General features: G+C 74.4%; 47 protein-coding genes, 7 tRNA genes and 1 pseudogene (1 of these 55 running past the window's edge). 25 read left to right on the forward strand and 30 right to left on the reverse strand.

Features of this window, described 5'->3' with window-relative positions:
* Positions 1-191: 191 nt before the first annotated feature.
* The 4 genes from RM844_RS27710 to RM844_RS27725 form a co-directional block, all read right to left on the reverse strand.
* Positions 192-267, reverse strand: a tRNA-Lys gene (locus tag RM844_RS27710).
* A gap of 131 nt (positions 268-398) precedes the next feature.
* Positions 399-2,378 carry a DEAD/DEAH box helicase gene (locus tag RM844_RS27715; protein ID WP_311670154.1) on the reverse strand — a complete coding sequence of 660 codons (1,980 nt, stop codon included), beginning with the start codon at positions 2,376-2,378 and terminating at the stop codon, positions 399-401.
* Between the two features lie 795 nt (positions 2,379-3,173).
* Positions 3,174-3,950, reverse strand: coding sequence for a thioesterase II family protein (locus RM844_RS27720; RefSeq protein WP_311670155.1), 777 nt, complete (start codon positions 3,948-3,950; stop codon positions 3,174-3,176).
* Between the two features lie 10 nt (positions 3,951-3,960).
* Positions 3,961-5,217: a cytochrome P450 gene (locus RM844_RS27725; RefSeq protein WP_311670156.1), complete on the reverse strand. Its 1,257-nt coding sequence runs from the start codon at positions 5,215-5,217 to the stop codon at positions 3,961-3,963.
* Positions 5,218-5,543: 326 nt separating this feature from the next.
* Between RM844_RS27725 and RM844_RS27730 the strand changes: the two genes are divergently transcribed.
* The 4 genes from RM844_RS27730 (at position 5,544) to RM844_RS27745 (ending at position 6,485) form a co-directional block, all read left to right on the forward strand.
* Entirely contained in the window at positions 5,544-5,894 is a 351-nt protein-coding gene (locus RM844_RS27730) for a metallopeptidase family protein (protein WP_311670157.1), read from the forward strand.
* Between the two features lie 81 nt (positions 5,895-5,975).
* Positions 5,976-6,048, forward strand: a tRNA-Glu gene (locus tag RM844_RS27735).
* A gap of 284 nt (positions 6,049-6,332) precedes the next feature.
* A tRNA-Asp gene (locus RM844_RS27740) sits at positions 6,333-6,407 on the forward strand.
* 4 nt (positions 6,408-6,411) lie between these two features.
* Positions 6,412-6,485: transfer RNA gene (locus RM844_RS27745), tRNA-Phe, on the forward strand.
* 102 nt (positions 6,486-6,587) lie between these two features.
* On the opposite strand, the gene RM844_RS27750 is transcribed toward RM844_RS27745, so the two are convergent.
* On the reverse strand, positions 6,588-7,601 hold the full coding sequence (locus RM844_RS27750) for an ABC-2 transporter permease (protein ID WP_311670158.1): 1,014 nt from the start codon (positions 7,599-7,601) through the stop codon (positions 6,588-6,590).
* Positions 7,602-7,712: 111 nt separating this feature from the next.
* On the opposite strand from RM844_RS27750, the gene hrpA reads away from it, so the two are divergent.
* Together hrpA and RM844_RS27760 are read left to right on the forward strand one after the other, a co-directional pair.
* Positions 7,713-11,744, forward strand: a complete 4,032-nt coding sequence (gene hrpA / locus RM844_RS27755; protein ID WP_311670159.1) for an ATP-dependent RNA helicase HrpA — start codon at positions 7,713-7,715, stop codon at positions 11,742-11,744.
* Between the two features lie 95 nt (positions 11,745-11,839).
* Positions 11,840-11,914 (forward strand) — tRNA-Asp (locus tag RM844_RS27760).
* 378 nt (positions 11,915-12,292) lie between these two features.
* On the opposite strand, the gene bldC is transcribed toward RM844_RS27760, so the two are convergent.
* Both bldC and RM844_RS27770 read right to left on the reverse strand, forming a co-directional pair.
* A complete protein-coding gene (bldC, locus tag RM844_RS27765) occupies positions 12,293-12,499 on the reverse strand; it encodes a developmental transcriptional regulator BldC (RefSeq protein WP_019431930.1) in 207 nt (68 codons plus the stop codon).
* Between the two features lie 441 nt (positions 12,500-12,940).
* Positions 12,941-13,780 (reverse strand): hypothetical protein, encoded by an 840-nt coding sequence (locus tag RM844_RS27770; protein WP_311670160.1) that lies wholly within the window; start codon positions 13,778-13,780, stop codon positions 12,941-12,943.
* A gap of 182 nt (positions 13,781-13,962) precedes the next feature.
* On the opposite strand from RM844_RS27770, the gene RM844_RS27775 reads away from it, so the two are divergent.
* Both RM844_RS27775 and RM844_RS27780 read left to right on the forward strand, forming a co-directional pair.
* On the forward strand, positions 13,963-15,102 hold the full coding sequence (locus RM844_RS27775) for a Leu/Phe/Val dehydrogenase (protein WP_311670161.1): 1,140 nt from the start codon (positions 13,963-13,965) through the stop codon (positions 15,100-15,102).
* Between the two features lie 247 nt (positions 15,103-15,349).
* Complete coding sequence (locus tag RM844_RS27780; RefSeq protein WP_311670162.1) at positions 15,350-15,616, forward strand: DUF3073 domain-containing protein; 267 nt, start codon at positions 15,350-15,352, stop codon at positions 15,614-15,616.
* Between the two features lie 171 nt (positions 15,617-15,787).
* Here the strand turns inward: RM844_RS27780 and purM are convergent, their stop codons facing one another.
* From purM to RM844_RS27795, 3 genes are all read right to left on the reverse strand, one after another.
* On the reverse strand, positions 15,788-16,858 hold the full coding sequence (gene purM, locus RM844_RS27785; protein ID WP_311670163.1) for a phosphoribosylformylglycinamidine cyclo-ligase: 1,071 nt from the start codon (positions 16,856-16,858) through the stop codon (positions 15,788-15,790).
* A gap of 46 nt (positions 16,859-16,904) precedes the next feature.
* Positions 16,905-18,458: an amidophosphoribosyltransferase gene (purF, locus tag RM844_RS27790; RefSeq protein WP_311670164.1), complete on the reverse strand. Its 1,554-nt coding sequence runs from the start codon at positions 18,456-18,458 to the stop codon at positions 16,905-16,907.
* Between the two features lie 100 nt (positions 18,459-18,558).
* Complete coding sequence (locus tag RM844_RS27795) at positions 18,559-19,365, reverse strand: sterol carrier family protein (protein WP_311670165.1); 807 nt, start codon at positions 19,363-19,365, stop codon at positions 18,559-18,561.
* A gap of 203 nt (positions 19,366-19,568) precedes the next feature.
* Here RM844_RS27795 and RM844_RS27800 point away from each other — a divergent pair, with 203 nt between their 5' ends.
* From RM844_RS27800 to RM844_RS27810, 3 genes are all read left to right on the forward strand, one after another.
* Positions 19,569-20,087 carry a PH domain-containing protein gene (locus tag RM844_RS27800; protein WP_311670166.1) on the forward strand — a complete coding sequence of 173 codons (519 nt, stop codon included), beginning with the start codon at positions 19,569-19,571 and terminating at the stop codon, positions 20,085-20,087.
* Positions 20,088-20,196: 109 nt separating this feature from the next.
* A complete protein-coding gene (locus RM844_RS27805; protein ID WP_311670167.1) occupies positions 20,197-20,649 on the forward strand; it encodes a YbhB/YbcL family Raf kinase inhibitor-like protein in 453 nt (150 codons plus the stop codon).
* 102 nt (positions 20,650-20,751) lie between these two features.
* Entirely contained in the window at positions 20,752-21,255 is a 504-nt protein-coding gene (locus tag RM844_RS27810; protein WP_311670168.1) for a hypothetical protein, read from the forward strand.
* A gap of 67 nt (positions 21,256-21,322) precedes the next feature.
* Here RM844_RS27810 and purL read toward each other — a convergent pair whose 3' ends face one another.
* From purL to purS, 3 genes are read right to left on the reverse strand one after another with little or no spacing between them, the layout of a single operon-like run.
* Entirely contained in the window at positions 21,323-23,590 is a 2,268-nt protein-coding gene (purL, locus tag RM844_RS27815) for a phosphoribosylformylglycinamidine synthase subunit PurL (RefSeq protein ID WP_311670169.1), read from the reverse strand.
* Entirely contained in the window at positions 23,590-24,264 is a 675-nt protein-coding gene (gene purQ / locus RM844_RS27820) for a phosphoribosylformylglycinamidine synthase subunit PurQ (protein WP_311670170.1), read from the reverse strand. Before purQ ends, purL begins: the two co-directional genes overlap by 1 nt.
* Positions 24,261-24,554, reverse strand: a complete 294-nt coding sequence (gene purS / locus RM844_RS27825; RefSeq protein WP_311670171.1) for a phosphoribosylformylglycinamidine synthase subunit PurS — start codon at positions 24,552-24,554, stop codon at positions 24,261-24,263. The genes purQ and purS overlap by 4 nt, the downstream gene beginning before the upstream one ends.
* 416 nt (positions 24,555-24,970) lie before the next feature.
* Between purS and RM844_RS27830 the strand changes: the two genes are divergently transcribed.
* From RM844_RS27830 to RM844_RS27855, 6 genes are all read left to right on the forward strand, one after another.
* Positions 24,971-25,300, forward strand: a complete 330-nt coding sequence (locus RM844_RS27830; protein WP_311670172.1) for a histone-like nucleoid-structuring protein Lsr2 — start codon at positions 24,971-24,973, stop codon at positions 25,298-25,300.
* A 119-nt stretch (positions 25,301-25,419) separates the two neighbouring features.
* Positions 25,420-25,494: transfer RNA gene (locus RM844_RS27835), tRNA-Gly, on the forward strand.
* A 65-nt stretch (positions 25,495-25,559) separates the two neighbouring features.
* Positions 25,560-25,632: transfer RNA gene (locus RM844_RS27840), tRNA-Gly, on the forward strand.
* 163 nt (positions 25,633-25,795) lie between these two features.
* Positions 25,796-26,119 (forward strand): hypothetical protein, encoded by a 324-nt coding sequence (locus RM844_RS27845; protein ID WP_311670173.1) that lies wholly within the window; start codon positions 25,796-25,798, stop codon positions 26,117-26,119.
* Between the two features lie 83 nt (positions 26,120-26,202).
* Positions 26,203-27,633 (forward strand): sensor histidine kinase, encoded by a 1,431-nt coding sequence (locus RM844_RS27850; RefSeq protein WP_311670174.1) that lies wholly within the window; start codon positions 26,203-26,205, stop codon positions 27,631-27,633.
* A gap of 17 nt (positions 27,634-27,650) precedes the next feature.
* The gene (locus RM844_RS27855) at positions 27,651-28,253 is read left to right on the forward strand and encodes a response regulator transcription factor (RefSeq protein ID WP_311670228.1); all 603 of its coding nucleotides are present in this window, start codon (positions 27,651-27,653) and stop codon (positions 28,251-28,253) included.
* Between the two features lie 457 nt (positions 28,254-28,710).
* Here the strand turns inward: RM844_RS27855 and RM844_RS27860 are convergent, their stop codons facing one another.
* The 6 genes from RM844_RS27860 to RM844_RS27885 all read right to left on the reverse strand — a co-directional run bounded on the left by RM844_RS27860 (position 28,711) and on the right by RM844_RS27885 (position 35,958).
* Positions 28,711-29,634 carry a phosphoribosylaminoimidazolesuccinocarboxamide synthase gene (locus RM844_RS27860; protein WP_311670175.1) on the reverse strand — a complete coding sequence of 308 codons (924 nt, stop codon included), beginning with the start codon at positions 29,632-29,634 and terminating at the stop codon, positions 28,711-28,713.
* A gap of 178 nt (positions 29,635-29,812) precedes the next feature.
* Positions 29,813-31,270, reverse strand: coding sequence for a N,N-dimethylformamidase beta subunit family domain-containing protein (locus RM844_RS27865; RefSeq protein ID WP_311670176.1), 1,458 nt, complete (start codon positions 31,268-31,270; stop codon positions 29,813-29,815).
* Positions 31,271-31,434: 164 nt separating this feature from the next.
* Positions 31,435-32,970 carry a M48 family metalloprotease gene (locus RM844_RS27870; protein ID WP_311670177.1) on the reverse strand — a complete coding sequence of 512 codons (1,536 nt, stop codon included), beginning with the start codon at positions 32,968-32,970 and terminating at the stop codon, positions 31,435-31,437.
* A 193-nt stretch (positions 32,971-33,163) separates the two neighbouring features.
* Positions 33,164-34,435, reverse strand: a complete 1,272-nt coding sequence (gene purD, locus RM844_RS27875) for a phosphoribosylamine--glycine ligase (protein WP_311670178.1) — start codon at positions 34,433-34,435, stop codon at positions 33,164-33,166.
* Positions 34,436-34,623: 188 nt separating this feature from the next.
* Entirely contained in the window at positions 34,624-35,277 is a 654-nt protein-coding gene (locus RM844_RS27880; protein ID WP_311670179.1) for a hypothetical protein, read from the reverse strand.
* A gap of 24 nt (positions 35,278-35,301) precedes the next feature.
* On the reverse strand, positions 35,302-35,958 hold the full coding sequence (locus RM844_RS27885) for a GntR family transcriptional regulator (RefSeq protein ID WP_311670229.1): 657 nt from the start codon (positions 35,956-35,958) through the stop codon (positions 35,302-35,304).
* A gap of 376 nt (positions 35,959-36,334) precedes the next feature.
* Here RM844_RS27885 and RM844_RS27890 point away from each other — a divergent pair, with 376 nt between their 5' ends.
* Complete coding sequence (locus RM844_RS27890) at positions 36,335-38,410, forward strand: serine/threonine-protein kinase (protein ID WP_311670180.1); 2,076 nt, start codon at positions 36,335-36,337, stop codon at positions 38,408-38,410.
* Positions 38,411-38,554: 144 nt separating this feature from the next.
* Entirely contained in the window at positions 38,555-40,744 is a 2,190-nt protein-coding gene (locus RM844_RS27895) for a protein kinase domain-containing protein (protein ID WP_311670181.1), read from the forward strand.
* Between the two features lie 143 nt (positions 40,745-40,887).
* Here the strand turns inward: RM844_RS27895 and RM844_RS27900 are convergent, their stop codons facing one another.
* The gene (locus RM844_RS27900; RefSeq protein ID WP_311670182.1) at positions 40,888-42,171 is read right to left on the reverse strand and encodes an adenylosuccinate synthase; all 1,284 of its coding nucleotides are present in this window, start codon (positions 42,169-42,171) and stop codon (positions 40,888-40,890) included.
* 130 nt (positions 42,172-42,301) lie between these two features.
* Here RM844_RS27900 and RM844_RS27905 point away from each other — a divergent pair, with 130 nt between their 5' ends.
* Positions 42,302-43,057: a diacylglycerol kinase family protein gene (locus RM844_RS27905; RefSeq protein WP_394814611.1), complete on the forward strand. Its 756-nt coding sequence runs from the start codon at positions 42,302-42,304 to the stop codon at positions 43,055-43,057.
* 30 nt (positions 43,058-43,087) lie between these two features.
* On the opposite strand, the gene RM844_RS27910 is transcribed toward RM844_RS27905, so the two are convergent.
* A complete protein-coding gene (locus tag RM844_RS27910) occupies positions 43,088-43,666 on the reverse strand; it encodes a GbsR/MarR family transcriptional regulator (RefSeq protein ID WP_394814612.1) in 579 nt (192 codons plus the stop codon).
* An 81-nt stretch (positions 43,667-43,747) separates the two neighbouring features.
* Between RM844_RS27910 and RM844_RS27915 the strand changes: the two genes are divergently transcribed.
* The 5 genes from RM844_RS27915 (at position 43,748) to RM844_RS27935 (ending at position 49,707) form a co-directional block, all read left to right on the forward strand.
* Positions 43,748-44,779, forward strand: coding sequence for an ABC transporter ATP-binding protein (locus tag RM844_RS27915; protein WP_311670183.1), 1,032 nt, complete (start codon positions 43,748-43,750; stop codon positions 44,777-44,779).
* On the forward strand, positions 44,776-46,446 hold the full coding sequence (locus tag RM844_RS27920) for an ABC transporter permease (RefSeq protein ID WP_311670184.1): 1,671 nt from the start codon (positions 44,776-44,778) through the stop codon (positions 46,444-46,446). The genes RM844_RS27915 and RM844_RS27920 overlap by 4 nt, the downstream gene beginning before the upstream one ends.
* A gap of 717 nt (positions 46,447-47,163) precedes the next feature.
* On the forward strand, positions 47,164-47,343 hold the full coding sequence (locus tag RM844_RS27925; RefSeq protein ID WP_311670185.1) for a hypothetical protein: 180 nt from the start codon (positions 47,164-47,166) through the stop codon (positions 47,341-47,343).
* 155 nt (positions 47,344-47,498) lie between these two features.
* Complete coding sequence (locus tag RM844_RS27930; protein ID WP_311670186.1) at positions 47,499-48,119, forward strand: hypothetical protein; 621 nt, start codon at positions 47,499-47,501, stop codon at positions 48,117-48,119.
* A 10-nt stretch (positions 48,120-48,129) separates the two neighbouring features.
* A complete protein-coding gene (locus RM844_RS27935; protein ID WP_311670187.1) occupies positions 48,130-49,707 on the forward strand; it encodes a class F sortase in 1,578 nt (525 codons plus the stop codon).
* 37 nt (positions 49,708-49,744) lie between these two features.
* On the opposite strand, the gene RM844_RS27940 is transcribed toward RM844_RS27935, so the two are convergent.
* The 9 genes and pseudogenes from RM844_RS27940 to RM844_RS27980 all read right to left on the reverse strand — a co-directional run.
* Positions 49,745-50,539 (reverse strand): alpha/beta fold hydrolase, encoded by a 795-nt coding sequence (locus RM844_RS27940; protein ID WP_311670188.1) that lies wholly within the window; start codon positions 50,537-50,539, stop codon positions 49,745-49,747.
* The gene (kynU, locus tag RM844_RS27945) at positions 50,536-51,726 is read right to left on the reverse strand and encodes a kynureninase (protein WP_311670232.1); all 1,191 of its coding nucleotides are present in this window, start codon (positions 51,724-51,726) and stop codon (positions 50,536-50,538) included. Before kynU ends, RM844_RS27940 begins: the two co-directional genes overlap by 4 nt.
* Before the next feature lie 342 nt (positions 51,727-52,068).
* Positions 52,069-52,482, reverse strand: coding sequence for a DUF3151 domain-containing protein (locus tag RM844_RS27950; protein ID WP_311670189.1), 414 nt, complete (start codon positions 52,480-52,482; stop codon positions 52,069-52,071).
* Between the two features lie 95 nt (positions 52,483-52,577).
* The gene (fbaA, locus tag RM844_RS27955; protein WP_311670190.1) at positions 52,578-53,600 is read right to left on the reverse strand and encodes a class II fructose-bisphosphate aldolase; all 1,023 of its coding nucleotides are present in this window, start codon (positions 53,598-53,600) and stop codon (positions 52,578-52,580) included.
* 172 nt (positions 53,601-53,772) lie between these two features.
* Positions 53,773-54,309, reverse strand: a complete 537-nt coding sequence (gene pyrE / locus RM844_RS27960) for an orotate phosphoribosyltransferase (protein ID WP_311670191.1) — start codon at positions 54,307-54,309, stop codon at positions 53,773-53,775.
* A 10-nt stretch (positions 54,310-54,319) separates the two neighbouring features.
* On the reverse strand, positions 54,320-55,132 hold the full coding sequence (locus RM844_RS27965) for an aldose epimerase family protein (protein ID WP_311670192.1): 813 nt from the start codon (positions 55,130-55,132) through the stop codon (positions 54,320-54,322).
* A 123-nt stretch (positions 55,133-55,255) separates the two neighbouring features.
* Positions 55,256-56,341: an SRPBCC family protein gene (locus RM844_RS27970; protein WP_311670193.1), complete on the reverse strand. Its 1,086-nt coding sequence runs from the start codon at positions 56,339-56,341 to the stop codon at positions 55,256-55,258.
* Between the two features lie 140 nt (positions 56,342-56,481).
* Positions 56,482-57,204: pseudogene (locus tag RM844_RS27975) on the reverse strand (spermidine synthase); the annotation flags it as partial.
* Positions 57,201-57,371, reverse strand: the 3' end of a protein-coding gene (locus RM844_RS27980; protein WP_311670194.1) for a DUF2617 family protein. It continues 414 nt past the right edge of the window; 171 of the gene's 585 nt are visible here — the last part of the coding sequence; its start codon lies beyond the right edge, outside the window — the gene reads right to left on this strand; it ends in the stop codon at positions 57,201-57,203. The gene RM844_RS27980 and the pseudogene RM844_RS27975, both read right to left, overlap by 4 nt.

Genomic DNA, 57,371 nt, shown 5'->3' on the forward strand with positions numbered 1-57,371 from the left:
GCGACTTCCTGCGCTGGCTCACCCACGAGACGGACCAGCTGCCCGAGCGGCCCGAGCGCCCAGGCGGAGAGTCGGCGGGCCCGCCTCTGTGATCGCCGACCGTTCGGCCGAGCATTGGCCGAGCAGATGATCTTGAAACGGGAAACGCCCCCTACCCGCCGCGCTCCGCAGCAGGTAGGGGGCTTGCATCCTGGTAGGCCGTGTGGGACTCGAACCCACAACCAATGGATTAAAAGTCCACTGCTCTGCCAATTGAGCTAACGGCCCGCACGAAGCAGCATAACCGCCCGGGCCCGGGGGCCGCCGGGCGGCGGGGCAAGGGTGCCGTGGATCGGGCGAACGCGGCGGGGGCCGGCGCGTGCGCGCCGGCCCCCGCCGGGTCGAGAACGGGCTACCGCTCAGTCGCCACGCTTCCAGCGGGGCTTCTCCGAGCGACGGTCGAAGGAGGACGAAGAAGAGGAAGAGGACGAGGAGGAACCGGCCGGTCGGTCGCCCCGGTAGCCGCCGCCGCGCGGGCGGTCGTCCCGGCGGAAGCCACCGCCACGGTGGTCGTCCCGGCGGTTGCCGCCCTCGCGGTCCCCGCCCCGGTAACCCTCGCGGTTGTCGCCGCCCCGGTAGCCGTCCCGGCGGAAGCCGCCGTCCTCGCGCCGCCCGTGCGGGCGGTCGTCGCGCCGGAAGCCGCCCCGGTCACCGCGCGGGCGGTCGTCCCGGCGGAAGCCGCCGCGCTCGCCGCCCCGGTGCCCGTCGCGGCGGAAGCCGCCCCGGTCACCGCGGTCGCCGCGGTCCCCGCCCCGGTCGCCGCGCTCGTTGCGCGCCGCGTCGGCACGGGCGGCCTTCTCGGCCCGCCTGGCCTCCCGGAGCGCCTCCCGCTCGGCCTCGCGCTCCGCCTCGGCGAGCGCCTCGGTCCGCGCCTCGGCGGCCCGGGCGATGGCCTCGGCCGGGTCGTCACCCCGCTCCCGCGCGGCCCGCGCGGTCAGCCGCTCGGCCTCCTCGACCAGCTCGCCGGAGCGGCCCTTGGCCTTCTCCAACTCCCTGGCCAGCCGGGCCACCTCACGCTCGGCGTGCTGCGCGGCGCCCATCGCGGACTCGGCCTGCACCTCGGTGAGCGAACGGGCGCCCACCAGGTCGGCGACCTCAGGCGCGAACAGGTCGCCACGGCCGATGATGTGCCGGGCGGCGTCCACGCCGGCGTCCTCCATCAGCCGGAAGATGGTCCGCCGCTGGTGCGGCAGGGCCAGCGAGACGACGGTGCCGGACCGGCCGGCGCGCGCGGTGCGGCCGGAGCGGTGCAGGTAGTCCTTGTGGTCGGCGGCCGGGTCCACGTTGAGGACGACGTCGACGCCGTCCACGTGGATGCCGCGGGCGGCCACGTCGGTGGCGACCAGCACGCTGGCCCGGCCGTCCTTGAAGTCGGCCAGGGTCCTGGTGCGGGCGCCCTGGGTCATGCCGCCGTGCAGCGCGTCGGCGCGCACCCCGGCCTCGCGCAGCTGGCCGGCCACCCGGTCGGCGCCCAGCTGGGTGCGGACGAAGACGATGGTCCGGCCCTCGCCGCTGGCGATGGCCGCGGTCAGCGGGGCCTTGTCGCGGGGCTTCACGATCAGCACGTGGTGGCTCATGGTGGTGACCGCGCCCTGGGCGGCGTCCACCTCGTGGCTGACCGGGTCCACCAGGTAGCGCTTGACCAGGGTGTCGATCTCGTTCTCCAGGGTGGCGGAGAAGAGCATCCGCTGGCCGCCCGGCGGCACCAGGTCGAGCAGCTCGGTGACCTCGGGCAGGAAGCCCAGGTCGGCCATCTGGTCGGCCTCGTCGAGCACCGCGACCTGGACGTCGTCCAGCGAGCAGGCACGGCGGCCGATCACGTCACGCAGCCGGCCGGGGGTGGCGACGAGGATGTCGACGCCGCGCTCCAGGGCGTAGATCTGGTTGCCCATGGAGGTGCCGCCGCAGACCACCTTGAGCCGCAGGCCGAGCACGTCGCCGTAGGGCTGGAGGGCGTCGGCGACCTGCATGGCCAGCTCGCGGGTCGGGGTGAGGATCACCGCGCGGGGGCGCTTGGGCTGGGTCCGCCCGCCGGCGAGCCGGGCCAGCAGCGGCAGGCCGAAGCTGAGCGTCTTGCCGGAGCCGGTGCGGCCACGGCCGAGGATGTCGTGGCCGGCCAGCGCGTCGGGGATGGTGGCGGCCTGGATGGGGAACGGGGTGGTGACGCCGCTCTCCGCGAGCCGGCGCACCACGGCGGCCGGCAGGCCGAGGTCGGCGAAGGTGGGGGTGGACGCCTCGGCCTCGGCGGCCGCTTCGGGCACCTCGGTGGCCTCGGTGGCCTCGTCGGACAGCGTCTCGCCGTCCAGGTCGAGGATGGCGTCAGGAGTGGTAACAGACATGCGTAACGAAACCTTCCGGAGTCATCGGCACGCGCCTTAGCTCCGCAGGTTGCTTCAGACCGCCTGAATGCGGTCAGCCACACGGTTTAGACGAGGAACGCGCCACACGGCACCGCATCGGACGGGGCGCCGGGCAAGATGGGCCAAACGATCTACAATCATACGCACGGCGCAACCGCAAGCACAAACGGGACCGGATTTCCTGGAACCTCCGGCACGGCGGTGGCCGGCACGTTTCCCCAGCCTACCCCGGGGGCCCTCGATCCGGACCCGCCGGGCCCGGGGCGCGGGGGAAAGGTCCGGGTCGGGTCGACGCTCCGACCGCCGCCCGCGGCGGCCCACGGCTCCCCGGGTGCCGCTTCCCTCCCGTTCCCCTCCCGGGACCGAGCCCAGCACCCCGTTGCACCCTTGTCCGCCTCGGGGCCACTCCTGGCCGCCTCCCGCCCCGGCTCCGACCACCGGCGACACCGTTCCCCGCGCTCCACGCCGGAGGCGCGGGGCGGGGCGCCCCGGCCGCGGCGGGGAGCGGAGCCGACGGGGAGAGCGCCGCCGCACACCCGTTCGTCGAGTGATCCACGGGCCCGCCGTCCACGGGGCTCGCGCCGGCGACGCCGGTCGCTCGCGATGCGGGACGCGGCACTGCCGGCAGGCCCGGTGCACGCTGACGCTGGGCGGCGGGCCGGCCCCCCTGATCGGCGGGGTGCTCGGCGGCACCGTGGCGATCGGCGGCTGCCGGCCGCGCCTCGGCCCGGCGTCGGGTCGGGTCGGGTCGGGTCGGGTCGGGTGGCCGAACGGTCAGCCGGGGGCCGGCAGTTCGGCCAGCCGCTCGCTGAGGTCGGCGAGCAGCGGGGCCGCCCCCGGGATCAGGTAGAAGTGGTTGCCGGGGAGGGTCCGGTGGTGGAACGGGCCGTCGGCGGTGGCCGCCGCCCACTCCCGCAGGCCGGCGGCCGGCACGTCCGGGTCGTCCGCCCCGGCGTAGGCGGCGACCGGCCCGCGCAACGGCGTGACCGGGCGCGGCTGGTAGCCGCCGATCAGCCGGAAGTCGGCCCGGATCGCCGGCAGTACCAGCTCCCGCAGGTCCGGGTCGGCCAGCACCGCCTCGGCCCCCGGGTCGCCCAACTGCCGCACCGCGGCCAGGATCGCGTCGTCGCCCTGGCGGTGCACGTCGCTCGGCACCACCCGGTGCGGCGGCAGCTGGCCGGAGACGAACAGCCCGGCCACCCCGGTGTCGGTGCGCTGTTGCAGGCGGAGCGCCACCTCGTAGGCGACGGAGGCGCCCATGCTGTGCCCGAAGAGCGCCAGCCGCGGCCCGTGGTAGGGCAGCAGCACGTCGGCGATGACCGTGCTGAGCACTCCCATGTCGTCCACGCACGGCTCGGCCAGCCGGTCCTGGCGCCCCGGGTAGCAGACCGCGACGACCTCCACGTCGGCCGGCAGCCCGGCCGACCAGTCCCGGAACAGGCTGGGCGCGCCGCCGGCGTGCGGCAGGCAGACCAGCCGCAGCCGGGGCGTCGCCACCCGTCGGTACCAGCGCAGCCAGCGGTCCGGCCGGGCGTCCGGTGTCCCGTTCACGGCGCGCCCCTCACACGTCGGCCGCGGCGGCCAGCCCGGCCTCGTCCGGGGTGAAGCGGATCGGCAGACTGCCCAGCCCGGACAGGAAGTTGGAGTGGATCGGGCGGACCTCGCCGTTGATCTCGAAGCCGCTGCTGAAGGTGCGCAGGGTGTCCAGCATGGCCCGGATCTCCAGCCGGCCGAGGAACGCGCCGAGGCAGAAGTGCGGGCCGTACCCGAACGCCAGCTGCTTGTTCTGCACCCGGCCCAGGTCGAAGGTGTACGGGTCGTCGAAGACCCGGTCGTCCCGGTTGGCCGAGGTCATCCAGAGGGTGACGATCTCGCCGGCGGATATCGTCCGGTCGTGCAGCTCGACGTCCGCCAGGGCGGTGCGGCCGAAGTGCATCGCGGGGGTGGACCAGCGCAGCACCTCCTCGACCGCGGTGTCGAGTTCGACCTCGCGGTTCCGCAACCGCCCCCACTGGTCCGGGTGTTGGGTGAACGCCCGGACCGCCTCGATCATCGAGAGCCGGCTGGTCTCGTCGCCGCCGAGGATCAGGCTGTAGCAGTTGAGGACGATGTCGTCCTCGGTCAACGGCTCGCCGTTCAGCTCCGAGTTGGCCAGGACGCTGATCACGTCCTCCTGCGGCTTGGCGCGCCGCTCGGCCACCAGGTCGTTGAAGTAGAGCAGGATCTCGTTGCGGGCCAGCCAGGCGTCCTCGTCGCTCTGCCCCTCGTCGTTGGAGCTGAGCGCCTGCTTGTTGAGCCGCAGCAGGAAGTCCTGGTCGCTGGGCGGCACGCCCAGCAGGTCCCCGATGGTGTTGATCGGGATGCGCTCGGCGACGTCCACCGCGAAGTCGGCCTCGCCGCGCCGCACGGCCTGGGCCACCAGCCGGCGGGTGTTCTGGATGACCCGCTCCTCGACGCGCCGCAGCGCGCGCGGCGAGAACGACTTCAGCAGCAGGTTCCGCAGGTCCTTGTGGCGGGGCCCGTCGGTGACGGCCAGCATCCTGCCGGCCGCCGAGTCGAAGCCGGCCAGCAGCGTGACCAGCACGTTGCCCTGCTCGGAGGTGAACCGCTTGTTGTCGCGGAACACCGTCAGCATGTCGGCGTAGCGGCTGACCACCCAGAAGCCCGGGTTGTCCCCGCGCGGGTCGTGCCAGAAGAGCGGGTGCTCGTCCCGCAACGTGCGCCAGTACGGCCGCAGATCGCGTTCTTCGAAGGTTCTCGGGTTCGTCAGGTCGACGGCCGACAACTCCTCGACGGCTGCCCCCGTTCGCACGCTCATGGTCGCTCGCCCCTCAGGTGACGTGGTGGTGGTGCCGGCCGGCCCACGTCCCCGGGGCCGGCCCCCGACGGCCGGCGGGGTCGTCCCGCGAGGCGCCCCACGGCCACCGGCGCGGCCGGCGAAGTGGTGGGTCGGGCCGACTTCATCGCCTCGGACAGACTCTTCGGTCGCATGTCTGTCCAGTTCTCGTTGATGTACTCCAGCCGGGCCCACCCGGGAGTCCCCGCCGAAGGCCACCCGCCGCCCCGCCCGCCGACCGCCGGAAGCCGCGAAGCCGACCGCCGCGACCCCACATCCGCCGCCCGGATTCGGGCAGGATGCCAGGCGTGATCGAGATGACCCGCGAGCGGTTCGAGGACCTGGTGAGCGACGCCCTGGACCTCATCCCGCCCGAGCTGACCCGCCTGATGGACAACGTCGTCGTCCTGGTCGAGGACGAGCCCCCGCCGGAGGACCCGGAGCTGCTCGGCCTCTACGAGGGCATCGCGCTCACCGACCGCGGCGACTGGTACGCGGGCGTGCTCCCCGACCGGATCACCGTCTTCATGGGCCCGACGCTGCGCTACTGCGCCGAGGAGGACGAGGTGGCCCACGAGGTCGCCACCACCGTGATCCACGAGATCGGCCACCACTACGGCATCGACGACGAGCGGCTGCACGAGCTGGGCTGGGGCTGACCTGGGCCGGATGGCTTTGCCCGGCGCCGCCGCGATGGCCTATGCTGCTTTGGCCCACGGCGGTGTTGGTGGGCTCGGTTGGCCCCTGTCGTCTAGTGGCCCAGGACGCCGCCCTTTCAAGGCGGTAGCGCGGGTTCGAATCCCGTCGGGGGTACCGCTTTCTTTTCCTTTCTTTCTCGTTTTTCCCGGCCGGCCGCCGACCTCGGCGGCCGTCGGCGGCCGCGTCCCACGGGGGCGCGGCTTCTTTCGTCCCCGCCCCCCATAACCCGCCCCTGACCTGGGCTTTCACCCCCTCCCCCACCCCTCGCCCGAGCCGCCCCACGCCCAGCGCGGCGACGGACGAGACCGCCCTCCACACCGTGATACGCTGATCCAGCGATGCCGGCCGGTGGCACACGGTGAACACACGTTCTCCGGTTCTCCGCCGGCGGACAGCCGGGTCCTGTGGAGCAGTTTGGAGTGCTCGCCACCCTGTCAAGGTGGAGGCCGCGGGTTCAAATCCCGTCAGGACCGCTTCGGCTGGGTAGCTCAGTTGGTACGAGCGTCCGCCTGAAAAGCGGAAGGTCGCCGGTTCGATCCCGGCCCCAGCCACATCCCGTCGCACCACAAAGAACAGCCCCGCGCCCACCAGCGCCGGGGCTGTTTCGTCGTCTCCCCATCACCACCAACGCCCCCGCCTCGGCGCTCCCCCGGTCAGCGGCCGCCCGGGTGGCGGTGGCGCCAGGTCCAGAAGACGACGCAGGAGAGGGCGGACCAGCCGGCGAGTACCAGGTAGGGGTGGAGGTGCTGGTGGCCGTGGAAGTAGACCGCGGTGTGCTGGGCGCTGACGGAGGCCCCCGGCGGGAGCCAGCGGCCGATGGTGCCGAAGGCCGAGGGCAGCAGCGGCCAGGAGACCGCGCCGCCCGATGAGGGGTTGCCGAGGAGCACCAGCAGCGCCCAGGTGGGCAGCACCGCCCAGCGGCCGAAAAGCGTGTTGAACATGGTGAAGACCATGCCGGCGGTGAACATGGTGGCCGCGAGGATGAGCCAGGACAGCGGGAACGGCAGCGGCACGGCGGCCAGCAGCCAGTCCACGGCCGCCACGATGCACAGTCCACCGAGCAGCGAGTAGCCGGCGATCACCACGATCCGCTCCCCCGGGCGCAGCCGCCTGGCGTTCACGCTCAGTTGGATGGCCCCGAGGAAGCCGCAGATGACCGCGGCCAGGTTCATGTAGAAGAGGGCGAGCCCGCGGGGGTCGCCGGAGTGCAGCGGCTTGATGTCCCGGACGGTGATCTCGTTGCCGGTGGCCTCGGCCGCCCTGGGGGCGGCCCGTTCGAGCAGCTCGGCGACCGAGGCGCCGGCGGCGCCGGCGAGGTCGAGGCCGAGCCGGCCGTCCGGCGCGAGGCCGACCACGGCGAAGACCCGCTGCTCCTCGATCTCGTCCACAGCCTGTTGATAAGTGTCGGCGGCCCGGGCCTCGATCGTGGTGTCCAGCTCCCACTCCAGGGCGCGCAGGAAGTCGTCGAGCCGCGGCCCGGCGTCGGCCGGGCGGGCCAGGACGGCCACCTGGAGGGTGTGCGGCGTGGGGTTGGCCATGGCGTAGCTGTAGGAGCCGGCGAAGAGTCCGGCGGCGACGGCGAGAACGAGGCTGATCACCAGGGCGGGCAGGTACGGCGAGTCACGCGACGTCACGCGGCGCCCACGCGCCGTCTCCTGGCTCTCCACAGGGCGCACCCTAGCCAGCCAAAGCCGCGAACACCCCTAAACCCGACAGAACGCGCCTGATCCGATATCGGCTCGCCGGTCGCGGCGCGAAGGTGAGATTCTGGACCCCGTATGTCTACCGACGCCTCCCCCCTTTCCTTCTCGGCCCTGGCCGAGCGTCTCTCCGCGCTGGCGCTCGGCGACGAGCTGCGGCTCGGCCGCCGCCTCGAAGGCGCCCGCCGGATCAGGAAGCCGGCCGCCCAGCAGGCCGTGCTCGCCGAGATCGGCCAGGCCGTGGACGCCGCCGAGCAGCGGGTCGAGCGGCGCCGGGCCGCCGTCCCGCGCATCGTCTATCCCGAGCAGCTGCCGGTCAGCCAGAAGAAGGACGAGATCCTGGCGGCCATCCGCGACCACCAGGTGGTGATCGTGGCCGGCGAGACCGGCTCCGGCAAGACCACCCAGATCCCCAAGATCTGCCTGGAGCTGGGCCGCGGCGTGCGCGGCCTGATCGGCCACACCCAGCCGCGCCGGATCGCCGCCCGCACGGTGGCCCAGCGGGTCGCCGAGGAGCTGGGCGGCTCGGTCGGCGAGGTGGTCGGCTTCAAGGTGCGCTTCACCGACCAGGGCAGCGACCGGACGCTGGTCAAGCTGATGACCGACGGCATCCTGCTCGCCGAGCTGCAGCAGGACCGCGAGCTGCGGCAGTACGACACGATCATCATCGACGAGGCGCACGAGCGCAGCCTCAACATCGACTTCCTGCTGGGTTACCTCGCCCAGCTGCTGCCGCGCCGCCCGGACCTGAAGGTGATCATCACCTCGGCGACCATCGACCCGGAGCGGTTCGCCGACCACTTCAGGGACGCCGCCGGCGCGCCGGCGCCGATCGTCTCGGTCTCCGGCCGCACGTACCCGGTCGAGGTCCGCTACCGCCCGCTGCTGGAGGAGACGGCGGGGGACGAGAGCGGCGACGTCGACCGGGACCAGGTGACCGCGATCGGCGACGCGGTGGACGAGCTGCTGGCCGAGGGCCCGGGCGACATCCTGGTCTTCCTCTCCGGCGAGCGGGAGATCCGGGACACCGCCGACGCGCTCGGCAAGCGCGGCCTGCGGCACACCGAGGTGCTCCCGCTCTACGCCCGGCTCTCGCACGCGGAGCAGCAGCGGGTCTTCCAGCGGCACACCGGGCGGCGGATCGTGCTGGCCACCAACGTGGCCGAGACCTCGCTCACGGTGCCCGGCATCCGCTACGTGATCGACCCGGGCACCGCCCGGATCTCCCGTTACAGCCATCGCACCAAGGTGCAGCGGCTGCCGATCGAGCCCATCTCGCAGGCCAGCGCCAACCAGCGGAAGGGCCGCTGCGGACGGACCAGCGACGGCGTCTGCATCCGGCTCTACTCGGAGGAGGACTTCCTCTCCCGGCCGGAGTTCACCGACGCCGAGATCCTGCGCACCAACCTGGCCTCGGTGATCCTGCAGATGAACGCGGCGGGGCTCGGCGAGGTGGCGCGGTTCCCGTTCATCGACCCGCCGGACCACCGGAGCATCAAGGCGGGCGTGCAGCTGCTGGAGGAGCTGGGCGCCCTGGTGGGGGACCGGCTCACCGAGACCGGCCGCAAGCTGTCCCGGCTGCCGGTGGACCCGCGGCTGGCCCGGATGGTGCTGGAGGCGCACCGCAACGGCTGTGTCCGGGAGGTGATGGTGATCGTCGCCGCGCTCTCCATCCAGGACCCGCGGGAGCGGCCGGCGGAGAAGCAGCAGCAGGCGGACGCGCAGCACGCCAGGTTCCGGCAGGGGCCGGCCGAGGAGTCCGACTTCCTGGCGCTGCTGGCGCTCTGGGAGTACGTGCGGGAGCGGCAACGGGCGCTGTCCTCCTCGGCGTTCCGCCGGATGTGCCGCAACGAGTTCCTCAACTACCTGCGGATACGCGAATGGCAGGACATCTTCAGCCAGCTGCGGCAGGTCGGCAGGAGCCTGGACGTGGAGCCGGCGGGGGAGGACGTGCCGGCCGCCGCGCCGGCGCTGGTGCACCAGTCGCTGCTGGCCGGGCTGCTCTCCCAGGTGGGGCTGAAGGACACCGAGAAGCACGAGTACCTGGGCGCGCGGGGCGCCAAGTTCGCGGTCTTCCCCGGCTCCGCCCTGTTCCGGAAGCCGCCGCGCTGGGTGATGTCGGCCGAGCTGGTGGAGACCTCCCGGCTGTGGGCGCGGATCAACGCCAGGATCGACCCGGAGTGGATCGAGCCGCTGGCCGGCCACCTGGTGAAGCGCACCTACAGCGAGCCGCACTGGGAGCAGAAGCAGGCGGCGGTGATGGCCTACGAGCGGGTGACGCTCTACGGGGTGCCCGTGGTGGCCCGCCGCAAGGTCAACTACGGCCGGATCGACGCCGAGGTGTCCCGGGAGCTGTTCCTGCGGCACGCCCTGGTGGAGGGGGACTGGAAGACCAACCACCGGTTCTTCCAGGACAACCGCCGACTGCTCGCCGAGGTCGAGGAGTTGGAGCACCGGGCCCGCCGCCGGGACATCCTGGTGGACGACGAGACCCTGTTCGACTTCTACGACCAGCGCATCCCGGACGACGTGGTGTCCGGGGCGCACTTCGACTCCTGGTGGAAGAAGAAGCGCCGCGAGGACCCGGACCTGCTCAACTTCGAGAAGTCCATGCTCATCAACGAGCGGGCCGGGCAGGTCACCGAGCGGGACTATCCGGACGTCTGGCCACAGGGCCGGCTCTCGCTGACCGTCACGTACCAGTTCGAGCCGGGGGCCGACGCGGACGGGGTCACCGTCCATCTGCCCCTTCAGGTGTTGAACCAGGTGACCTCGGCCGGCTTCGACTGGCAGATCCCTGGGCTGCGCGAGCAGTTGGTGACCGAGTTGATCAGGTCGCTGCCCAAGCCGCTGCGCCGGAACTGCGTGCCGGCGCCCGACTTCGCGCGGCGTTTCCTCGCGGGAACGCCGGCGCCGACCGAGGCGCCGCTGCGGGTGGCGCTGGCGGCCGGGCTCACCCGGCTGACCGGCACCCGGATCGCGCCGGAGGACTTCGACCCGGAGAAGGTCCCGGCCCACCTGCGGATCACCTTCCGGGTGGTGGACGAGCGTGGTCGCCGGGCGACCGAGGGGCCGGGCGCCGAGGACAAGGACCTGGAGGCGCTGAAAGTGCGCTTCAAGCCCCGCGCGCAGGCCGCGCTTGACCGGGCCTTCACGGGCGGCCGGAAGGCCGCCAAGGCGGCGCCTGGCGGCGCGCCACAGGGCGGCGGCGACGCGGGCGTACCGGAGCGGCGCACGGGTCTCACCAGTTGGACGGTGGGCACGCTGCCGCGGGTGCTGGAGACCCGGCGCGGTGGTCAACCTGTGAAGGCGTACCCGGCGTTGGTGGACGAGGGCCGGTCGGTCGGGGTCCGGCTGTTCGACAGCGAGGCGGACCAGGCGGCGGCGATGGCCCGCGGCACCCGGCGGCTGGTGCTGCTCAACCTGCCGTCCGACCCGGGCAAGTTCGCCCAGCGGAAGCTCGACAACGCGGGCAAGCTGGCGCTGGCCAGCAACCCGCACGGCGGGGTGCCGGCGCTCTTCGACGACCTGGTGACGGCCGCCACCGACCAGCTGATCGCCGCGCACGGCGGGCCGGCCTGGGACGAGGCGGGTTTCCGGCGGCTCTTCGACGCGGTGCGCGCCGACGTGGTGGAGCTGACCCTGCGGCTGACCGGGCAGCTGCGCGAGGTGCTGGCCGCCTGGGGTGCCTGTGAGCGGCGGCTGGCGGGGCTGCGCAGTCCGACGCTGCGGCCCGCGCTGGAGGACGTCAGGGCACAGCTGGACGGGCTGGTGCACGCGGGCTTCGTGACCGAGCACGGCGCCCGCCGGCTGCCCGACCTGCTGCGGTACCTGCGGGCCGTGGACCGCCGGCTGCAACAGCTGCCGCACCAGGCGCAGAAGGACCTGGCCAGGACCGCGAAGGTGCGGGAGATGCAGGACGAACACGCCTGGCTGCTCGAGCAGTTCCCGCCGGGCACCCCGGTGCCGGCGCGGGCCAGGGAGATCCGCTGGATGATCGAGGAGCTGCGGGTGAGCTTCTTCGCGCACGCCCTGGGGACGGCCTACCCGGTCTCGGAGAAGCGGATCGTCAAAGCGGTGGACGCGCTGGCCCCGGCACAGCCCTCCTGACCTGCCCAGGACCGGTCCGGGCCCGGCCCCGCGGCCGGTCCTGGGGCCGATTGGCCGAGGGGTGCCCGACTGGGGTAGAGTCACCGACGCAGCTTGGTCCTGTGGAGCAGTTTGGAGTGCTCGCCACCCTGTCAAGGTGGAGGCCGCGGGTTCAAATCCCGTCAGGACCGCTTTAGTTGAAATTTAGTTCAATTCTTTACCATGAGCCCGGACCCCACATGTGGGGTCCGGGCTTTCGTCGTGGCGGGAGTGGGAAGGAGCAGGGCAGGCCCGGCGGCGCGTACTACCCTGCCGGCCGGGCGCCGGGCAAGTGAGGACGTGTGTGACGGGAGTCACTCAACTTGATTGCACGCTGGACTCGTTCGACCCCGTAGAGACACCCGCCAATTTTATATGTGCAATTGCACCAGGTGTCGAGGGTGTCTCACGACCCCTCAGAAACCGCCCCCGGAACGCAAAAAGATCGCGCCGGACCCGGCGGAGTCCGGCGCGATCGAAGCCAAGCGGGCCGGAGTGGGGGCTCCGGGGCCTGGGGTGTGCGGTGTTGCTCAGGCCTCGCCACGCTGCTGCGGGATGCCCGCCAACAGTGCGCGCACCTCCGCTTCGCGATAGCGGCGATGCCCACCGAGCGTGCGGATAGACGTAAGCTTGCCCGCCTTTGCCCAGCGTGTGACCGTTTTCGGGTCAACGCGGAACATCGTGGCAACCTCAGCCGGGGTCAGCAGCGGCTCGGCATCAGGGGTGCGAGCGGTCATGAGCGGCCTCCTCGGGAGAACCGAACCATCACGGTTCTTTCCTCTAAATTCTGCACCTTGACCCGCGTTGCCCGAAATGACAGACGCGAGTCGAGTCGGTTATAGGACGAACGGCTTGTCCTCGGCACTACAACTACACCATCCGTCCAGCCGGGTCGGCCAAACCGATGGAATTGCCCTCTCAGGTGTTCAACCTCGGCGGAAGCCGATGGACCATGCCATAGCGGACAGTCACTCGACCGTGACGATCAGTCACAACGTGAATGAGTCGCCACCAGCCCTACCAAGGAGGTGCAATACCGATCCATCCGCCCGCGACGGACGGAAAGGGGCTCCTCCGAACTCCTTGTCCTATTTTGACACGAGGGGAGTACTTGAAGGCAAGAGTCCGTACAGTGCCTTCCATCACGCTTGGGGCTTTAGTCCCCAAGCGCCCCCCGGTCAGTTGGCGAACTGGCGTTCCCGCACCGCCATCCACCGGTCGGTCAGCACCTCGTAGCTGCGCTGGGCCCGGTCCAGGTCGCCGGCCGCCAGGGCGGCCAGCCCCTCGGCCACCTCGGCCGCCGAGTGGTCGGCCGCCAGCTGGTCCTCGAAGATCGTATAGACCAGCCCGCCGTAGTCCAGTTCGACCAGCGACCGCGGGTGGAACTCCTCCAGCCACCGCCCCACGTCCGCGAGCGCCACCGCCAGCGGCCCCTCAGCCGTCGCCTCGCGCACCGTCCGCAGCCCCCTGGCCACCCGCCGTCGCGCCTGCACCATCGGCGTCCGGTAGCGCAGCCGGGGCGCCTCGCCGCCGGGCCGGTCGCCGGACTCGCGGAACTCCCGCTCGTCGTCGGCGAAGAGCGTGAACCAGCGCACCGGCACGTGCCAGAGCGCCGACCGTATCCACGGCCTGGCGTCCGGGTTGCCCTCCCGCCACCGCGCGTAGTCGGCCGCCGCGCGTTCCCGCGCCTCGGGCGGCAGCGCCGCGTCCACCACCGACTGCGGCATCAGCCACTGCCCCACCTCGGACAGCGCCTGCCAGGAGCGCAGCCTGGTCCGCCAGGGGCAGACGCAGAGCACCCCGTCCAACCAGGTCACGAACGCGTCCGCGCTCTCCCCGGCCGGGGCCACCCGCGGCGGCGCGCCGACCACCCCGGCGAGGGCCCAGCCCAGCTCGTCCTGCGCCCCCGGCAGCTCGGGCCGCTTGGCATACGCGGCCCAGTACGAGCGCTCCGGCTCGGGGAAGGCCGCCAACGGCTCGTACACCCTCAGATACGCCGCATACGGAACCTTCGGCACGCCACCCTCCCAGCTCTCTCCCGGCCCGACGGCCGCCCCCGCGCCCACCACCGGGCGCTCCGACCGATCGTGTCACTACCGCGCACCCACGGCATCCCGGCCGCCCAGGTGGTCGTACCCTCGTCTCACCCGAGTCCTCACCATCGACGAGGGCTCCCGCTTCGACTACAGGAGTCACCACCGTGACCGACGTACGTCCCGCTGTCACCACGGACAGCAACCCGGCGGCCGAGGTGCTCGACGCGCTGTTCCACTCCGACCAGGGCGGGCACGAGCAGGTCGTGCTCTGCCAGGACCGACCCACCGGACTGCGGGCGGTGATCGCCGTGCACTCCACCGCACTCGGGCCGGCGCTGGGCGGCACCCGCTTCCACGCCTACCAGGAGGCGGACCACCCCGAGTCGGCCGCGCTCGCCGACGCGCTCCGCCTGGCCCGGGGCATGACCTACAAGAACGCGCTGGCCGGCCTGCCGCACGGCGGCGGCAAGGCCGTGATCATCGGCGATCCCGAGAAGATCAAGACCGAGGAACTCCTGCTGGCCTACGGTCGCTGCGTAGCCGCGCTCGGTGGACGCTACGTCACCGCCTGCGATGTCGGCACCTACGTCCAGGACATGGACGTGATCGCCCGGAGCAACCGCTGGACCACCGGCCGCTCCCCGGAGCAGGGCGGCGCCGGCGACTCCTCGGTGCTCACCTCCTACGGCGTCTTCCAGGCCATGCTGGCCTCGGCCGAGCACCGCTGGGGCTCCCCCGAGCTGACCGGCCGGACGGTCGGCGTCGCCGGCGTCGGCAAGGTCGGGCACCTGCTCGTCGACCAGCTGGTCGAGGCCGGCGCCCGGGTGCTGGTCAACGACGTCAACCCGGCCGCGGTCGCGCGGGTGCGGGCGGCACACCCCGAGGTGACCGCGGTGCCGTCGGTGGACGAGCTGGTCGCCGACCCGGCACTGGACATCTACGCACCGTGCGCGCTGGGCGGGGTGCTCAACGACCGGACCGTCCCGCTGCTGCGGGCCGCCATCGTCTGCGGCGCGGCCAACAACCAGCTGGACCACCCGGGCGTCGAGAAGGACCTGGCCGACCGGGGCGTCCTCTACGCCCCCGACTACGTGGTGAACTCCGGCGGGGTGATCCAGGTCGCGGACGAGCTCTCGGGTTTCAACTTCGCTCGCGCAAAGGAAAAGGCGGCCGAGATCCGGCTGACCACGCGGGAGATCTTCCAACGCGCCGACGCGGACGGCGTGCCCCCGGCGGTGGCCGCCGACCGGATCGCGGAACAGCGGATCGCGCAGGCCAGGGGCGTGGATCGCCCGTTTGCGTAAGACATGTCACCCCCCCGCGGACGAGTCGTACCGGGAAAGAAGGTAAAATCGCCGTTGACCAGCAGAGAGGTTCATCGGGCGCCGGCCGTGGCGGCTCGGGTCCTGCGGACGGCGTACCGCGGGCTCCCGGAAGCAGGTACGGTTGAAAGCCGATGGACTGGGCGCTTCGCGAAGGGCCCACTCTCAATCATGAACGGATGTCAACACTCCGGGGCCGTCGAGCCCCGTCGTTGAGGGGGTCGAGCCAATGGGGCGCGGCCGGGCCAAGGCCAAGCAGACGAAGGTCGCCCGCCAGCTGAAGTACAACAGCGGCCGGACGGACCTTTCTCGCCTGGCCGAAGAGCTGGGTGCTTCACCGACGCCGGATCAGCAGCCGTCCAACGGCGAGCGGTTCGAGGGCGACGATGAGCTGGACGACGACCTGTACGCGCGGTACGCGGAGATGTACAACGAAGAGGACGAGGAGGACGACCACGAGTCGTCTCCCGACTCCTCCAAACGGCGAGGCGGCTGACCCGCTTCGCCGCACGTCTTCCTCGACTCGCGCGGTTGACTGGCCCGGTCCGGGACTCTCCCGGACCGGTCTCAGTGTTGTCTCCGGCGCGGTCAGACCGGGAGCCGACCGTCATCATCCCGCCACCCGGGGGCCGCGCGGCCCCCGCGCCTCGTCGTCGGGTCAGCCGGGTCAGCTCGCATAGTTCCCGCTGAGGGTGACCGTGCCACCCGCCTCGTCGGCACCGTGGATCTCACCGGCCACCCAGGCCGGGACGGACCGCTCGGCCAGCAGGGCCAGCGCCGGCTCCACCGCCGCCGGCGGCAGCACCGCGACCATGCCGACCCCCATGTTGAGGGTCCGCTCCAGCTCGTCCCTGGCCACCCCGCCGACCGCGCCGACCACGTCGAACACGGGTGCCGGTCGCCAGCTGCCCCGGTCGATCTCGGCCCGCACGGTCCCGGGCAGCACCCGGGCCAGGTTGTTGGCCAGCCCACCGCCGGTGACGTGTGCGAAGGCGTGCACCTCGACGGCCTCGATCAGGGCCAGGCAGTCCAGCGAGTAGATCCTGGTCGGCTCCAGCAGCTCCTCGCCCAGCGTCCGGCCGAACTCCGGCACCTCGCGCTCCAGCCCCCACCCCGCGTGGTTGAGCAGCACGTGGCGGACCAGGGAGTAGCCGTTGGAGTGCAGTCCGCTGGCGCCCAGGGCCAGCACCACGTCGCCCGGCCTGACCCGGTCGGCGCCCAGCAGCTGGTCCGCCTCGACCACGCCGGTGGCGGCGCCCGCGATGTCGTACTCCTCGGGGCCGAGCAGGCCGGGGTGCTCGGCGGTCTCGCCGCCCACCAGGGCGCAGCCGGCCAGGGCGCAGCCCTCGGCGATGCCCTTCACCAGCGCGGCGACCCGCTCCGGGTAGACCTTGCCGACGCACACGTAGTCGGTCATGAAGAGCGGCTCGGCGCCGCAGACCACCAGGTCGTCGACGACCATCGCGACCAGGTCGCGGCCCACCGTGTCGTGGATGTCCAGCCGCTGGGCGATGGCGACCTTGGTGCCCACCCCGTCGGTGGCGGAGGCCAGCAGCGGACGACGGTAGCGGGTCAGCGCCGAGGCGTCGAAGAGGCCGGCGAAGCCGCCGAGGCCGCCGACGCTCTCCGGGCGCTGGGCCTTGGCCACCCACTCCTTCATCAGCCGGACGGCGGTCTCCCCCGCCTCGATATCGACACCGGCCGCCGCGTAGCTGGCACCGGGCGCGTTCGTCGTCATCAGGTCTTCCTCGTGTGGTCGTGCGGCACCGTGTCGAGCCCGTGGGTCACGGACGGCGCAGCGCGTCGGCGGCGCCGGGACCGGTGAGCAGCGGCAGGCCGGGGCCGGCCGGCGGGCCGTCCCCGGCCGGCTGCTCCAGGATGTCCTTGCCCAGCAGCTCCGGGTCGGGCAGCTCCACCGGGTACTCCCCGTCGAAGCAGGCCCGGCAGAGGTTGGGCCGGGCGATGGTGGTGGCCGCGACCATGCCGTCCAGCGAGATGTAGGAGAGCGAGTCGGCGCCGAGCGAGGCCCCGATCTCCGCCACCGAGAGCCCGTTGGCGATCAGCTCGGCGCGGTTGGCGAAGTCGATGCCGAAGAAGCACGGCCACTTGATCGGTGGCGAGCTGATCCGGACGTGCACCTCGGCGGCGCCCGCCTCGCGGAGCATCCGGACCAGGGCGCGCTGGGTGTTGCCCCGGACGATGGAGTCGTCCACGACCACCAGGCGCTTGCCCCGGATGACCTCCTTGAGCGGGTTCAGCTTGAGCCGGATGCCGAGCTGCCGGATGGTCTGGCTCGGCTGGATGAAGGTCCGGCCGACGTAGGAGTTCTTCACCAGGCCGGAGCCGTAGGGGATGCCGCTGGCCTCCGCGTAGCCGATGGCGGCCGGCGTGCCGGACTCCGGGGTGGATATCACCAGGTCGGCGTCGACCGGGGCCTCGGCGGCCAGCCGGCGGCCCATCTCCACCCGGGAGAGGTAGACGTTGCGGCCGGCGATGTCGGTGTCCGGCCGGGCCAGGTAGACGTACTCGAAGACACAGCCCCGAGGCTTCGCTTCCGCGAAGCGTGTGGAACGCAACCCGTCCTGGTCGATCGCGATCAGCTCGCCCGGCTCCACCTCGCGGACCACCGAGGCGCCCACGATGTCCAGCGCCGCCGTCTCGGAGGCGACCACCCAGCCGCGCTCCGACCGGCCCAGCACCAGCGGGCGGAAGCCCTGCGGGTCGCGGGCGGCGTAGAGGGTGTTCTCGTCCATGAAGACGAAGGAGAAGGCGCCCCGCACCAGGGGCAGCACCCGGGGGGCCGCCTCCTCCACGGTCAGCGGCTCGCCGTTCTCGTCCACCTGGCCGGCCAGCAGCACCGTCACCAGGTCGGTGTCGTTGGTGGTGGCCACCCGCTGGCGCGAGCCGCGGCCCGTCGGCAGCTCGGCGACCAGCCGGGCCAGCTCGGCGGTGTTGACCAGGTTCCCGTTGTGGGCCAGGGCGATGGAGCCGTGGCCGGTCGCCCGGAAGGTTGGTTGGGCGTTCTCCCAGGTCGGGGCCCCGGTCGTGGAGTAGCGCGTGTGACCGACCGCCATATGGCCGGTCAGCGAGCCGAGAGAGGTCTCGTCGAAGACCTGCGAGACCAGCCCCATGTCCTTGAAGACCAGGATCTTGGCCCCATCGCTCACCGCGATCCCCGCGGATTCCTGTCCGCGGTGCTGTAGCGCGTAGAGCCCGAAGAAGGTGAGTTTGGCGACCTCTTCGCCGGGGGCCCAGACACCGAAGACGCCGCAGGCGTCCCTCGGGCCTTTCTCGCCGGGGTCGAGGTCGTGGTTGATTCGTCCGTCACCACGTGGCACACCATGAGTTTAGGCCAGAACGGTGGGTCGGGGAGAACCCGGGATTGTGAGACATGCCCCATGCGCCGCCGGGATTCGGGTGCTTTGGGACGCTGGGCGGTCAGCCGAGCACGGGCAGTTCGTCCGCCAGCGCCGCGGCCCGCTCCCCGCTCGGCCGCAGCCGGCCGCTGGCGACCGCGGCCGGCCAGTCGAGCCGGCCGGTGGCCAGCCGCAGCCAGGTGATCGGATCGCTCTCCACCACGTTGGGCGGGGTCCCCCTGGTGTGCCGGGGGCCGGCCAGGCACTGCACGGCGACGAACGGGGGCACCCGCAGCTCGGTCGAGGCGCCCGGCGCCCGGGTGGCCAGGGCGTCCGCCAGCATCCGGACCGTGATGGCCAGCGCCTGCCGGTCCAGCCGCACCGGGGCCCCGGTGGCCCGGGTCAGGTCGTCGCTGTGCACCACCAGCTCGACCACCCGGGTCACCGCGAAGTCCAGCGCCCGCATCGCGCCGAAGGGGTGCGGCAGCAGCAGGTCCTCCCGGACCCCGGTCTCCACCACCGCCTCCAGCTCCTCGGCCGCGCCGTCGATCGCCGCCCGGCAGTCGGGCCGCCGCTCGGCCGCGTCCCGGGTCTCCCGGTCCAGCTCGGCGGCGCTGCCCGCGGTGCGCGCGGCCCAGCCGTCGAGGCCGATCTCCGGGCGGGCGGCCCGCGGCGCGGGGCCGGCGAGCAGCCGGGGCAGCGCGTCGATCTCCTGGGCCAGGTGCGTCAGCAGCAGCCCGACGTCCCAGCCGGCCAGCCCGGACGGCCGGGTCAGCCGCTCGGCCGGCAGCTCGTGGGCGGCCAGCCGGACGAACTCCACCTGGGCGAGCAGGGCGTCCCGCACGCGCTCCGCGTGGTAGCCCCGGGGTTTGCGACGGACGGCAGACATGTCAGGGAGCTTACGACGGGGCCCGGGAAACGGCCGGTGGCCGGGCGGGACGTCACGCGCCCGGGGTGACCCGGGTGCCGTGCGTGACGTGGACGCCGCGGGGGCGGTGCCGAGCCGGGCGACGCCGCTGCCGTTGATGACAAGGTCGTACCGGACCCGGCCAATCCGGCCATCCGGGCGGCCGGCCCACCTAGGATGCGCGCATGGCTTACGCGGAGCGGTACCTGGCGGACGACGAGGAGCTTCTCTACGAGACCAGGCAGCACTGGACCACGTTGGTCAGCGAGTTCCTGCTGCTGTGCCTGATCGTCGTGGTGGCCGGCGCGGCCGTCTGGGCGCTGCCGACCGACGAGGACTGGGGCCGCACGGCGACCTGGGTGGTGCTCGGCGTCGCCGCGGTGGCGGCGGTCTGGCTGTGGCTGGTGCCGCTGCTCCAGTGGCGGGCCACCGTGTACTTCCTCACCACCAAGCGGCTGCACAAGCGTTCCGGCTTCCTCTCCAAGTCGGGCCGGAGCATCCCGCTGGCCCGGGTCAACGACGTCGCCTTCTCCGCCTCGCTCTGGGAGCGGCTGATGCGCTACGGCACGGTCCGCGTCCAGTCGGCGTCCGAGCAGGGCATGATGACGCTGCGGCACGTGCCGGACCCGGAGGGCCTCAAGCAGCTGGTGTACCAGGCGATCGACGGGTTGCGCGACGAGCCGCCGACGCGGCCGCCGTACTGACCTCGCCGCGCTCCGGGGAACGGCGGCGATCCGGACGTTTGGTCCGGGAAATCCCGAAAAGCCGGCCGTTCCCCCGAATGCCTCACGCCAGGCCGGGTACCCCGGCGGCATGGCTGGTATCGAACTGCACAGCACGGCATTCAACGACCGCACGCCGATCCCCGGCCGCTACGCCCTGGACGGCGAGAACATCTCCCCGCCCCTGACCTGGTCGGCGCCGCCCAAGGGGACGACGGAGCTGGTGCTGCTCTGCGAGGACCCGGACGCGCCGTCCGGGACCTTCGTGCACTGGCTGGTCACCGGGATCGAGCCGGAGAGCCGCGGGGTGGCCGCGGGCGAGCTGCCCGACGGCGGGACCGCGCACCTCAACGGCTTCGGCGACCGCGGCTGGGACGGCCCACAGCCCCCGGTCGGCGACCGCCCGCACCGCTACCGGTTCCGGCTGTACGCGGTGCCGGAGCCGGTGCCGCTGCCGGAGGCGGCGACCGCCGGGCAGGTGCACCGCACGATGAGCCAGCACGGCCTGGCCAGCGGCCTGCTGACCGGTCTCCACCAGCGCTGACGCCGCGTTCGGCCGGCAGCGGCCGGAAGCGGATCGGCGGCCCTTCGAGAGACGAGCCGGCGGCCGGCGACGCTCGGCGGCCGGCGGAAAGAGAGCGCGGCAATGGTTCGCAAGAAGGTTGAGGGCGACGAGGTCCAGCGGCGCGCGGCGGCCCGGGCCGCCCGGGAGGCGGGCGAGTCGCCCAGCGCCAGGAACGCCACCACCGGCGGCTCCAAGCAGCGCACCCACGTGCCCGGCCGGAACTCGCTCGACCACGAGGAGCGCATCGAGCCCCTGGACCGCGGCAAGCAGTGGTTCGAGGCGGCCGAACGGGCGGCGGAACGCGCCGAGCCACCCCCGGCGCCGCCGCCCGGCCGTTCGTTCACCGGCCGGACCGACCCGGGCTACGGGCGGGAGCACCAGGCGGTCTTCCAGGCGGTGGCCAAGGCGGAGCAGCGGCACGGCGGGAACGCGGTCTACGCCCACGAGGTGGCCCGCACCGCCGGCATCCCGCACGACCGGGCCAAGGTGCTGCTGCACGACCTGGTGACCTCGCAGCGGCTGGTCACCAAGCTGGAACGCACCGACGACCCGGACCTCGGTCCCCGCTACGAGACCCGCCCCTGAGCCGACCGAGCCGCGGTGGCCGCCCCCGGCGCGGGGGCGGCCACCGGTCGGCGCCGAGCCCGACGGCTCAGCCGAACAGCTCGCGCAGCGGACGCTCGTGCGCCTCGCGCAGCTCGCTGAGCGGCAGCGTGAACTGGCCCTGCACCTCGATGTCCGCGCCGTCCAGCACGCCGATCCTGGCGACCGGCAGCCCGCGCGCCGCGCACATGTCGGTGAAGCGCACCTCCTCGCTCCGCGGCAGCGCCACCACCGCGCGGGCGGTGGACTCGGAGAACAGGAAGGTGAACGGCGTCAGCCCCTCGGGCACCACCAGCCGGGCGCCCACCCCGCCCCGCAGGCAGGACTCCACGACCGCCTGGACCAGGCCGCCGTCGGAGATGTCGTGCGCGGCGTCGATCATGCCGTCCCGGCTGGCGGCGATCAGGATCTCCGCCAGCAGCCGCTCCCGCTCCAGGTCGACCCGGGGCGGCAGCCCGCCCAGGTGGCCGTGGACCACGTCCGTCCAGGCCGAGCCGCCGAACTCGTCGGCCGTCTCGCCCAGCAGGTAGAGCAGCTGGCCCTCGGTGCGGAAGGCCATCGGGGTGCGCCGGGTGACGTCGTCGATCACGCCCAGCACGCCGACCACCGGCGTCGGGTGGATGGCGGTCTCGCCGGTCTGGTTGTACAGCGAGACGTTGCCGCCGGTGACCGGCAGGCCGAGGGTGAGGCAGGCGTCGGCCAGGCCGCGGGTCGCCTCGGCGAACTGCCACATGACCGCCGGGTCCTCGGGCGAGCCGAAGTTCAGGCAGTCGGTGACGGCCAGCGGCCGGGCGCCGCCGGCGGCGACGTTCCGGTAGGCCTCGACCAGCGCCAGCTGGGCGCCGGTGTACGGGTCCAGTTTGGCGTAGCGGCCGTTGCCGTCGGTGGCCAGCGCGACGCCGAGGTTGGTCTCCTCGTCGATCCGCAGCATGCCGCTGTCCTCGGGCTGGGCGAGCACCGTGTTGCCCAGCACGTAGCGGTCGTACTGGTCGGTGATCCAGGAGACGCTCGCCTGGTTCGGCGAGCCGACCAGCCGGAGCACCTGGGCGCGCAGCTCGGCGGCGTCGGCCGGGCGGGGCAGCCGCGCCGGGTCGTCGGCCTGGAGGGTGTCCTGCCAGTCGGGGCGGGCGTAGGGCCGCTGGTAGACCGGGCCCTCGTGGGCGACGGTGCGCGGCGGGACGTCCACCACCTGCTCGCCGTGCCAGTAGATCTCCAGCCGCTCGCCGTCGGTGACCTCACCGATGACCGTGGCGATCACGTCCCACTTGGCGCAGATCTCCAGGAAGCGCTCGACCTTCGCCGGCTCGACGACCGCGCACATCCGCTCCTGCGACTCGCTCATCAGGATCTCCTCGGGGGAGAGCGAGGAGTCGCGCAGCGGCACCGTGTCCAGCTCGACGCGCATCCCGCCGGAGCCGGCCGAGGCCAGCTCGGAGGTGGCGCAGGAGAGCCCGGCGCCGCCCAGGTCCTGGATGCCGGTGACCAGCTTCTCGGCGAAGATCTCCAGGGTGCACTCGATGAGCAGCTTCTCCTGGAACGGGTCACCCACCTGCACCGCGGGGCGCTTGGTGGGACCGGTCGCGTCGAAGGTCTCGGAGGCCAGCACGGAGACGCCGCCGATGCCGTCGCCGCCGGTGCGGGCGCCGTAGAGGATGACCTTGTTGCCCGCGCCGGCGGCCTTGGCGAGGTGGATGTCCTCGTGCCGCATCACGCCCACGCAGAGCGCGTTGACCAGCGGGTTGCCCTGGTAGCAGGAGTCGAAGACGACCTCGCCGCCGATGTTGGGCAGGCCCAGGCAGTTGCCGTAGCCGCCGATGCCGGCGACCACGCCGGGCAGCACCCGGCGGGTGTCCGGGTGGTCGGCGGCGCCGAAGCGCAGCGGGTCCATCACGCCGATCGGCCGGGCGCCCATGGCGAGGATGTCCCGCACGATGCCGCCGACGCCGGTCGCCGCGCCCTGGTAGGGCTCGATGTAGGAGGGGTGGTTGTGCGACTCGACCTTGAAGGTGACGGCGTAGCCCTGGCCGACGTCCACCACGCCGGCGTTCTCGCCGATGCCGACCAGCAGCGCGTCGCTGGGCGGGGCCTTCTCACCGAACTGCCGCAGGTGCACCTTGCTGGACTTGTAGCTGCAGTGCTCCGACCACATCACGGAGTACATGGCCAGCTCGGCCCCGGTCGGGCGGCGGCCCAGGATCTCCCGGATCCGCTGGTACTCGTCCTCCTTGAGGCCCAGCTCCGCCCAGGGCTGGGCGGCGTCCGGGGTGTCGGCGGCGTGCTTGACGGTGTCCAGGACGGGCTTGGACTGTGCGGACATCAGGCGACCAGCTTCTTGAGTACCGAGGTGAAGAACGGGATGCCGTCGGTGGTCGGCCCGGTGAGGGCCTCGACGGCGTGCTCCGGGTGCGGCATCAGGCCGACGACGTTGCCGGCCGCGTTGCTGACCCCGGCGATGTCGCGGCGCGAGCCGTTGGGGTTGACCTCCAGGTAGCGGAAGACGACCCGGCCCTCCGCCTCCAGCTCGTCCAGGGTGCGCTCGTCGGCGACGTAGCCGCCCTCGCCGTTCTTCAGCGGGACGACGATCTCGGCGCCGGTCTCGAAGTCCCGCGTCCAGGCGGTGTCCGCGTTCTCCACGCGGAGCCGCTGGTCCCGGCAGACGAAGTGCAGATGGTCATTGCGGGTCAGCGCGCCGGGCAGCAGATGCGATTCGCAGAGCACCTGGAAACCGTTGCAGATACCCAGGACGGGCAGTCCGTCGCGGGCGCCGGCAATGATCGTTTCCAGTACCGGGGAGAAACGCGCGATGGCGCCGCAACGCAGATAGTCCCCATAGGAGAATCCGCCGGGCAGGATCACGGCGTCGACTTGGCGCAGGTCTTTGTCGCCGTGCCAGAGCGCGACGGGCTCGGCGCCGGCCAGCTTTACCGCCCGGGCCGCGTCCCGGTCATCGAGAGAGCCGGGAAATGTGACGACTCCCACACGAGTGGTCACCGGGCCACCTCTTCTTCGGCCGCTTCCCCGGCCGCCGCGCCTTCCGGCTCCTCGACGCGGACCCGGAAGTCCTCGATCACGGTGTTCGCCAGAAACTCGCCGGCCATCTCCCGGATCCGGGCGAGTGCCGCCTCGTCAACCGGCCCGTCCAGGTCGAGTTCGAAGCGCTTGCCCTGGCGGACGTCCGTGATCCCCTCGAACCCGAGGCGGGGTAGCGCGCGTTGCACGGCCTGCCCCTGTGGGTCGAGAATCTCCGGCTTGAGCATGACGTCAACTACGACGCGGGCCACTGGTTACTCCCGGTGGTGGTGCGGTGATGATGATGCGGGACGACGCGGCCTGACCCGGTGGTCACACGATGCTTGGCGCCGCACGGATCAGCGTACCCGGCACAGAAATCTACTCGGGTAGACGTGGGCTAGTGGTCACGTTAAGGTATCGGGCCAACAAACCCCTGCAAGAAACGTCGCCGAAAAAGTAGGGTCCGAGTACGTGGTGACGCTCGGCACGAGATGACGAGATCTCCACCCGATGACACGCGCCGGCAATTCCGCCGTCCACATTGCGCGGTCCAGCAGTACAAATTAAATGAAGACGCCCACAGACGAGGGGAGCGCCGAGTCGGTGGCCGCCGGGATACCGGTGGGACCACCCCCCGGAAGGCCGGGGAGATACGGCGAAGACACTCCCGAAAGGACCGATTTCCGTGGCACAACGCGTAGTGGTCACTCTCTCCGACGACATCGACGGCGGGGAGGCGTCGGAGACGGTCGCCTTCGGCCTCGACGGCAAGGCGTACGAGATCGACCTCAGCTCCCACCACGCTGAGCAGCTGCGCACCGCACTCGCCCCGTTCATGGAGGCGGGCCGCAAGCAGAGCCGGTCCGGCCGGGCCTTCCACCGCACCGCGGTCGCCCCCGACCCGAAGGCGGTGCGCGCCTGGGCGGAGTCCAACGGGCTCGGGGTGCCGGCCAGGGGCCGCATCCCCCGCAAGGTCTACGACGCGTTCAACGAGGCGCACGCCTCCGTTCGTTGACCGGACCGGCCGCCAAGCCGGCCGCCGTCTGAGCCGACTTGCCATGCCCCCCGGGTGATCCGCTAGAGTTTGGAACACGCCGAGGGGCAAGGGCCGGAAGGCCAGGGCCCCGAGGACACGCGGGTGTAGTTCAGTAGCAGAACACCCTCTTTCCAAGAGGGAGGCGCAGTGTGCAATTCCTGTCACCCGCTCCAACCACTGCACCGGTCTTCGGATCGGGTACAGTAGGTCAGGCATCACCCGTTCGCGGGTGACCCGTGCGGACGTGGCTCAGTTGGTAGAGCATCACCTTGCCAAGGTGAGGGTCGCGAGTTCGAATCTCGTCGTCCGCTCAGTGGAAGGGCCCGACACCGGTTCCGGTGTCGGGCCCTTCGTCGTGTCCGGCGGTCCCGGCCCCTCCCCGACCGATGGCCGCCGGCCGACCTGACATCTGTCACACGGGGCGGTGACAGCGCGCACTGCCGACCCGCCGGGCCGGGCGGGAGCCTGGAAGGCATGGGAACGGCGATCGAGGTGCGCGGGCCGCGCCGGAGCTACGCCGACCGAGGAGATGTCGCCCTGCCGGGCGCGCCGTTGGTGCTGGTGGGTGGGAGCGCCCTGGCCGTGGTGCTCCTGGTGCCCCTGGAGGTGTTGCCGGAGACGGTGGCCCAGGTCTGTGGGCTGCTGCCGCTGACGCCCTCGGTGGATCTGATCGGGCACGGCTGGCTCGGTGGGCTCGACGGCGCCGAGCTGACCCGCGCCTGGCTGCTCGCCCTGGCCTGGGTGGCCGCCGGGGTGTTTGCTGTGAGGCGTTGGTTCCGCTGGGACCCGAGGCAGTGAGACAAGCGGCGCCGGCCGCGCTCGGGCGCTTCCGCGCCCGGGTGGGGCCCGTGCCGGCCGTGGTTCGGAAGGGGACAGGCTCGATGTGGTTCTCCGGCTGGTGGGCCGAGTGGCGGCGGGCCAGCCACCGGCGACGGGTGCACGTCTACACCCGGTACTCGCTCTACTTCATCGGGCTGATGGAGCTGCTGACGGTCGGCGCCGCGCTGGCCAACGACCGGGCTGACTCGGCCTGGCGGGCGCTGGTCGTGGTGGGGGTGCTGACCGGCGGGCACACCGTGCTGATGCTGCTGACCCTGCGGGACGCACTCACCCACTACCTGGGCACCGGGCCGGAGCCGCGCCGACTGCTGGTCGGGGGCGTGGCGCTGACCTGTGCCATCTCGCTCTCCGTCGCGGCGGGCATGGCGCTGGACCTGCTGGCACCCTCGACGATGCCGGTGGCGGTCTTCGTCACCGCGTACCTCGCGGTGCCGCTGTCCCTGCTGCGACCGCGCCGGGCGGCGGTGTTGGTCGCCGCGCCCGTCGGCTGCTCGCTGGTGGCCCAAGCCAGCTACCAGCTGTCCGCGACCTCCGTGATGATCCAGCTGTCGGTGCTGGTGGCGATGGTCGTCTTCCTAGCCGGCACGACCCGGGCGACCGGTTGGACGCTGCGGGTGCTGGACCGGGTGGACGCGGCGCGGGAGGTGGAGGCCCGGCTGGCGGTGGCCGAGGAGCGGCTCAGGTTCGGCCGTGACCTGCACGACGTGCTGGGCCGGAACCTGTCGGTGATCGCGCTGAAGAGCGAGCTGGCCGCCCAGTTGGTGCGGCGGGGCTCGACGGAGGCGATCGGCCAGCTGGCCGAGGTGCAGGACATCGCCCGGCAGTCGCAGCGGGAGATCAGGGAGGTCGTCAGGGGCTACCGGGAGGCCGACCTGCGGGCCGAGGTGGCGGGCGCCCGCGGGGTGCTGGAGGCGGCGGACATCCGCTGTTCGGTGACCGGGGTGACGGCCCTGGAGGGCGCGCTGCCGCCCCGGGTCGCGGCCACCCTGGGCTGGGTGGTGCGGGAGGGCGCCACCAACGTGCTGCGGCACGCCTCGGCGAGCCGCTGTGAGATCTGGCTGACCAGGTCGGACGACCGGCGGCTGGCCGAACTGACGCTGGAGAACGACGGGGTGCCGGCCGGCGGGTCGCGCGCCGGCGGGGCGGGGGCGGGTCTGGTGGGGCTGCGGGAGCGGCTGGCCGCCCTGGACGGCTCGCTGACCACGCAGCTGACCCCGGACGGGATCTTCCGGCTGACCGCCCGGGTGCCGCTGCGCACGCCGGCCGCGGGCCGGGCGGCGGACGTCGCGGGGGGCGCCGGTGGCGCGTCGGGGGTGGGGTCGGGCGATGACGCGGACGGCGTCGGGGGCGGGGCCGTCGCCGGTGGGGTGGCGGCTGGCGAGGCCCGACCGGGGGCACGGGGACCGGAACCGGAGAACGGACCGGGGGCCGCACGGCGGCCGGGGTCCGAGGCGAGAGAGGCACGGCATTGACCGGGGAACGTTCGGTGATCCGAGTGCTGTTGGCCGACGACGAGCATCTGATCCGCGGGGCGCTGGCCGCGCTGCTGGCGCTGGAGGACGACCTGCTGGTGGTGGCCCAGGCCGCCTCCGGCCCCGAGGCGCTGGCCATGGCGCGCGCGCACCAGCCCGATGTCGCGGTCCTCGACCTCCAGATGCCCGGCTCGGACGGGATCGCGGTGGTGACCGCGCTGCGCGCCGAACTGCCCGGGTGCGCCGCGATGATCGTCACCGGGCACGGCCGACCCGGCCACCTGAAACGGGCGCTGACCGCCGGGGCCAGGGGTTTCCTGCCCAAGACGGTGTCGGCCCAGCGGCTGGCCGAGATCATCCGCACGGTGCACGCCGGCAACCGCTACGTCGACCCGGAGCTGGCCGCCGACGCGATCAGCGCGGGCGACTCCCCGTTGACCGACCGGGAGGCGGAGTTGCTGGAACTGGCGGCGGACGGGGCGCCGATCGCCGAGGTCGCGGAGCGCGCGGCGCTGGCCCCCGGCACGGTCCGCAACTACCTCTCCTCGGCGGTGGCCAAGCTGCACGCGGAGAACCGTCACACGGCGGTCCGCCGGGCCAGGGAACGCGGCTGGCTCTGACCACCGCCGGCACCGCTGGTCGCTGACGCCGGCCGGACACGGGCAGGCCGCCCGCAGGAGCCGCCAACAGCCGCGCGGCCAGCCGCCACCACTGGCTGGACACGGCGGTAATCGCCGGCCCGAGACCGGTCACCGGCGCCGGCTGGCGGCTGGCGGCCCGCCACCGGGCCGGGGTCCGGGCAGCGGGCTCGGCAAGCGTCGCCACCGGCCGCCCGCCGCGAGCGTGCCCACCGGCACCGGCCACCGCTCACGCGCTGACCGCCGGCCCAAAAGCCGGCCGGCCGGCTCGGCGAGCGGCGGAAGCGGGGCCGTGCGCCGCCGGCTCGGGGCGGGGCCCGTCAACCGGCGTTGCGGGGGGTGGGGGACGGGACAACCGTGGGGGACGTCGGGGCCCGCCGCCCGGCCCCGGGGGGCGGGCGGCGAAGTCACCCGGACGAGTGAGCGGGCAACAGCCGGTTCAGTCCCAGGGGTTGCCGGTCAGGAGCTGGTAGACCTCCGTGTAGCGCTGCCTGGTCTGCTCGACCACCTGGGCGGGCAGCGGCGGCGGGGGCGTCTCGCCGCGGTGGTCCCAGCCGGCGGCCGGCGAGGTCAGCCAGTCCCGGATGTACTGCTTGTCGTAGGGCCGCTGGGGCTGGCCCGGCTGCCACTCGTCCTTGCGCCAGAAGCGCGAGGAGTCCGGGGTCAGCACCTCGTCGGCCAGCACCAGCGCCCCTTCGGGGCTCTCCGGATCCGCGCCGGCCGGCCGGCCGAACTCGAACTTGGTGTCCGCGAGGATCACCCCCCGGTCCCTGGCCACGTCCCTGGCGCGCAGGTAGATCGCCAGCGTGGTCTGCCGCAGCTGGGCCGCCGTCTCGGCGCCGACCCGGCGGGCGACCTCCTCGTAGGAGACGTTCTCGTCGTGCTCGCCGACCTCGGCCTTGGTGGCCGGCGTGAAGATCGGCGCCGGCAGTTCGGAGCCGTCCTCCAGGCCCTCGGGCAGGGCCAGCCCGCAGACCGTGCGGTGCTCCCGGTACTCGGCGAGCCCGGAGCCGGTGAGGTAGCCGCGGGCGACCGCCTCGACCGGCACCATGTCCAGGGACCGGCAGACCATCGTCCGGCCGGCCCAGTCGGCGGGGGCGCCGGCCGGCGGCTCGGTGCTGATCACGTGGCCGGGCACCAGGTCGGCCAGCTGGTCGAACCACCAGAGCGAGAGCCGGGTGAGGATGCGGCCCTTGTCCGGGATCTCGCCGCCGAGCACCCAGTCGTAGGCGGAGACCCGGTCGCTGGCGACCATGACCAGCTCGCCGGCCTCGTTCCGGTAGAGGTCCCGCACCTTGCCGGTGTGCAGGTGGGTCAGCCCCGGCACCTGGACGGGCTCGGGCTTCTCGACGAATCCTGGCACTGCGCCTCCTGGCGACTCGGGGTGGCTGCTGCCGTGGGCTCGGCGGCCCGCCTGGTCTTCGCGTCACGCGCTTGCTCTCGTGACGCATTGTCCCGTAGCGCGCACCCGCCCCGGCGCCCGGGGCGGCGCGGGGGCGCGCGGCCGGGCGCGGGCGCACCACCCCGCCGCGTGGCGGCCGTCAGTCCCGCTTGCAGATACGGTCCAGCAGGTTGGCCGTCGCGCGCTGCACCCGGCCGTCGATGTGCCCCGGCCTGGCCAGCGCCGGCGACCAGGCGAAGGTGCCGGAGGCGAACACCCAGGCGCCGCTGGGTGCCTGGTAGAGCGAGGTCTGCTGGTGCCGCTGGGTGTCGGACTCGTCCTGGTAGGGGGAGTGCGCCAGCAGCACCCGGCTGAGGTTCTCCGGCAGCGGGGTGCGCGGGTAGTAGCGGTCCGCCTCGCCCGCCACCAGCCCGGGCAGCTCGTCGCCCTCGCCGGCGCCCGTCGCCTCCCACAGCCAGTGGTCGGCGTTCCGCACCACCAGCGGGTGCGGGCGGGGCACCCGGCCGCCGTACTGGATGCCGAGCAGCTGCTGCTCCGGGTTGCCCTGGTCGCGCCAGAGGACCGCGCGGCCCGGGCCCTGCCGCTTGCGGCAGTGCAGCAGCCGGTCGGGGTCGCCGGACGGCAGCGGACCGAGCGAGACCTGCCAGTACATCGAGTTGGCGGCGAGGAAGACCAGCGAGGTGCCGATCTCCCTGGCCTCCTCCACGGCCCGCCGCATCGGCACCGACCAGTACTCGTCGTGCCCCGAGAAGACCAGGCCGCGGTACCTGGCCGCGTCCACCCGGCCGGCGTGCAGGTCGCGGGCGGTGGCGTAGGAGAGGTCGTAGCCGTACCCCTCGGCCCAGCGGATGAAGTCGTAGGCGTGCCCCGCGTGCAGGGGCAGCCCCGCGCCCGCGTAGGGGCGGTCGAAGGAGACGGTGACCGAGGCGTCCTGCTCGCCGAGGAGCCGGCCGGTGGCGTCCCAGCCGTGGTAGAGGCTGGCGCCGGCCCGGCCGTCCTCGGGGAAGAGGTTGTACGCCTGCCAGGTCACGTCGGGCAGCACCAGCAGCAGGTCGGCCGGCCGGTCGTCGCGGACCGCGAACGGCACGTGGGACCGGAACGCGCCGTCCGCCGTGGTCAGCACCGCGACATGGGCGCCCGGCTGCCAGTCGGGCGGGACCTGGAGCCGCCAGGAGAGCCACCAGTGGTGGCAGGAGGCGGTGCGCCCGGCGACCAGCGGCTGCGGCTGTCTGATCCCCATCAGCTTGGGGCTGCGCAGGAGTAACTGCGCGCCGTCGCCGGCGAAGTTGCCGATCCGGTAGATGTCGATGGTGAACTCCCGCGGCGGGTCGACCGTCACCCGGAAGTCCAGCGCCTGCCCCGGCTCCACCGCCCCCTCGGAGACAAAGCCCTTGATCTGACAACCCACGTCGTCGGCGGTCCTCGGCCCCGAGGGGAGCGTCTCCACGCGCTGGGCCGGCAGCGCGTACCCCGCGTCGTAGAAGTGCCCCTCGCTGGACCGCAGCCACGGCAGCGGGCCCTGGCCGTAGGGATCGGACACCGCGTGTGAGAGCGTGCCCGCCTCCCAGCGGCGAATACGCTCGGTGGTTTCTCTCAAGCTCCCCTCCCTGCACCTCCGTGCCGTCGTGCCGCCAACAGCACATCACATATGGCGAGCGCGCGGTCACCGTTCGTCGCGGGATTGACCGGAGGTGGTCGCCTGATACTGGCGCCGCGGGCGAAGGGTGTCGACCCCTCGCGCGGGCACCCCGGCGGCCCGGCTCACACCAGCCGCACGGGCTTGTCGGAACGCACGCCGGCGGTGGCCAGCCAGTCGCGCAGCGGGCCCTGGTCGCCTTCCTCGACCAGGCGGTGCACCGTGGTGCTCAACTCCTGCGGGCGGCCGGCCGCGGTGCGCAGCACCGGGCCGTCCAGCCAGTCCAGCCCGGGACTGGCCCCCGCGGTGTCCGCGGCGGCGCAGCAGACCGCCGCCGCCACGTGGTCGATCAGCGTCTCCCGCCGGCCGCGCGGCGGCCCGGGCGGGAACGGCAGCGGCCCGGGCCGGCCGTCGGCCGGCACCCACGGCCGGGGCGCGTGCGCCGCCTCCGCCCTGGCCGCCTCGGCGGCCAGCCGGGCGGCCAGCGCGTCCGTGCCGCCGTCCGCCTCGGCGGCCTCGGCCAGGCCGTGCAGCACCCGGGCCAGCGTCGGCGTCTCGGCCGCGTCCAGCGCGGTGAAGAGGCGGGCGGCGCGGTCCCGCCAGACGCGGTCCACCACCTCGTCCGGGTAGGCCGGCCACTCCACCGGGGCCCAGGCCGCCGTCGCGTCCGCCGGCTGGCCGTGGAAGAGCTGCGCGGCCAGCAGCGAGACCTGCCGGTCCACCTCGCCCGGCCGCTCCAGCAGGTCACAGGCCGGGCGCTGGCCGAGCCGGGCGGAGAAACCATCCGCCAGCCGGTCCCGGCCGGACAGCTCGGTGAGCGCGGCCGCCACCCCGGCGTCCAGCCCGCTGGGCCAGCGGCCGGTGCGCCAGGCGGGCAGCGCGACCCGCGTCAACAGCCGGTCCCACCCGGCGTAGGCGAGGCCGACCTGCTCCTGGGCGAGGGTGCGCAGCCCCTGGTCCACTCCCCTGGCCCGGGCCGCCGAGGCGGCGGCCACCCCGCGCTCCAGCTCCGCCGAGTGCCAGGCGGCCGACCGCAGCAGCCGGCGGGCCAGCCAGCCGGCGGCCGCCACCAGCGGCCGGGCCGCCGCCCTGGCGCCCTCGGCCCGGCCGGCCGCCGCGTCCCAGGCCCGCAGACAGCGGCGGGCCGAGGCGACGTCCGGGTGTGCGGCCGGGCCGGTGCCGGCGACCACCGGGGCGAGCAGCGCCCGCAGCTCGCCCACCCGCAGCCACCACAGGAACGGCGAGCCGATGACCAGCGTCGGCGGCTGCCCGGCCACCGGCCGCCTGGGCTCCTCCAGCCAGCTGTCGCAGTCCGGGGTGAGCGCGATCCCGCCGGGCGGCGGCACGTCGAGCTGGTCGGCCAGCTCGCGTATCAGCCGGTGCAGCGCGGGCGCCGCCGGCTCGGGCAGCGGCACCGCCGGGGTCGGCTCCTGGCGGGACGAGGCGATCAGCGCGGCGAGCGCGCCGGCGACCGCCAGCACCACGGCGGCCACCCCGGCCGCCGCCCAGCCGACCGGCGCCGGGGCGCCCACCACCAGCAGCACCACGGCGAGCGCCGCCGGGGCCAGGGCGAGGGCCAGCGCGGTGTTCCGCACCCGGAGCACGGCCAGCGCGTGCTCCCGCGCGGAGTAAGTGGGGTTACGCGCTTCGCGCTGCACCATGCCGGCCCTCCGCTGTCCGTCCGCCCTCACGTCCGTCTCCACTGTGACACCGGGGACCGACAGTGCAAGGCGCGCTGCGCCGAACGCCTGAGGGCCCGCCGGGTGGGGACGACGAGGCTGCGCCGCCCGGTAGTTGGGCGTGCGCCGCACCCTAGTTGGGCGCGGCTGGCGCGTCAGCCGGACCGGGGATCGGTCACTCGATGGTGGGGCTTTGGTGAGAGGCTGCCCGCTGGGCGATGTCCGTGCGGTGGTGGGCGCCGGCCAGCTCGACCCGGCCCACCGCCCGGTAGGCGCGCTCCCTGGCCTCGGTGAGGTCGGCGCCCAGCGCGGTCACCGAGAGCACCCGGCCGCCGGCCGAGACGATCCGGCCGTCCGTGTCCCGTCGGGTGCCGGCGTGCAGCACGTAGGCGTCCGGCCCGTCCAGCTCGGCGATCCGGTCCAGGCCGCCGATCGGGTCCCCGCCGCGCGGCGCCGCCGGATAGCCTTCGGCGGCCACCACCACGGTCACCGCCGCGCCGTCCGACCAGCTCAGCGGCGGGAACGCGGCCAGTTCGCCGGTGGCGGCGGCCAGCAGCAGGCCGGCCAGCGGCGTCTGGAGCCTGGCCAGCACCACCTGGGTCTCCGGGTCGCCGAAGCGGGCGTTGAACTCCACCACCCGCACGCCCCGCGAGGTGAGCGCCAGGCCCGCGTAGAGCAGCCCGGAGAAGGGGGTGCCGCGCCGGCGCAGCTCGGCCACGGTGGGCCGCAGCACCGTTTCGAGCACCTCGTCGGTGAGCCGCGGGTCGGCCCAGGGCAGCGGGGAGTAGGCGCCCATGCCGCCGGTGTTGGGGCCGCGGTCGTCGTCGAAAGCGCGCTTGAAGTCCTGCGCGGGGGTGAGCGGAACCACGGTCTCGCCGTCGGTGACCGCGAAGAGCGACACCTCGGGGCCGTCCAGGTACTCCTCGATGACCACCCGGTCGCAGCCACGGGCGTGCGCCCTGGCCACGGCGAGGTCCTCGGTGACCACCACGCCCTTGCCGGCGGCCAGCCCGTCGTCCTTCACCACGTAGGGCGGGCCGAACTCGGCCAGCGCGGCGTCCGCCTCGGCCGGCGTGACGCAGACGTGGGAGCGGGCCGTCGGCACCCCGGCCGCGGCCATCACCTCCTTGGCGAACGCCTTGCTCCCCTCCAGCCTGGCCGCCTCGACGCCGGGCCCGAAGGCCGGCACGCCCGTCGCGCGCACCGCGTCCGCGACCCCGGCCACCAGCGGCGCCTCCGGGCCGACCACCACCAGCTCGGCCGCCAGCCGCCGGGTCAGCGCGGCGACCGCCTCGCCGTCGAGCGGGTCGACCTGGTGGCAGCTGGCCAGCTCGGCGATGCCGGCGTTGCCCGGGGCGCAGTGCAGCTCGGTGACGGCCGGGTCGCGGGAGAGGGCGTGACACAGGGCGTGTTCGCGGGCGCCGCCGCCGATGACGAGGATTCTCACGCCGAGCAGCCTAACCGCGGCCCCCCACACCCCGACGGCCCCGTCCACGGGCCGACCAACGGCCCCCCGCCGCCCGGCCAACGGCCGCCCGGCCGGGCGCGGGACCGGCGGCGGCCCAGCCGCGCCAGGACCGGCGCCGCCCAGGGGCCGCCGGCCTGGGGCCGTTCCTGCCGTGGCCCCGGCAGGGGTCAGCTGAAGACGATCATCGAGCCCTGGGCGAGGCTGCGGGTGGCCGCCGCGTGCAGACCGAGCCAGACGTGGCGTTCCCGGACGAACGGCCCGGCCTCGCCCGCCGCCGGGCCGCCGGCCGGCTCGTCCAGCCGGGTCGGGCGGGTCGGCGGGGCGGGCGGCGCCGGCGGGTTGGCCGGGTCGAGGTCGAGCGCGGGGGCCACCAACTCCAGCTCCCGCAGCAGCCCGTGGCTGGAGCCGAGCGGCCCGCCACCGGCCATCAGGGCGTCGTTGACCAGCGGGTGCGGGAAGTCCACCGGGACGTAGCCGCCGGCGTGGTCGAAGTGCCAGACCAGGTGGGACTCCTGGGCGCCGCTCTCGAACATCTCCAGCAGCTGCTGGTAGTCGCCGTCCAGGGCGCCGGCCGGGGTCACCGGCAGGCCGCTGCGCTGGAGCAGGTAGGCGCGGCGCAGCAGGTGCAGCGCGGTGTAGTCGAACCCGGCGACCGGCGCGACCTCGCCGACCATGCCCGGCACGTAGCCGAAGACCGGCACCGGGGGCAGTCCCGCCGCCGTCAACGCCCGGTCGTACTCGGCGATCTCCTCGGCGAACGGGTTGTCTGGGCTGTGGCAGAGCACGTCGACGAGGGGGACCAACCAAAGGTCACAGGCCACACGGGGCTCACTTCCGGTCCGGCGTCAGGGCGCGCCGAGTTCGGCGGCCAGTGCCAGGATGTGTGACCGGTACTCGCTGAGCAACTGTGCGGTCTCCGCGAGATCCCCGCTCTCCACGGCGTCGGCGAGCGGCAGGTGCCCGGCCCACAGCCGGCCGGCGAGCCGTTCCCCCTGGCGCAGCCGGGGCACCAGGAACGCCCAGCAGCGCACCCGCAGCCGGTCCAGGAAGTCGGCGATCGGCGGGTTGTCCAGCAGCGCGTCCAACTCGCGCCAGTAGCGCAGGTCGTAGCCGATCAGTATGTCCAGGTCACCGGCGAGGGCGGCCTGCCGGGCTGCGACCGCGCGCCGGCGGATCGAGGTGAACGCCTCCGGCGTGCCGAGGTTCCGGGCTAACGTCGGATTGCGGTGCAGCACCCCGTCCCCGACCAACGCCTGGGCCTCGACCATCTGGTGGAAGTCGGTGAGCGTGAGCTGTCTGATCCGGTAGCCCCGGTGTTGCTCCACCTCCAGCAGCCCCTGCGCGGACAGGTCGACCAGCGCCTCCCGGACCGGGGTCGCCGAGACGCCGTACTGCTCGGCGATCTCACGCACGGTGAACTCGGCGTCGGGCGCGAGCCGACCCGCCAGGATCTCCTCGCGCAGGGCCTCCGCCAACTGCTCCCGCAGTGTGCTGCGTTGAATCACGGCAGCCCAGACTACAGACACCCCGTTGACAACGGCCTGACCTGCTGATCAGCGCGTCTCCCCCGGCCCTTCGGCGGCGGGGGCCGGCGGCGCGGGCCGTGGCGCGCGGTCGGCGGTCCGGCGGGGGGCGCCACGTTCACCTCCAGGCGTGCTTCCACGCGCCCCCGTTCACCTCAACACGGGCCGTCTCGCGACGCGTTGCGCTGGTGCCCGCGCGCCGGGCTCCGCCCCGCCGGGGAACGGGATCGCGGCGCAGGCCAGCGGCCGGACGGCGGGCCCCGTCCAGGTGGCGAACCAGGATGAGTCGGCCCCGGCCGCGCCTCTATCCTCGGGGGAGGGAACCAATATCGTCAGCGGGGGAGTCTGTTTCCACATGGATCGCCTGAGGCCGCAGGACCCGCACCGGATCGGTGAGTACCGACTGCTCGGCAGGCTCGGCGAGGGCGGCATGGGCCAGGTCTACCTGGCCCGCTCGGAGCGGGGCAGGACGGTCGCGGTCAAGACGATCAAGGGCGAGCTGGCCGCCGAGCCGGACTTCCGGCGGCGGTTCGCGGACGAGATCGCCGCCGCCCAGCGGGTCGGCGACCGGTGGACCGCCCCGGTGCTGGACGCGGACACCGACGCGGCGACGCCCTGGGTGGCGACCGGCTACATCGCCGGCCCCTCGCTGCACGAGGTGGTCGGCCGGGACTACGGCCCGCTGCCCGAGCGCAGCGTGGCGCTGCTGGCCAACGGCCTCGGGCACGCGCTGCGCGCGATCCACGGCGCCGGCCTGGTGCACCGCGACCTCAAGCCGTCCAACGTGCTGATGACCATCGACGGCCCGCGGGTGATCGACTTCGGCATCGCCCGCGCCCTGGAGCCGGGCCCGGGCGGCGGGGTGACCAGGACCGGCGCGACCGTCGGCTCGCCCGGCTTCATGGCGCCCGAGCAGGTGCGCGGCCAGCAGGTCACGCCGGCCAGCGACATCTTCTGCCTGGGGTCGCTGCTGGCCTACGCGGCCACCGGGCGGACCCCGTTCGGCGCGCTGGACTCGGGCGTGCACATCCTGATGTTCCGGATCGCCGAGGAGGAGCCCGACCTCGACGGACTGCCCGAGGCGCTGCGCCCGTTGATAGCGAGCTGCCTGGCCAAGGAGCCGGAGCGGCGGATCGGTGTGGACGAGCTGCTGGCCAGGACCCAGCCGGACGTCACCTCGCGCGATCCCTGGCTGCCCGGCGCGCTGGTGGCGCAGCTGGGCCGGCACGCGGTCGCGCTGCTGGACTCGGAGAGCCCGGTCAGCCGGGTGGACATCCCGGTGCTGCCGGGGCAGCCGCGCACCGATCCGGCGCCGCCGCCGCCCGCGGTGCCCACCGCGGACCCGACGCCGCGACCCGCCGCCCAGCCGGGCGGTGGCTCGGTGCCCCCGCCGCCGGGCCCGCCCGGCGCTCCGTCCCAGGCGGCTCAGGCGGCTCAGGCGGCCCAGCCGTCCTGGCCCGGTGCCCGGCCGGCGCCGCGGCCGACCCCGCTGCCCTCGCCTTACTCGATGCCCAGCGGCTCCTACCTGCCGCCGAGCGGGGTCGGCCAGCCGGGCACCGGCGGCTGGCAGGCCGGCCCCGCCGGCCAGGGCGCGGCCAAGGGCGGTGGCTGGCGGGACCGGAAGGCGCCGCTGGCCGCGCTGGTCGCCTCCGGGCTGGTGCTGGTGGTGCTGGCCGTGGTGTTGGTCACGCGGCTGGGCGGCTCGGACGGCAACGCGGTGGACGAGGCGTACCTGGGGGTCTGGCAGGGCGAGTACAGCACCGCCGGCGACGAGGCGCGGGAGCTGCGGTTCGAGATCGCCGAGGGCGGTGAGGGCGAGCTGGTCGGGAACGCCCTGACCCTGACCCCGGAGATCCTGTGCGCCTATGATGTGCGGCTCGACTCGTTCGACGACGGCCTGCACTTCACCGAGGAGTCGAACTGGAGCGTCCCCGAGGGTCAGGTCACCGAGGCGTGCCGGGACAACAGCACGGTGCAGACGCTGCGGTTGGCCGAGGGCGGTGAGGAGATGGTGTGGACGTACGGGGAGCAGGAGGCCACTCTCAGCCGCGGCCCGGACCGCTCGGACGAGGCGGTGCCCGAGGCACTGCTCGCCGAGTGGGAACATGAGTTCACCGACCGGGACGGCAACGACTGGCGGGACGTGATCACCATCGAGCAGGGCGCGGTCGGCGACAAGCTGCTGCGCTACGTGCGGACCGAGCAGGACGACGACGAGGTCGAGTGTGTCTGGGAGAACCGCCTGGTCAGGGTGGCCGGTGAGCAGCTCACCTTCGGCCCCGACCAGTTGGCGGAGACCGGGCGGGACGCCACCTGCGGGGTCTATGCCAGCATTCGGGTCAGGCTCAAGGAAGGCGATCAGGACACCCTCCAGATCAACTGGCTCGACGCGCTCGACGACGACCCGGCCGAGCACCAGCGCAACGATTAGGCAAGTGCCAGGTCACGAATTGACACGAGTGCGGATCAAAACGGATGACGGGGAACCGATCACGGTTCGGCTTCTGTCCTCCTTCCTGTGTGGAGGCGACCGTATTCTCATGAGGCTTAACGGACCGAAGAGGAGTAGGACAGCATGAAACCGCTCGGGCCGACAGATCCCCAACGCGTAGGCCACTACCGGCTGCTTGGGAAGTTGGGCGCCGGCGGAATGGGCAGCGTCTATCTCGCCCGCTCCGACCGCGGGCGCACGGTGGCCGTCAAGGTGGTGCAGCCGGAGCTGGCCCGCCAGCCGGAGTTCCGGCAGCGCTTCCAGCAGGAGGTGGACGCCGCCCGCCGGGTCGGCGGTGAGTGGACCGCGCCCGTGCTGGACGGCGACACCGAGGCCGCGACGCCGTGGGTCGCCACCGGCTACGTGGCCGGGCCCTCGCTGCACGAGGTGGTGGCCAGCACCTACGGCCGGCTGCCGGAGCGCACGCTCCGCATCCTGGCCAACGGCCTGGTCCGGGCGCTGCGTGACATCCACGCGGCCGGCCTGGTGCACCGCGACCTCAAGCCGTCGAACGTGATGATCACGATCGACGGCCCGCGGGTGATCGACTTCGGCATCGCCCGCGCCCTGGAGGCCACCAGTGAGGGCCTGACCAGGACGGGCGCGGCCGTCGGCTCGCCCGGCTTCATGTCGCCCGAGCAGTGCCGGGGGGAGACCCTCTCGGCCGCCAGCGACATCTTCTGCCTCGGCTCCGTGCTGACCTTCGCGGCCACCGGGCGGACCCCGTTCGGCGACGCCAACAGCGCGATGACCGCGCTGATGCTGCGCATCGTGCAGGGCCAGCAGGACCTGACCGAGGTGCCCGAGAGCCTCCGGCCGCTGATCGAGGCGTGCCTGTCCGGGCACCCGGCCGAGCGGCCGACGCTGGAGCAGCTGCTGGAGGCGACGGACACCCCGGAGGACGACGAGGAGCCGTGGCTGCCCGGCGCGCTGGTCGCCAAGCTGGGCCGGCACGCGGTCGAGCTGCTCGACTCCGAGGACCCGTTGCAGGCACCGCCGCTGCCGGCCGGTTCCCCGCCGCCGGCGATGCCGACCGCGCCGCCCACCCCGGCCCCGCCGTCGGCGGCGCCGGGTCACCCGGCCGCCGCCCCGCCCACGCCGACCGCGCTGAGCGTGCCGGCCACGCCGCCGCCGAGCCCGCACCCGAACGCGCCGGTCGACAACATGGCGACGATGACCTCGGCCGTGCCGCCGCCCGGCTACGGCCCGCCGCAGCAGGGTGGTTACGGCTACCCGCAGCAGGGCCAGGGCACCCCCGGCTACGGCCACCCGGCGGTCGGCGCGGACCCGAACAACCCGTACGGCGGCTACGGCCCCGGCGGCCCTGGCGGCTACGGACCGCCAGGACCCGGCGGCCCCGGTGGCCCCGGCGGCCGGAAGAACAACAACACGCTGTGGATCGTGGTCGCCTCCGTGGTGGCGCTGGCCCTGGTCGCCGGTGTCGCGATCTTCGCCTTCAGCGGCGGTGACGACAACGACAACGCCGGCGGCAACGACCCGACCGTGGAGCCGACCGGGGACCCGACGGGGGAGCCGACCGAGCGACCGACCGAGGACCCCACCGAGGACCCCGTGCCGACGGAGGACCCGGGCCTCGGCGGGGGCACCGGCGCCATACCCTCGGAGCTGGTGGGCGCCTGGGAGGGCGAGATGACCAGCAACACGGGCGAGACCTGGTTCCAGCGGATCGAGGTCTCCGAGGGCGTCGCCGGGGACACCGTCACCACCCAGTACACGGCGCTGCCCGGCACCCTGTGTGTGGAGTCCTCGGTGCTGACGGACTTCAACGGCACCGCCACGCTCACCAGCGACACCATCGACGAGCAGTTCCCGAGCACCGCGAACTGCAACGCGTGGGGCGAGCAGACCCTCACCTTCAACGGTGGCACGGCGACCTGGGCGGCGCCCGGCTTCGGCGTGGAGTCGGAGATGACCCTCTCGGAGACGGAGAGCGGCCGCGACGCGATGCCGTTCGACATCCACAGCGAGACCTGGTCCGGCTCCGGCCTCACCATCGACATGGAGACCACCAGCTACGCCGGTCAGCTGGCGATGACGGTCACCGACGGCTCCTGCACCTGGGAGTCGATGATGGTGGCGGGTGGCCTGCAGGCCAGCGAGATCGTGGTCGGCCCGGGCGAGGCGACGCTGGGCAGCTGTGACCCGCTGCCCAGCTACCGGGTGCACTGGACGGCGTCCGACGCGGACCCGGAGGCCATCACCCTGACCCCGCTGAGCGGCGAGGGCGAGTTCACCGCCAACATCGTGCAGTAGCCGGGTCGGCTCCCGCCGGTCGCCCGGCGGGAGCCCTCCGGAGAACGCCCGTGGGCCGGGCGGTGGTCGCGTACCACCGCCCGGCCCACGGGCGTTGCCGGCCGTCTCCCGCGCCGGTCGGCGCGGGTCGGAGTCGGCGCGGGTCAGAGCAGGTCGTGGACCTGGATGGTCTCGTCCCGGCCGGGGCCGACGCCGACGGCGGAGATCCGGGCCCCGGACATCTCCTCCAGCGCCGCCACGTACGCCTGCGCGTTCTTCGGCAGGTCGGACAGCGAGCGGGCCGACGAGATCGGCTCCTGCCAGCCGGGGAAGTACTCGTAGACCGGCTCGGCGTGGTGGAAGTCGCTCTGGTTGTAGGGCAGTTCGCTGACCTCGCGGCCGTCGACCCGGTAGCCGACGCAGACCGGGATGCGCTCCCAGCCGCTGAGCACGTCCAGCTTGGTGAGGAAGAAGTCGGTGACGCCGTTGACCCGCACCGCGTAGCGGGCGATCACCGCGTCGAACCAGCCGCAGCGGCGGTCCCGGCCGGTGGTGACCCCGTACTCGTGGCCCTCCCGGCGCAGCCGCTCGCCGTCCTCGTCAAGCAGCTCGGTGGGGAACGGGCCGGCGCCGACCCGGGTGGTGTAGGCCTTGAGGATGCCGATCACCCGGTCGATCCTGGTCGGCCCGACCCCGGTGCCGGTGCAGGCGCCGCCGGCGGTCGGGTTGGACGAGGTGACGAACGGATAGGTGCCGTGGTCGACGTCGAGCAGGGTGCCCTGGCCGCCCTCGAAGAGCACCACCTTGCCGTCGTCCAGCGCCTGGTTGAGCACCAGCGTGGTGTCGCGGACATAGGGCCGCAGCGCGTCCGCGTAGCCCAGCAGCTCCTCGACGGCCTGGTCGATGTCGATGGCCCGCCGGTTGTAGATCTTGGCCAGCAGCTGGTTCTTGTGGTCCAGCGCGGCCTCGACCTTCTGCCGAAGAATCGATTCGTCGAACAGGTCCTGGACCCGGACGCCCTGCCGGTTGATCTTGTCGGCGTAGGCCGGGCCGATGCCGCGCCCGGTGGTGCCGATCTTCCGCTTGCCCAGGAAGCGCTCGGAGACCTTGTCCTGGGTCTGGTGGTACGAGGTGATCAGGTGTGCGTTGCCGCTGATCAGCAGCCGGGAGGTGTCGATCCCTCGCTCGTTCAGCTCCGCCACCTCGGAGAGCAGCACGCGCGGGTCCACCACCACGCCGTTGCCGATGACCGGGGTGCAGTCCGGGCTGAGGATGCCGGAGGGCAGCAGGTGCAGCGCGTACTTCTGGTCGCCGACGACCACCGTGTGGCCGGCGTTGTTGCCACCCTGGTAGCGCACCACGAAGTCGACGGAACCGCCGAGCAGGTCCGTGGCCTTGCCCTTGCCTTCGTCACCCCACTGAGCGCCGAGCAGCACAAGTGCGGGCACAGGCGTACACCCCTTTCGAGCGGGGCATCTACGCTTTGCTGCCCCGGATCGACGAAACCCCTGCGCAATCGCGACAGGGGCTCTTGCACAGAGAGCTTACGGGAGACGCAGCCGGGAGGCGAACAGTCAGGTGCTCATCGTCATCGACCCGACGGCCCGGCGCGTGGACGGGGAGTCGGTGCGCATCGCCAGGGACGTGCTGTGCGCGGGGGCCAGCGACGACGTGAAGGTCTGCGTGCTCGACCAGCCGCAGGCCATGCCCCGGGCGCTGGCCCGGCGGAAGGGCCGCCAGGTGGTGGTGGTCGGCGACGACCGGGCGCTGCTCCGCGCCGTCCGGCTGCTGCACCGCGAAGGGGCCCTGGGTGCCCGCCCGTTGGGGCTGGTGCCGGTAGGCGCGCCGGTCGCGGTGGCCCGGGCGCTCGGGGTGCCGACCGACGCGGTCGCCGCCTCCCGCGCGGTGCTGGCCGGGCACACCCGACGGCTCGACGTGCTGACCGACGACGCGGGCGGGGTGGTGCTCGGCGGCCTGGGCATCCCGGCGCCGGCGGCCGGGCCGCCGATCGCCGCCTGGCGCCGGGCGGTGCCGTTCCCCCGGCCGCGCGCCCGGGCCGGCGAGCGGCTGCGGGTGGAGGCGGACGGCCGGGTGCTGGCCGACCTGGACCGGCCGGTGGCCGAGGTCTCGGTGCGGCCGGCGGACGGGCTGGCCGACGTGGTGGTGCGCTCGGGCCGGCCGGAGCGGGAGGTGCGGGCCAGGGCCAGCTCGGTCACGGTCTTCGGCAGCACCGGGTTCAGCTACCGGGCCAACGCGGTGAACCTGGGCCCGACCAGGGCCAGGACGTGGACGGTCCGTCCGGGGGCGCTGCGGCTGACCGTTCCGATCGGCTGACCGGCGCCCGGCGCCGGCGGCCGGCGCCGGTCAGCCACCCCGCTCGTCGTCGCGCTCCAGGGGGGTGGCGGCCACCGCGCGGTGCGCGTGCCAGCGCTCCATGATCTCGTCCAGCTGTTCCTCCAGGAAGACCATGAACGCGGCCGTCTCCAGCAGCCGGCGGCCGGCCGGAGTGTCGCGGCCGACCACGTCGGCGCCGGTCAGCGCGGTCAGCTCCCACCGCTTGAGCGTCTGGTCGCGCTGGGTCATCGCCTCGTACCAGACGCTCTGGTGCAGCCGGTACCGCTCCCGGCGGGAACCGGGCTCCCGCTCCCGGCTGATCAGGTGGATCTGGCCCAGGTAGCGCACGGCGCCGGAGATCGCGGCCGGCGAGATCCGCAGCCGCTCGGCCAGCTCGGCCGAGCTGAGCGCGCCGTCCCTGGAGACCACCAGGCAGGCGAAGACCCGGGCGGCCATCCGCTGGAAGCCGGCCGCCGTCAGGTCGGCGGCGAAGCGCTCCACGAACTCCGCGACCTCGCTGGGGTAGTCGGCCGGGAGGTCGGCCGCGCCCCGCCCGGCACCCTCGGTCACTTCCTCGGGCGCCTCGCTCCCGGGCTGGTCCATGGTCATCCCGCCATCCTGCCAGCCGGCTCCGGAGTTTTGACACTTCCATAACTTCACAAATTTATGAAAGAAGCGTAGCGTGTTCGCATGACGCCCTCAAGCAACGCGATCGAGATCTCCGATCTGGTCAAGACCTTCGGCTCCACCCGAGCCCTCGACGGGCTCGACCTCACCGTGCGCGCGGGCGAGGTGCACGGCTTCCTCGGGCCCAACGGGGCGGGCAAGTCGACCACCATCCGGGTGCTGCTGGGCCTGCTGCGGGCCGACGCGGGTGACGTGCGGCTGCTGGGGGGCGACCCGTGGGCGGCGGCGGTGGCGTTGCACCGCCGGCTGGCCTACGTGCCGGGGGACGTGGAGCTGTGGCCCAACCTGACCGGCGGGGAGGCCATCGACCTGCTGGCCAGGCTGCGCGGCGGGCTCGACCAGCGGCGCCGCGCCGAGCTGTTGGAGCGCTTCGAGCTCGACCCGACCAAGCGGGGCCGCACCTACTCCAAGGGCAACCGGCAGAAGGTCGCCCTGGTCGCCGCGCTCGCCTCGCGCGCCGAGCTGCTGCTGCTCGACGAGCCGACGTCCGGGCTCGACCCACTGATGGAGGCGGTCTTCCAGGACCTCATCGGGGAGGCCCGGGCGAACGGCCAGACGGTGCTGCTCTCCAGCCACATCATGGCCCAGGTGGAGAAGCTCTGTGACCGGGTGAGCATCGTCCGGCAGGGCCGGGTGGTCCAGTCCGGCTCGCTGGACGACCTGCGTCAGCTCACCCGCACCAGCGTCGAGGCGACCACCCGCCGGCCGGTCACCGGCCTGGCGGAGCTGCCCGGCGTGCACGACCTGCGCGCCGAGCCGGCCCCCGCCGGCCCCGCGGGCGCGGACGGGCACCGGGTGCGGTTCTCGGTGGACGGGCCGGACCTGGAGCGGGCCATCAGCCGGCTCGCCGAGTTCGGGATACGCGGCCTGCTCAGCCACCCGCCCACCCTGGAGGAGCTGATGCTGCGGCACTACGGCGACGGGCGGCACCGGCCGGAGGAGGGGCCCGGCGAGTCCTCGGGCGCCGACGGGTCCGACGGCTCGGAGGGCCCCGGCCGGGCCGGCGGCTCCGCGCGGCAGGCGGCCGGCCGATGAGCGACACCCTCGCCCCCCGGGCCGGCCGGCCCGCGCCCGACCCCCGGGCCACCCGGGCCGGCGGCGTCGGCCCGCTCGCCGGCACCGCCACCATGACCCGCTTCGCGCTCCGCCGGGACCGGGTCCGACTCCCGCTCTGGCTCGGCGGGTTGACCCTGAGCACGGCCGCCGCCGTCAGCAGTCTGCGGACCAACTACGCCGACCCGGCCGACCGGGCCGGCGCCGCCGAGACGCTCCGCTCCCCCGCCGGCATCGCCATGTCGGGCCCGGAGCACTACCTCGACCGGGGCTACGACATCGGCGCCATGACGGCCCACCAGCTGCTGGGCTTCTTCGCCCTGGCGGTCGGCCTGCTGGCGGTGCTGACCGTGGTCCGGCACACCCGGATCGAGGAGGAGACCGGCCGCGCCGAGCTGGTCCGCTCCGGGGTGCTGGGCCGGCACGCCCAGCTGGCCGCAGCGCTGCTGGTCGCCGGCGGCGCCAGCCTGCTGCTGGGCCTGCTGCTGGCCGGCGCGCTCGCCGGCTACGCGGGCGACGGGATCACCCTCGGCGGCGCGCTGCTCTACGGCGCCGCCACCGCCGGACTCGGCCTGGTCTTCACCGCGGTGGCCGGGGTCACCGCGCAGCTCACCCCGTTCTCCCGGGGCGCCACCGGGCTCGGCCTCGCCGTGGTCGGCGCCGCCTACGCGCTGCGCGCGGTGGGGGACGTCGGCCCGACCGCGGTCTCCTGGCTCTCCCCCATCGGCTGGGCGCAGCGCGCCTACCCGTTCCTCGACGACCGCTGGTGGCCGCTGCTCCTGCACCTGGCGCTGGCCGCCGGCGCCGCCGGCGCGGCCTTCTGGCTGAGCACCCGCCGGGACCTCAACGCCGGCCTGCGGGCGCCGCGGCCCGGCCCGCGCGGCGCCGGCGCCCGGCTGGCCACCCCGCTGGGGCTGGCCACCCGGCTGGGCCGGGGCACGCTGCTCGGCTTCGCCGCCGGCGGGCTGCTGCTCGGCACCATGCTCGGCTCGATCCTCTCCGACGCCGAGCAGATGCTGGCGGAGATCGAGGAGATGGCCCGGCACCTGGCGCTGGACGACGCCTCGGTCACCGACGTCTTCACCTCGGTCGGGCTCAACATCCTGGCCATCGTGGCGCTCGCCGCCGTGGTGGCCGCGCTGCTCCGGGCCCGCGCGGAGGAGACCGAGGGCCGGGCCGAACCACTGCTGGCCACCGCGCTGTCCCGAACGGCCTGGCTCGGTGGGCAGTTGGCGTTCGCGCTGGGCGGCGCGACCCTGGTGCTGCTGATCGCGGGGCTGGGCCTCGGCGCCGCCGGGGCCGTCTCGGTGGGCGACGCGGCGCTGCTGCCGGAGCTGGCGCTGGCCGCGCTGGCGTACGCGCCGGCGGTCTGGTTCACCGGCGGCTGCGCGCTGGCGCTCTACGGCTGGTTCCCCCGGGCGGCGGCCGCGGTGTGGGCGATCCCCGGCTACGCGCTGGCGGTCGTCTTCCTCGGCGAGATCATGGACCTGCCGGGCGCGCTGCGGGACCTCTCCCCGCTGGGCCATGTGCCCACCGTGCCGGCGGCGCCGTTGGAGTGGCCGCCGCTGCTGGTGCTCACCGCCCTGGCCGCGGCGCTCAGCGCCCTCGGCCTGCTCGGCGCCCGCCGACGGGACCTGGACCTGAGGTGAGCCCCCGGGGGCGGGGGCCGGGCGGGCCCCGGCCGACGGTGGGGCGGCGGGGGCGGCGGCCGGCCGGGTGGGGCGGCGGGGGCGGCCGGCGGCCGGCGGGCGGCCGCCCGGCCAGTCGGCCAGGCGGGGCGGCGGGGGCGCCGGCCAGCCGGGTGGGGCGGCGGGGGCGGCCGGCGGGGCGCCGGCCGGGCGGGGCCCGATCGGCGGTGGGACGGCCGGGCGGTCCCGGCCGACGGTGGGGCGGCCGGTCGGTCCCCGGCCTGCGGCCCCCGGCCCGGACGGGGCGCCATGCGACGGGGCGGCGGCCGGTCAACCGGCGCCGGCAGGCGGCCGATCGGCCCCGGGCCGGGGCGGCGGCCGGGGCGCCGTCCGAACAGCCGGGGCGGCCGAGACGCAGCCGTCCGGTCAGTCCCGTCCGGTCAGTCCCGCCCGGGCGATCCCCAGCCGGCGGCGGGGTCCGAGGGGCGGCGGCCGGCCAGGCGGTTCCGGCCGACGGTGGGGCGGCCGGTCAGCCTCCGACCTGTGGCCCCCGGCCCGGACGGGGCGCCATGGGGCGTGCGGCCGGGGCGGGCCGCCCGGCCGAACAGCCGGGGCCCGATCGGCGCGGTCGTGGGGCGGCCGCCGGCGATCAACCGGTGCCGGGGGTGGCGGGGGTGGGGCGACACCGCCGGGGCGCGGCCGGGGCCGGCGGGGCGCCGGGACGAGTCGTTCGGCGGTGTGCCGTACCGCACGCCGGCCGGGGCGGCCGAACGGGCCGCCAGGGTGCGCGACCCGTTCGCCGGCTACCGCGACCGGGCGGCGCCGGGCGGCGTTCCGGTCACCGCGGTCACCCGGCTCTTCCCGCTCCTCGCCGGGCGGCCGGCGCCACCACCGCCCGAGGCTCGGCGGGGCGGCTGACGCCGAATCAGCGCGAGGCCGGGTCGGCCGCCCTGACGGAGCAGCGATGCACCCGCGAGGACCCACTCCGGATGCGGATGCCGTCACGGACTGTTCGCATGAGTGACAGCACGTCACGCACCCGCGTGCGGCAGACGCCCGGAGGTCATCCGCTCATGAAGCTCAACCGCTCCACCGCCCGCGCCCGTTACGCCAGACCCCTGGGTCTGGTCGCCGTCACCGCGGCGCTCACCCTGACGCTGGGCGGGCCGGCCCTGGCCCAGGAGGCCACCCCCGAGGAGGTCACCGAGATCTCGGAGGCCGTGCCGCAGGAGGGGCTGGCCGTCCTGGAGGACGCCAAGCCCGCCTGGGACCACGTCGCCCCGCTCACCATCTCCCCCAACTCCGGCGGGCCCGGCACCTCGGTGACCGTGCGCGCCAACTGCCGGCCCGACGGGCCGGCCACCTCCGACGCCTTCAAGAAGCCGATCGAGCTGGAGCGGGGCGACTCCGGCCAGTGGGTCGGCACCGGCAAGATCAAGCACGGCCTGAAGGTGGGCCGCGGCTACCCGGTCACCGTGAACTGCGCCGACGGGGTGCGGCTCACCGCCACCTTCACCGCGACCGCCGGGACGCCGAGCGGCGGTGCCGAGGCCGGCTTCGGCGGCTCGGGCAGCGGCGAGGAGGGCGGCGCCCGGGCGACGGCGCTCGCCGTCGGTGGCGGCGTCGCGGTGGCCGGCGGGGTGGGGTACGTCTTCCTCGCCAAGCGCCGCCGCTCCGGCTCGCACTCCTACTGAAGGGCCCGGCGTGGCTAGGAACCCGCGCGCGGCGGCCCGTCCGCGCCTCCCCCGCCTGCCGCGCGGGCTGCGGGGGCTCTCCCGCATCGGGTGGGCGCGCGGCCGGCCGGACGCCGGGCGGCGGCCGGCCGACGCCAGCTCCCGGCACGCCGGCCGGCCGGCGGAGCGGCCGCGGACGCCGCCGGCCGAGGCGCCGGCCGGGCGGCCGGGCCCGGCGCTGACCAAGCGGCCGGTCGCGGCGCACCGCCGGGTCGAGCCCGGGCCGGCGCCGACCGGCCAGCGCCGGCCCGTGGCCGGCCCGGCGGACACCGCCCGGCCGGCGCGGCGCGGCCCGGCCCGGCCGGCGGCGGCCGGGCGGTGGCTGGCCGCGCGGCGGCGGGCGCTCACCACGGGCTGGCGGGCGCTGACCGAGCGGGCCGGCGCGCTGGCTCGGCGCTGGCTCGGCGCCTGCCGGGACGCCGGACCCGCCACCGTCCGGCTGGTCAGCGACCGGGCCAGGACGACGGCGTTCGGGCAGGCCAGGGTCGCGGTGGCCACGGCGGTGCGCGGCGCCGCCGGGCCCCCGCCCCCGCCGCCGACGGCCCGCACCCGGCACCAGCGGCAGGCGCTGCGCAGCCGGCGGCTGGAGACCACGGTGGCGGTGACCGTGGTCGTACTCGGCCTGCTGGTCGGGGTGTTCGCGCCGGGCGGCGGCCCGGACGGCGCCGCGGTGCGCGAGGCCCGGGCGTCCAGCAGCATCGCGGAGGGCGTCTCCCGGCCGGAGGCGGTGGACGCGCCGGCCGCCGCGCCCGACGCCGGCTCGACGGCCGACGCCACCGGCACGGGGCCAGGGGACGAGGTGGTGGTCGCGCCGCCGCTGGAACGTTCGGTGCCGATCCGGGTGCGCATCCCGTACCTGGACACGGATGTCGAGGTGTTCGGCGCCGACCTGACGCCGGACGGCGGGCCGCCGTCCCCCTCCGAGGAGGACGCGATGCGCGCCGCCTGGTACGCCGGGGGCGTCTCCCCCGGGGAGCGCGGCGCCGCCATCCTGGTCGGCCACCTGGACACCTACGACGGCCCGGCGGCCTTCGCCGGCCTGGGCTCGCTCCAGCCGGGCGAGACCATCGAGATCGACCGGGCCAGCGGCGAGGTGGCCGTCTTCACGGTCGACTCGGTGGAGCAGTACCCCAAGTCGGACTTCCCCGACGAGCGGGTCTACGGCTCGGTCTCCAGCCCGCAGCTGCGCCTGATCACCTGCGGCGGCCGGTGGAGCGAGGACGGCGGCTACGACTCCAACATCGTCGCCTACGCCCGGCTGACGGACTCCCTGGCGCACGCTCCGGAGCCGGCGGACGAGCCGGCGCCGGAGAGCGAGCCGGAGCCGGCGGACGAGGCGGCCCCGGAGTACGAGCCGGAGCCCGAGTACGTGCCCGAGCCGGCGGACGAGGCCGCGCCGGAACCGTACCCGTACCCCGAGGAGGAGCCGTACCAGGACCAGGACTACTCGTCCGGGCAGGACTTCTACCTCGACGAGGACCTGTACGCGGACGAGGGCTGGTACGCGGAGCCGTATCCGGTGCCGGAGCCGGTGTGGGGCCCGTCCTGACCCCGGCCCCGCGCCCGCGGTCGGCGCGGCGCCGGCGTCAGCGCGGGTGCCCGGCCAGCCGGGACAGCAGCCGGGCGCCGGCCGCCGTGGCCGGGACGAACGGCGCGTAGTGGCCGACGCCCGGCAGCAACTCCAGGGCGGCGCCGTGGCGTTCGGCGTAGCGCCGGGACAGCTCGGCGGGCACCTGACCGTCCGCGGTGCCGTGCAGCAGCGTCACCGGCACCGGCGGGCGGGGCCGCAGCGCCGGGTCCGGCTCGGGCACCGGGCCGGCCGGGCCGTCGGCGTCGGCGTCGGCGTCGGCGTCGAGGAAGGCGGGGACCGCGCCGCGCCCCAGGTCCAGCTCCCCGGCCAGGGCCAGGTCGCTGACGGCCGCGACGCCGAGCACCGCGCCGACCCGCGGCTGGTCGGCCGCGCAGAGCGCGAGCTGGCCGCCCGCCGAGTGGCCGACGAGCAGCACCGGCCGGTCGCCGGGCAGCGCGGCGAGGCCGGCCGCGATGTCGTGGTACGTCGCCGGCCAGCCGCCACCGGCGCCCACCCGGCGGTACTCGGGCACCGCCACCGGCACCCCCCGGGCGGCCAACGCCCGAGCGAGCGGGGCCAGGTAGGACCGGTCGACGGCCGCCCGCCAGAACCCGCCGTGCAGCAGCACCACCGCCGGGTCGCCCGGCCCGTGCAGCTCCACCAGCTGGTCGGGGCGCGCTCCGTAGCGCACCGTCCGCACCGGGCCGCCGGCGCCATCGGTGCCGCCGGCGCCGGCCCGGTCCGCGGTCAGCGCCAGCAGCGCCGCCAGCTCCACCGCGTCCTGGCCGCGCTCCGGCGCCCCGGCGGTCACCGGTCGGCGTCCGGCGCCAGCACCTCGGCGAGGGTGACCGCGGCCCTGACGGTCTCGGCGAAGCTCGTGTAGAGCGGGGTGAAGCCGAACCGCAGCACGTCCGGTGGCCGGTGGTCGCCGACCACGCCGCGCGCCACCAGCCGGTCCATCACCCCCTCCGCCCCGGCGCAGCGCAGCGCGACCTGGCTGCCCCGGCCGGCGTGCTCGACCGGGGTCAGGGACTCGACCGCGCCGGCCGGGACCAGCGTGGCCACGCACTCCAGGAAGAAGTCGGTCAGCGCCAGGCTCTTGGCCCGCACCGTGCCGATCTCCACCCCGTCCCACACCTCGAGCGCGGCCTCAAGGGCCAGCATCGACAGCACGTCGGGGGTGCCGACCCGGGCCCGCCGAACGGTGGCGTGCGGCGCGTAGTCGCCGGTCATGGCGAACGGCTCGCGGTGGCCCCACCAGCCGGGCAGCGGGGAGTCGAAGCGCGGCAGGTGCGCCGCCGCGAGGTAGCAGAACGCCGGCGCGCCGGGGCCGCCGTTGAGGTACTTGTAGGTGCAGCCGACGGCGAAGTCGACGCCGTGCCGGTCGAGTTCGACCGGTAGGGCGCCCGCGCTGTGGCAGAGGTCCCAGAGGCTGAGCGCCCCGGCGGCCCGCAGGGCGGCGGTGGTCCCCGGCAGGTCGCGCAGCTCCCCGGTGCGGTAGTCGACGTGGTTGACCAGGGCGACCGCGGTGCGCGGGCCGGCCTCGGCGGGGATCAGCGCGGCCGGCACCGCCCGCAGCCGGCGGCCGGTCAGCCGGGCGGCCGACTCGGCGAGGTAGCCGTCGGTGGGGAAGGTGTCGGCGTCCAGCAGGATCTCGTCCCGCTCGTCGCCGGCCAGCCGCACCGCGCCGACCAGCAGCTTGAAGAGGTTGACGCTGGTGGAGTCACCGACGACGACCTGGCCTGGGGCGGCGCCCAGCAGCGGCGCCAGCCGGTCGCCGATCCGCTCGGGGGCGGTGTCCCAGCCGGACTCCGTCCAGGACCTGATGCGCCGCCGGCCCCACTCCTCGGCCACCACGTCGGCGATCCGGCCGGGCACCGAACGGGGCAGCGCGCCCAACGAGTTGCCGTCCAGGTAGACCGTGTCGTCCAGCACGAACCGGTCGCGCGCGGAGCGCAGCGGGTCGGCCGCGTCCAGCTCGGCCGCCCTGGCCCGCAGGGGCCCGGCCGGGTGGTCGCCCGGGGGCGTCCCCGGGGGCGGTGGGGTGGCTGCTGCGGTCACGGCGGGACTCCCTGTCGCTCGGTGACGGAAGGCCGGCCCGCCGCCCCGCGCGGGGGCCGGGCCGGGCGGGGCCCGCACCGGCGAAGGCGCCCCGCGATCGGGGCGCCTGAAGGTGCCGGCCGCCGGCCGCCGACGGGGTCAGCCCTCGGCGGCTGCCGGACGGCACGTTCCGGACCGCACGGCGCCGAGGGGCACCCACGGGACGGGACGTGCCGAACAGGCGGTCGGAACGGGACGTGCGGGACGGCGCGGCCGGGCGGTGTGGCCCGGACAGCGCGGTCAGGACAGGGTGTCCGCCGCGGTCGGCGAGCTGTCCCGGAGGAACTGGGTGCAGCGTTCGTACTCCTCCTGCTCGCCGATGGCGCCGGCCGCCCGGGCCAGGGCGTGCAGGGCGCGCAGGAAGCCGCGGTTGGGCTCGTGCTCGAACGGCACCGGGCCGTGCCCGCGCCAGCCGCTGCGCCGCAGCGCGTCCAGCCCCCGGTGGTAGCCGGTCCTGGCGTAGGCGTAGGACTCGACGGTCCGGCCCTCGCTGAACGCGTCGTCGGCGAGTTGTGCCCAGGCCAGCGAGGAGGCCGGGTACTTGGCCGCCACCTCGGCGGGGGCGGTGCCGGAAGCCAGCAGCTCGCGCGGCTCGGGATCGTCGGGCAGTTCGGTCGGGGGCGGGCCCCCGAGGAGATTCTCGTGCGTGACCATGGGGTCCAGTCTGCCTGGCCGGCCCGGCCGCGCCCAGTCGTCTCCCGAGCGCGGCCGGAAACCTCCGCCGGCGGCCGTCGCCGGCCGCCGGTGGCTCACTTCAGCCGGGTACCGGTGGAGCGCAGGTCGGCGCAGGCCTTGGTGATCCGCTCGGCCATGCCGGCCTCGGCGGACTTGCCCCAGCTGCGCGGGTCGTAGGTCTTCTTGTTGCCGACCTCGCCGTCGACCTTCAGCACCCCGTCGTAGTTGCGGAAGACGTGGTCCACGATCGGCCGGGTGAAGGCGTACTGGGTGTCGGTGTCCAGGTTCATCTTCACCACGCCGTTCTCCAGGGCGGTGCTGATCTCCTCGGCGGTGGAGCCGGAGCCGCCGTGGAAGACGAAGTCGAACGGGTTCTCCTTGCCGGTGGCCTCGGCGACGCCCCGCTGGAGGTCGCTGAGCAGCTCGGGACGGAGCACCACGTTGCCCGGCTTGTAGACGCCGTGCACGTTGCCGAAGGAGGCGGCCAGCAGGTAGCGGCCCCGCTCGCCGACGCCCAGCGCCTGGGCGGTCCGCAGCGCGTCGTCGACGGTGGTGTACAGCTCGTCGTTGATCTCGTGCGTGACGCCGTCCTCCTCGCCGCCGGTCGGGGTGATCTCCACCTCCAGCACGATCCGGGCGGCGGCGGCCTTGGTCAGCAGCTCGGCGGCGATCTCCAGGTTGTCGGCCAGGGTCTCGGCCGAGCCGTCCCACATGTGCGACTGGAAGAGCGGGTTGAGGCCCCGGTCCACCCGCTCCTGGGAGATGGCCAGCAGCGGACGGACATAGCCGTCCAGCTTGTCCTTGGGGCAGTGGTCGGTGTGCAGCGCCACGTTCACCGGGTACTTCTCGGCGACGATGTGCGCGAACTCGGCCAGCGCCTGGGCGCCGGAGACCATGTCCTTGTTGTACTGGCCGCCGAGGAACTCGGCCCCACCCGTGGAGATCTGGACGATGCCGTCGCTCTCCGCCTCGGCGAAGCCACGCAGCGCGGCGTGCAGGGTCTGCGTCGAGGTGACGTTGATGGCCGGGTAGGCGAACTTGCCGGCCTTCGCCCGGTCCAGCATCTCGTTGTAGACCTCGGGGGTCGCGATGGGCATCTGTCCGCTCCTTGGAGAAGAGTGTGCGAGGGGCTACTACTCGAAATCAGGAGACGTCTTCGTTGGCGTCCCGGGCGTCATCGACCGGCCTATCTTCCCAGACGGCGGCAGGCCGCCGTGACAGCCTGCCGCAGTTTCACGTGAAACCATGACGGTGCGTAGTCGCCGCAGGTCAGTCCAGGCCGAGATCGCTCAACGAGTACGCCGCGTAGTAGGGCAGGCCGGCCGCCTCGATCGCCGGCGCCGCGCCGCGCTCCACGATCACGGCCACGGCCACCACCTCGGCGCCGGCCTCGCGCAGCGCCTCGACGGCGGTCAGCACGGAGTTCCCGGTCGTCGAGGTGTCCTCCAGGGCCAGCACCCGGCGGCCGGCCACGTCCGGGCCCTCGATCCGCCGCTGGAGGCCGTGCGCCTTGCCGGCCTTGCGCACCACGAAGGCGTCCAGCCGCTCGCCCCGGGCCGCCGCCGCGTGCAGCATGGCCGCGGCCACCGGGTCGGCGCCCATGGTCAGCCCGCCGACCGCGTCGTAGTCCAACTCGCTGGTGAGGTCCAACATCGTCTGCCCGACCAGCGGGCCGGCCTCGCCGTCCAGGGCGACCCGACGCAGGTCGAGATAGCGGTCGCTCTCCTGTCCCGAGGAGAGGATCACCCGGCCGTGGACGACAGCCTTGTCCTTGATCTGCTGGAGCAGTTGTGCACGCGCGCTCATGCCCCCGAGCCTATGCCAGCCGCCAGGCCCACCGCGTCGAGACCTCCAGCGGCTCCAGCTCCGTGACCAGCCGCGGGTGGGTGTTGAGCCCGTTGGGCGGCCCGGACTGGGGCTCCACGCAGACCGCGTCCGCCGGCTCGTCGTAGACCACCACCCACTCGGCCCGGCTGCTCACGGTCAGCTCCAGCTGCTCCGGCCAGGTCAACGTCACCTCGACCCCGTCCGGCATGCCGAAGCAGTCGTCCCAGGGCCCCGGCTTGGGCTCCACCCGGTGCCCGGTGGGCAGGTGGTCGGCGCCGCGCTCCTCCTGCCACTCGGCGGTGAAGTCCAGCTCCACCGGCCGGCCGCCCTCGGTCAGCTGCCGCCGGAACCAGGGGTGCCAACCGGCCTGCGCCGGGAAGGAGTTGCCGGCCGTCTCCACCCCCAGGGTCAGGGTGACCGAGCCGCCGTCCTCGGCCAGCTCCACCAGCTGGGTGACCTGCCCCGGGTAGGGCCACGGGTCGGTCAGCTCGGTGACCAGCGCGACCGAGCGCTCGTCCACCCGCGCGGTCCGCCAGGCGCGGCCCCGGACCGTGCCGTGCATGGCGTGCGCCCCGGCGTCCACCGGCAGCTGGTGCTCCACGGTGCCGTTGCGGAACCTGCCCTGCCCCGTCCGACCACACCAGGGCGCCATCACGAAGGAGCCGTACCGCTCCCCCTGGCGGAGCAGTTCGAGGCCGCCGACCGACAGCGAGGAGATCCGCGCGCCCTGGTCGGGACGGACGGTCAACTCGGCATCGCCGGCGCGGAGTCGGATTCCACGTGCGGTGTCATCGGTGGTCACCCCACGACGATAACGATCTGATCTATGAAATGACTAATAGGCACGCCCCAACCGCCGCCCGCGTCGAGAGCGCTCTCCCGCGAGCCGGGCCACCGCGGCCCGGCGGCCCGCCGGCGGTCCGCGTCAGCGGCGGTGGCGGAGGGCGCGGTGGATGGCCACCGCCGAGGCGATGGCCAGCGCGGCGGCCGGCGCCGCCCAGCGCAGCAGCGCGCCGGAGCGAGCGCCCCCGCCGGGCGCCGGCTCGGGGGCGTACCGGCCGCGCGGTGGGGCGTGGTCGACCTCCTCCGCGCTGCGGCCGATCATCGTGCGCCGGGCGTGGTCCGCCTCCGGCGCCGGCAGCGTGCCGGCGGGCTCGGCCCGGTCCGGGTCGAGCGCCGGGGGGACGGCCTCGCCGGGCCGGCCGCCGGCCGCCGGCTCCGCGGCCGGCTCCGATGCGGCCGGCTCCACGGCGCCCTCCCGGGGCCGCTCGCCGACCGGCTCCGGCTCGGCCGACCGCCCGGCCGGCCCCACGCCCGAAGCGCCCGAAGCGCCCGTCGCGCCAGCGGCACCCGCCGGGCCGGCCGCCAGCCCGCCCCCGTCGGCCTCCGCCGCCGGCTGGGCCGGCGCGGCCGGCGGCGGAGGCGGCGGGCCCGCGTCCGGGCCTGGGCCGGGCGCGGCCGGAATGCCGGGGATGGCCCGCTCGTTGTCGTCCGGCTCGCCGATCCCGCCGGCCACCGGCGGCGGCTCGGCCTCCCCGGACAGCTCGTCGGCCAGCGCCGCGGCGAAACGATCCAGCAGCCGCCGGCCCGCCGACTCCCGCTGCTCGTGATCGAGTTCGGCGATCCGCCCGCTGCCGGTGAGCCGGCCCTCGATGGCCAACACGCAGCCAGCGCCGCCGTCCACCGGCCGCGGCCGGATCGTCAGCAGCAGGCTGACCTCGCCGTCGCCCCGCGCCTCGCCGCCCTCGGCCCGCACCACGCAGCCCGCGTCCGCCGAGCCGCTCCCGGCGGCCGGCCCCTCGATGGTGAGCGCGCCCCGGTAGGTGATGGTGGCGGAGCCGACGCGCAGCCGCAGCCGGCCGCGCAACTCGTCGGGGCCGGCGTCCCGGTCGGCCGGGGTGCCCGGTTGGGCCGGCTGGAGGCCGGGGACGCAACGGGCCACGCGTCGCGGCTCGGTGAAGGCGCTCAGGACGACAGCGGGGGCGTACGGGAGGTAGACCTCGTGCTCCATGGCGCGGAGCCTACCCACTGGGTGGCGCATATGTTCCCGGTCGGCCCATATGCACCGCGTGCCGCGGGCGCCGGCCCGCAGGAGAGCGCCGGCACCCGCTCGGCCGCGGCCCGCTGCCGCAGCAGCGCCTCGGTCCGCTCGTCGAGCGAGTCCACCGTCAGGGTGCAGGCCAGCAGCAGCGCCGTGACGCCCAGGGTGACCAGGGTGAGGCCGGTGCGGCTGGCCCGGCTGAGGTCGCCGCGGAAGAGCCAGAGCACCACCGCGCCGCCGGCAAGCGCGTTCACCGCGCCGGTCAGCAGCGCGGCGTTCAGATGGCCGAGCACGGGCAGCAGCAGGAAGGGGAAGGCGAGGCCGCCGAGCAGCGCGCCCACGTAGTCGGCGGCCGAGAGGTCGGCCACCGCGCGGCCGGCGTCCTGCGCCCTGATCCGCTGGATCATGGTCATCAGCAGCGGCATCTCGGCACCGATCAGCAGCCCGATGACCAGCGACAGCACCACCAGGATGGGCCGTACCTCGGCCGTCCAGAGGAAGGCCAGGTGCAGCAGGGTGGCCGAGCAGCCGCCGACCAGCGCCAACAGGGCCTCGATCAGCGCGAAGTTGACGGCGGCGCGGGCGCGCAGCCGTTTGGCGCCGAGCGAGCCGATGCCCATCGCGAAGACCATCGAGGAGAGCACGATGGAGGTCAGGGTGACCGTGTCGCCGACCAGGTAGTCGGCGAGGGCGATCAGCTCCAGCTCGTAGACCAGTCCGCAGGCCGCGCAGATGAAGACGGCGGCCAGCACCAGGGCCCGCCCCACGCCCGGTGACACCGGCAGCGCGGCCGAGGCGCCGCCCGCGCGCTCGGCTTCGGACGTCTCGATCATGAACCGAACGTTACGTCACACCCTGCACCCAACTTGTCACCCACAGGAGTGGATTTGGCCGTCGTCGGCATGGCGCGCAGCGCGCCGACCACCCGGGTCCTGGTGGCCACCAGCCGGCGCTCCTGCGGGTAGGAGTGCCAGGTGCGCCAGTGCACCTGGCCGTCCCG

The sequence above is a fragment of the Streptomyces chisholmiae genome (assembly GCF_031845445.1).
Taxonomy (GTDB): Bacteria; Actinomycetota; Actinomycetes; order Streptomycetales; family Streptomycetaceae; genus Streptomyces; species Streptomyces chisholmiae.

Coding starts and splice junctions, on each gene's coding strand:
- RM844_RS27715 (WP_311670154.1), bottom strand. CDS start 2,378: ATGTCTGTTACCACTCCTGACGCCATCCTCGACCTGGACGGCGAGACG.
- RM844_RS27725 (WP_311670156.1), bottom strand. CDS start 5,217: ATGAGCGTGCGAACGGGGGCAGCCGTCGAGGAGTTGTCGGCCGTCGAC.
- hrpA (WP_311670159.1), top strand. CDS start 7,713: ATGTCTACCGACGCCTCCCCCCTTTCCTTCTCGGCCCTGGCCGAGCGT.
- bldC (WP_019431930.1), bottom strand. CDS start 12,499: ATGACCGCTCGCACCCCTGATGCCGAGCCGCTGCTGACCCCGGCTGAG.
- RM844_RS27780 (WP_311670162.1), top strand. CDS start 15,350: ATGGGGCGCGGCCGGGCCAAGGCCAAGCAGACGAAGGTCGCCCGCCAG.
- purM (WP_311670163.1), bottom strand. CDS start 16,858: ATGACGACGAACGCGCCCGGTGCCAGCTACGCGGCGGCCGGTGTCGAT.
- RM844_RS27795 (WP_311670165.1), bottom strand. CDS start 19,365: ATGTCTGCCGTCCGTCGCAAACCCCGGGGCTACCACGCGGAGCGCGTG.
- RM844_RS27800 (WP_311670166.1), top strand. CDS start 19,569: ATGGCTTACGCGGAGCGGTACCTGGCGGACGACGAGGAGCTTCTCTAC.
- RM844_RS27805 (WP_311670167.1), top strand. CDS start 20,197: ATGGCTGGTATCGAACTGCACAGCACGGCATTCAACGACCGCACGCCG.
- RM844_RS27810 (WP_311670168.1), top strand. CDS start 20,752: ATGGTTCGCAAGAAGGTTGAGGGCGACGAGGTCCAGCGGCGCGCGGCG.
- purL (WP_311670169.1), bottom strand. CDS start 23,590: ATGTCCGCACAGTCCAAGCCCGTCCTGGACACCGTCAAGCACGCCGCC.
- RM844_RS27845 (WP_311670173.1), top strand. CDS start 25,796: ATGGGAACGGCGATCGAGGTGCGCGGGCCGCGCCGGAGCTACGCCGAC.
- RM844_RS27850 (WP_311670174.1), top strand. CDS start 26,203: ATGTGGTTCTCCGGCTGGTGGGCCGAGTGGCGGCGGGCCAGCCACCGG.
- RM844_RS27870 (WP_311670177.1), bottom strand. CDS start 32,970: ATGGTGCAGCGCGAAGCGCGTAACCCCACTTACTCCGCGCGGGAGCAC.
- RM844_RS27890 (WP_311670180.1), top strand. CDS start 36,335: ATGGATCGCCTGAGGCCGCAGGACCCGCACCGGATCGGTGAGTACCGA.
- RM844_RS27895 (WP_311670181.1), top strand. CDS start 38,555: ATGAAACCGCTCGGGCCGACAGATCCCCAACGCGTAGGCCACTACCGG.
- RM844_RS27910 (WP_394814612.1), bottom strand. CDS start 43,666: ATGACCATGGACCAGCCCGGGAGCGAGGCGCCCGAGGAAGTGACCGAG.
- RM844_RS27915 (WP_311670183.1), top strand. CDS start 43,748: ATGACGCCCTCAAGCAACGCGATCGAGATCTCCGATCTGGTCAAGACC.
- RM844_RS27920 (WP_311670184.1), top strand. CDS start 44,776: ATGAGCGACACCCTCGCCCCCCGGGCCGGCCGGCCCGCGCCCGACCCC.
- RM844_RS27930 (WP_311670186.1), top strand. CDS start 47,499: ATGAAGCTCAACCGCTCCACCGCCCGCGCCCGTTACGCCAGACCCCTG.
- RM844_RS27950 (WP_311670189.1), bottom strand. CDS start 52,482: ATGGTCACGCACGAGAATCTCCTCGGGGGCCCGCCCCCGACCGAACTG.
- fbaA (WP_311670190.1), bottom strand. CDS start 53,600: ATGCCCATCGCGACCCCCGAGGTCTACAACGAGATGCTGGACCGGGCG.
- pyrE (WP_311670191.1), bottom strand. CDS start 54,309: ATGAGCGCGCGTGCACAACTGCTCCAGCAGATCAAGGACAAGGCTGTC.
- RM844_RS27970 (WP_311670193.1), bottom strand. CDS start 56,341: ATGGAGCACGAGGTCTACCTCCCGTACGCCCCCGCTGTCGTCCTGAGC.